A 57,224-nucleotide genomic window follows, 5' to 3' on the forward strand; every position below is an offset into this window, starting at 1 on the left:
CCCCCCCCCCCCCCCCCCCCCCCCCCCCCCCCCCCCCCCCCCCCCCCCCCCCCCCCCCCCCCCCCCCCCCCCCCCCCCCCCCCCCCCCCCCCCGGGGCCCTCACAGCAGGGTCATCGCCTCCTGCAGCGTCGTGCGCAGCACGGACTCCATCTCGTCGAACTCCGCCTGCCCCGCCGTCAGCGGCGGGGCCACCTGGACCACCGGCTCGCCGCGGTCGTCCGGGCGGGCGTACAGGCCGTTGCGGAACAGCGCCCCGGGCAGGAACTGCTTGACGAGCAGCTCGCGCTCGGCCGGCCCGAACGTCTCCTTGGTGGCCCTGTCCTTGACCAGCTCGACGGCCCAGAAGTACCCGTCGCCGCGCACGTCGCCGACGATGTCCAGGTCCAGCAGCCGGCGCAGGGTCGCGCCGAGGGCGGCCTCGTTGTCCAGGACGCGCTGGTTCAGGCCCTCGCGCTCGAACAGGTCCAGGTTCGCCAGGGACACGGCCGCCGAGACGGGGTGGCCGGCGAAGGTGTACCCGTGCGGGAACCACGTGCTCCCCTCCAGGAACGGCTCCATCACGCGGTCCGTGGTGATCATCGCCCCGATGGGCCCGTAGCCGGAGCTCATGCCCTTCGCGCACGTGATGACGTCCGGCTGGTAGCCGAACTTCTCGCAGGCGAACATCGTGCCGTGGCGGCCGAAGCCGCAGATCACCTCGTCGGAGACGAGCAGCACGTCGTGGCGGTCGCAGATCTCGCGCACCCGCTGGAAGTACCCCGGCGGCGGGGTGAGGCAGCCGCCGGAGTTCTGCACCGGCTCCAGGAACACCGCCGCCACCGTCTCGGGCCCCTCGAAGAGGATGGCCTCCTCGATCCGGTCCGCGGCCCAGCGGCCGAACTCCACCGGGTCGGTGGGCGCACCCATCCGCTCCGCGCGGTAGACGTTCGTGTTCGGTACCCGGAAGCCCCCGGGCACCAGCGGTTCGAACGCCTGCTTCATCGGTGGCAGCCCCGTGATGGCCAGCGCCCCCTGCGGGGTGCCGTGGTAGGCGGTCATCCGGCTGATGACCTTGTGCTTCATCGGCTTGCCGGTCAGCTTGAAGTACTGCTTGGCGACCTTCCACGCGCTCTCGACGGCCTCACCACCACCGGTGGTGAAGAACACCCGGTTCAGGTCCCCCGGCGCGTACCCGGCCAGGCGGGCGGCCAGCTCCACGGCCGGCTCGGTGGCGTAGCCCCACACGGGGAAGAACGCCAGCTTGCGCGCCTGCTCGGCCACCACCTCGGCCAGCTCCTCGCGCCCGTGCCCGGCCTGCACCACGAACAGGCCCGACAGGCCGTCCAGGACCTCGTGCCCGTCGGTGTCCCACAGCCGGCACCCCTGGCCGCGCTCGATGACGGGCACCGCCTTGTCGCGGTAGGCGCCCATCCGCGTGAAGTGCATCCACAGGTGGTCGCGGGCGGTCTGCGACAACCGCTGCGACCTGCCGCTGGCGGGGGCGCTCGCCGCGCCGGGCTGCTCGGTGACGGTCACGTCTCCTCCTGGTGGCTCGCCGGACGGCTCGGAGCTCCTCCTCCCACCCTCCTCCCCCACCCGCCCCGCGCCCAGCGACGGAGTGTCATGCCGATCGGCTCAGAGCCGACGGTCCGTCAGGGCGCCCGGCTAGGGTCGCGCCGTGCCGCTCACGGTCGCCGACGTCCTCGCGCTGCCCGTCGTGGCCGCCGGGGACCCGCGCCTCCTCGTCGGCGGGCCCGGGCTGGGCGCCGCGGTGCGCTGGGTCCACGTCACCGAGCAGACCGACCTGACGGGGCTGCTGGGCGGCGGGGAGCTGCTGCTGTCCACCGGCATCGGGCTGGGCGGGCCCGGCTTCGACGCCGCCGGGTACGTCGCCTCGCTGCGCGAGGCCGGCGCGGTCGCGCTCGTCGTGGAGCTCGGCCGCCACCTGGCGCGGCTGCCGGCGCCGCTCGTCGGCGCCGCGCGCGAGGCCCGCTTCCCGCTGGTCGAGCTGACCCGCGCGGTGCGCTTCGTGGCCGTCACCGAGCAGGTGCACGCCACCGTGCTGCACGAGCAGTACGAGCGGCTGCGCTTCTCCGAGCGCGTGCACGAGGCGTTCGCCTCGCTGGCCACCGGCGGCGGCACCGTCGAGGAGGTGCTCGACCGGGCGGCCGCGCTCACCGGGCGCGTCGTCGTCCTGGAGGACCCCGGCCACCACGCCGTCGCCCACGCCGGTGCGCCCGCCGCGGACGCGCTGCGGGACTGGCCGGCGCGCTCGCGCCGCGCCGACGCGCTGGAGGGCTGGCCCACCGCCCCCGTCGGGCCCGTCGGCGCCCGCTGGGGACGGCTCGTGGTGCCCGAGCGGGTCGCCGAGCCGGTCGCGGCACCCGTGGTCCCTCCCGCGCCGGGGGTCCTCGCTCCGGCGGGGCCCGGGCAGGTCCGGCTCGTCCTGGCGCGCGCCGCCGAGGCGCTCACCGTCACCCGCCTGCTCGACCCGGGCGCCGGTGACCCCGCCCAGCACGCCGCCGCCCGGCTGCTGCGGGACCTGCTGCGCGGCAGGGCGTCCGAGGAGGAGGACCTGCGAGCCCGCGCCCGCGCGCTGGGCCTGCCCGCCCGCGCGCGGCACGTGCCGCTGGCCGTGCACGCGCCCCCGCCCGCCGAGCCGGGCGCCGTCGCCGACGCCGTGGCCGCCGTCCTGGCCCGGGGGCGCACCGGCGGGCTGTCCGGCGTCGTCGGCCCGCGCCTGGTCGGGGTCCTGCTCGCCGTGCCCGCCGAGGCTCCCGGTGACGGCGGCGGCGCCGGTGACGACCCCGCCCGCGCGGCCGCGGACCGCTTCGCCGCGCAGCTGCTGCGCGAGGTGCGGCGGCGCGCGCCCGCCGCCCCGCCCGGCGGGGCTCCCGTGGTGGCTGCGGCGGGCACCGGCGCCGCGGGCGCCCTGGCCGCCGCCGGGGAGGGCTTGGCCGAGGCCGTGCACGTGGCGCGCGCCGCCGCCGGCCTGCCGCACCGCGTCCCCGGCACCGTCCACCGCGCCGCCGACCTCGGCGCGCGCGGGCTGCTGTGGTGGCTGCGCGGCGACCCGCGCCTGGCCGCCTACGTCGAGGAGCAGCTGTCCCCGCTGCTGACGGGCGGCCCCGGCGCCCCGGACGGCCACGACGCCGGGGAGCAGCTGGAGCTGCTGCGCGCGTGGCTGGAGGAGGGCGGGTCGGCCACCCGCCTGGCGCGCCGGCTGCACCTGAGCCGCCCGGCCGTCTACGCCCGCGTCGAGCGGCTGCGCGCGCGCCTCGGCCGGCCCCTGGACGACCCCGAGACGCGGCTGTCGCTGCACCTGGCCCTGCTGGCCCGCGACGCGGCGGGCGGCGGCTGAGCGCGGCCGGACGACCCCGGCGCGCCTGGCGCGACGGCCCCGCGCGCGGGATGATCGGCCCGGCGCCCCGCAGCGAGCGCGGGCTGCGCGGGCGAGGCGGTGGGCAGGACCCGGGGAGGTGGTCGCCGTGCTGGTGCGGGAGGCGATGAGGACGCCCGTGGTGACGGTGCAGGAGGACGACCACGTGGCCCACGCGGCCCGCGTCCTGCTGCACCACGGCATCTCCTCGGTGCCGGTGCTCGACGGCGACGGGCACCTCGTCGGGATCGTCAGCGAGTCCGACCTGCTGCGCGACCGCGTCGGCCGCGACCCGCGCGCGCACCTGTCCAGCCGGGAGGACGTCGCCGAGGAGGGCGCGCCGCCGCCGCGGCTGGTCGCCGAGGTCATGACGACCCGCCCGCTGACCGTCGACGCGGCGGGCGACCTGGCCGACGCCACCGAGCTGATGCTGGACCGGTCCGTGAAGGCCGTGCCCGTGCTGGACGGCCGCCGCCTCGTCGGGGTCCTCGCCCGGCGCGACGTGCTGCGCACCGTCGCCCACGCCGACGACGACGTGCGCGCGGCCGTGCTGGCGCGGCTGGCCGACGACCTGCCCGGCACCGCGTGGACGGTCGAGGTGGAGGACGGCGTGGTGACGCTCGACGGCCCCGCGGAGGCCTCGCAGCACCGCATCGCCGCCGTGCTGGCCCGCACCGTCCCCGGGGTCGTGCGGGTCAGCGCCACCGACGAGCACGTCTCCTACGACCAGCCGGTCCCGCGCGCCCGCCCCTGAGGACGCGCCGGGCGCGACGGACGGGCGGCGTCAGGAGGCGCTGGCCAGCTCCGGCGGGCCGATCCGCCGGCCCGTCACGTGCGCCAGGTCGAGGGCGAACAGGACCTCGCGCACGCCCGGCGCCCACGTGTCCAGGGCCGTGCGCACGGCCTCCGGCTCGGGGCCGGTGACGCGGCGGCAGCGCCCCGAGACCGTCACGCTCCACCCGCTGCGGCGCGCGGCGTCCACCGAGTCGGCGTTGAAGGCGATGACGGCGTCGTCGACCGCCCGCTCCAGGGCCGTGCCCTGCGCCGTGCGGAACCACAGGCGCTCGCCGACGACGGCGTAGTTCATCGTCGCCACCGCGGGCAGCGCGTGCTCGGTGTAGACGGCCCGCCCGATGCCGCGCTCCCCGAGCAGCCGGCGGCACTGCGCGGGGGTGAGGGCTGCGAGGTCGGTCACCACACCACCGTCCCCGCGCGGGTCCCCGCGCGGGAGGGCCGAAGGTCCCCCCGCCCGGATCGGGCGAACCCCTGGCGCGCGCGCCCCGCGCGAGGCACGATCCCTGCACCCGGACGACGCCGTCCGGGCCGGTGGCCGCCGCCCGCGGGGCCGCCGGGGTCCGACGACGAGGTCAGACGAGGCCAGACGAGGAGGTCACCGTGGCCCACGTCCCCCTCCCGCCGCAGGCGGGCCCCCCGCGCGACCCCGTCCCGGCGCACCCGCCGCGGCCGTGGAGCCCGCGGCGCTGGGCCAGCGTGTCCATCGCGCTGGGGGCCCGGCGCCGCAACCCGCTGGTGACGCGCGCGCACCTGGCCGAGGCGGTCCTGCTCTGCGCGGTCGTCACCGGCTCCCTGGGCGCAGCCGCCGCCGCCGGGATCACCGCCCCGGCCGCGGGGGACGCCGCGGCCGCGCTCGCGGCCTCGCAGCGCGCGCACGCCACCCCCGTCTCGGCGCAGGTCGAGGTGCACCGCAGCGAGGGCTGGTGGGGCGGGCTGGAGGCGCCCCGCGCGACCGTCGCCTGGACCTGGCACGGGGAGCCGGTGGTGCGCGAGCTGACCGTCGCGGAGCTGTCCGCGGCCCGCGAGACCAGCTACGCGGAGCAGCAGGCCGGCACGCCCGTGGTGTGGGTGGACCGCTCCGGGCAGCTCGTCGAGCGCCCGCCGACCCCGGCCGCGGCCCGCACCGACGCCGTCCTGCTGCACCTGCTGCCCGGCGCGGGCGCCCTCGCGGCGGGCGCGGTCCTCGGCGCCGGGGTGCGCGCCGTGGGGGTGGGGGGGGCGGGGGGGGGGGGGGGGGGGGGGGGGGGGGGGGGGGGGGCGGGGGGGGGGGCGGGGGCGCGGCGCCGGCCCAGCGCGGCGTGGGAGCGCGACTGGCGGCGCTGGGACCAGGGCCGCCGGGTCGGCTGACGCGCGGTCCGCGACCTCAGGCGGGCGGCAGGGGCACCGACCAGCGCACCCGCGTCCCGCCGCCCGGGCGCGGGCCCACCTCGCACGTGCCGCCCAGGGCCTGCGCCCGCGACACCATCGTGTCCAGGCCGCCGCGGTGGCCGTGTGCCACCGCGGGCAGGCCGCGGCCGTCGTCGTCCACCTGCAGCAGCAGGTGCGCCGCACCGGCGCCCCCGTCGTCGCCGCCGGCCGCGCCGACCTCCAGCAGGACGTCCACCCGCCGGGGTGCGGCGTGCTTGGCGGCGTTGCTGAGGGCCTCGCGCAGCACCGCGAGCGCCTGCTCCTGCACCCCCGCCGGGACGGCGGCCAGGTCCCCGCGCACCAGCACGACCGGCGTGCGGCCCAGGGCCTCGGCGCCCGTGCGCACGACCTCGTCGACCGCGGCGCGCGGGTCGCGGCGCACCACCCGGTCGCGCAGCTGGAAGATCGCCCGCCGCAGGTCGCGGATCGTCTCGTCGATGTCGTCGATCGAGCCCTCCAGCTTGGCGGCGACCGCCGGGTCCGCGACCGACCCGCCCGCGGACTGCAGGGTGAGCCCGACGGCGAACAGCCGCTGGATGACGTGGTCGTGCAGGTCGCGGGCGATCCGGTCGCGGTCGTCGAGGACCGCCATCCGCTCGCGCAGCGCATGGCCGGCGGCCACCTCGCGGGTCAGGACGAGCTGCTCGGCGAACTGCCGGGAGCTGACCGGCTCGGGCACGCCCGCCGACGGCCCGTCCTCCAGCCAGCCGACCGCCAGCGCGGCGCGCAGCCGCCCCGCCAGGCGCACGGGGACGAGCGCGGCCGTGCGCGCCGCCCAGCCCAGGTGCGCCGGGTCGACGGGGGCCGCCTCCTCCACCCCGGCCAGCAGCTCCTCCAGCGCGGCCGCGGCGGGCGCGAGGGTGCGCGTCACCCCGCCCGGCCCGGCCGCCCGCGCCGACGTGGAGGTGGCCAGCAGCGCGGTGCCGCCCTCCCCACCGGCGTCCTGGGCGACCTCCAGGAGGGCGACCACGTCGGCGTCCTCGACCTCGCGGGCGGCGCCGAGCGCCTCGGTCAGCGCCTCCTGCGGGTCGGCGCCCGGGCGCAGCACGGCCTGCGTGGCGGCGCCCGCGGCGTGCAGCCAGCCGTTGCGGCGCTGGCTGCGCTCGAACAGCCGCGCGTTCGCGATGGCGATCGAGGCCGCCGAGGCGAGCGCGACCACGACGGCCTCGTCCTCGGCGCCGAACTCGCGCCCGTCCCGCTTGTCGGTCAGGTACAGGTTCCCGAACACCCTGTCGCGCAAGCGGATCGGGACACCGAGGAACGTGCGCATGGGCGGGTGGTTCGGGGGGAACCCGTACGAGCGCGCGTGCGCCGACAGGTCCGCCAGGCGCAGCGGTTCCGGTTCGTCGATGAGCACCCGCAGGACCCCGTGCCCGCGCGGCAGGTCGCCGATGGCGCGGATGTCGTCCTCGCCGAGGCCGGTGGTGAGGAACTGCTCCAGGTCCCCGTCGGGCCCCAGCACGCCGAGGGCGCCGTAGCGGGCGTCGACGAGCTCGGTGGCCGTGGTGACGATCCGCTCCAGGACCGCGGACAGCTCCAGGTCGGCGGACACGGCCACGACCGCGTCCAGGAGGCCGTTGAGGCGCTGCTGGTGGCGCTGCACGGCGGCGGCGCGCTCGCGCAGCTCGCTGAGCAGGTCGTCCAGGCCCACCCCCGCCAGCGCGGGCACCCCGCTGACCGGACGGCCGGCGGACGTCCCGGCGCTCACGACGGGCGGTGGGCCGTGGTGAACAGCGCCGCCTGCGTGCGGCTGGCCAGGCCCAGCTTGGCCAGCACGCTGGACACGTAGTTCTTCACCGTCTTCTCCGCCAGGTGCAGCTCGCGGCCGATCTCCCGGTTGGTCAGGCCCTCGCTCAGCGCCGCCAGGACGCGCCGCTCCTGCCCGGTCAGCTCGGCCAGGCGGGGGTCGGCGGCCAGCGGGTCCTGCAGGCGGCGGCGCACCTCCTCCACGGCCCGCGGGTCCAGCAGGCTCTCCCCGGCGGCGACCGCGCGCACCGAGGCGACGAGGTCGGTGGTGCGGATCTCCTTGAGCAGGTAGCCCGACGCGCCGGCCAGCACCGACGCCAGCAGCGCCTCGTCGTCGTCGTAGGAGGTCAGCACCAGCGTGCGGGTGGCGGGCGAGACGACCCGCACCTGCCGGCACACGTCCACGCCGGAGCCGTCGGGCAGGCGGCCGTCCAGGACGGCGACGTCCGGGCGGGTCATCGTGATCCCCGCGACGGCCTCGGCGACCGAGCCGGCCTCCCCGACGACCTGCAGGCCGCCGGACTCCAGGACGGCGCGCAGCCCCGCGCGCACGACGGCGTGGTCGTCGGTGAGGAAGACCCGCACCGTCCCCGCGCCCGGCTCGTCCGGCTCCTCGGTGCCCACCCGGCTGCCCTCCCGGTCGCTGCGCCGGGCCCGGCACCCGGCTGCGCCCGAGGTTAGTCCCCGACCGCGACCGGCGTCCCCTCCCGGTGGCGGCCGGCGACCTCGTGCGCGCGGGCCGCGTCGGGCACGACGACGACCGGGCCGGTCGAGCGGTGCAGCAGGTCGTGGCTCGTCGAGCCCAGCAGCGCCGTGAGGAACGCCCCGTGCCCGCGCGCGCCCACGACGAGCAGCTGGGCGTGCTCGGCCGCCGTCAGCAGCGCGTCGGAGGGGTGGGCGTCCTCGACGAGCTCGCCGGTCACCTCCACGCCCGGGTGGGCGGCGCGCGCACGGGCGCACACCTCCTCCAGCGACCGCCGCTGCTCCTCCTCGAGGAGCTCCCGCGCCCGGGCCCGGTCCTCCTCGGGCGGCAGCCACGAGCCCGCCGGGTGGTAGGCCCACACCCGCAGCACCCGCACCGCTGTCCCGGCCGCGCGGGCGAGGGCGGCGGCCGCGTCCACGGCGGCGTCCGCCGCGCGCGAGCCGTCGTGCCCGACGACGACGCCGCGGGCGCCGACCGGGGCGTCCTCGCGCACGACGGCCACCGGGCAGCGCGCGTGCGAGGCGGCGTACAGGCTCGTCGAGCCGAGCTGGAAGCCGCCGAACGCTCCCGAGCGCAGCCGGCTGCGCCGCCGGGCGCCCGTCACGAGCAGCGCGGCGCCCTCCGCGGCCCGCCGCAGCGCGTGCCGGGGGTGGTCGCGCGGGACGCTGCGGTGCACCACCAGACCGGGGTGCTCGGCGCGCACCTGCTCGGACAGCTCGTCGAGCGCCGCGCGGGCCGCCCGCTCGGCCTCCTCCGTGATGCGCAGGGCGTGGTGGACGCTGGCCGCGTCGCCCGTGACGGGCAGCGGCACGGCGCTCACCAGCTGCAGCTCCGCCCCGCGCCACGCCGCCTGGCGCGCCGCCCACGCCACCGCCGCCCGGGACCCGGCCACCTCGCCGACCCCGACGACGACGGCGCCGCGGGCCACTCGGCGCTCCGGTCGCTGAACGCTCACCGCTCCACCTCCCCGGCGCGGGTCCCCGTGCGGGGCACCGGCGGTGCCCCCGGCCCCGCGTCCTGACCCGACCCTGCTCCCGCGCGGCCCGCCGGACCAGGGACCTAGGTCACGCGGTGCGCGCCCCCACCGGCCGGGGCCGCACCGGTCAGCACCGGCGACCACGTGCGCGGCACCACCACCACCGGCAGCTCCGTGCGGCGCAGCACCGCGTGGCTCGTCGAGCCCAGCACCGCCGCCAGGAGCCCGCCGCGCCCGCGCGAGCCCACCACCAGCAGGCGGGCGCCCGTCACCGCCTCCGCGAGCACGTCGGAGGCGAAGCGGTCCTCCACCAGGCGCACCTCCACGCCCACCGGGTGCTCGCGCTGGACGTCGCGGGCCAGCGCCTCGGCCTGCGCCCGCAGCTGCGCCACCTGGGCGGCGCGGGTCTGCTGCGGCAGCCGGCCGGCCCCGGCCCGGCCCCGGTCCACGGGTGAGCCGTCCGGCGGCGCCTGCCACACGCGCAGCAGGTGGACGGTCTCGGCGCCGCCCGTCGCCGCGGCGCGCAGGTCGGCCTCGGCCGCCGCGAAGCGGACCGCCGCGACCGAGGCCGGGGAACCGTCGAAGCCGACGACGATCCCGCGGGCGGCGGACGGCGAGCGGCGCACGACCGCGACGGGGCAGGCGGCGCGCCCGGCCAGGTCGACGCTCGTCGCGCCCGGCCGGGACGCCACCGCCCGCGCGCCGGGCCGCTCCGGGCCCCCCGTGACCAGCAGCGCGGCGTCGTCGGCCAGCCGCAGCAGGACCCGCCGCGCGTCCCCGTGCAGCACCGAGCAGCGCACGCGCGGACCGGCTCCCGGCACCCGGTCCAGGTGCGCGCGGACGAGGTCCTCGGCGCGCCGCAGCGCGTCCCAGCCCGCGCCGTCGCGGGCCGTCAGCAGGTCCGCCGACGTCCACCCGAAGGCCGCGCCGAGGGCGTCCTCCGCGGTGGCGGGCTCGTCCACGACGTGCACCAGGTGCAGCGTCGCCCCCCGCAGCACGGCCTCGTCCGCCGCCCACAGCAGCGCCGCCCCGCAGGCGCGCACGTGCTCGACCGCCACGACGACCGCGCGCGACCCGTCCCCCACCGGTTCCACCCCGCGAGGGTGGCCCGGCCCCGGGCCCGGCACCAGGGACCTCCGGCCCTGTCCGGCGCTGCCGCCACCCGGTCGGATCGCTGTCGTGATCACCCCCGCGACCGCCGTCCACCGCGCCACCGGCAGCCGGGTGGAGCAGGCTGGGGACCCCGCACCGAGGAGGACCATGTCCGCCGCCCCGGCCACCGCTCCCGCCGAGACCCCCACCACCGCTCCCGCGCCCGTGCCCGGCCCGCCGCGCCCCCTGGACGACGCCCTGCGCGCGCGCCTGGCGTCGCCGGACGCCGACGAGCTCGCCGTCCTCGACGCCTGGTGGCGCGCGGCGAACTACCTGACCGTCGGGCAGATCTACCTGCAGGACGACCCGCTGCTGCGCCGCCCGCTGACCGCCGACGACGTCAAGGCGCGGCTGCTCGGGCACTGGGGCACCAGCCCCGGGCTGTCGTTCGTGTACGCCCACCTGTCCCGGCTGGTGCGCCTGACGGACCAGGCCGCCCTCTACCTGACCGGCCCCGGGCACGGCGGTCCCGCGCTCGTGGCCGCCGCCCACCTGGAGGGCACCTACACCGAGCGGTTCCCGCACGTCGGGCAGGACGCCGAGGGCCTGCGCCGGCTGTTCCGGCAGTTCTCCTCCCCCGGCGGCATCCCCAGCCACGTCTCGGTCACCACCCCGGGGTCGATCCACGAGGGCGGGGAGCTGGGGTACGTCCTCGTCCACGCCTTCGGCGCCGTCATGGACAACCCCGACCTGCTCGCGCTGGCCGTCGTCGGCGACGGGGAGGCCGAGACGGGGCCGCTGGAGGGGTCCTGGAAGGGGATCTCGTTCCTCGACGCGCGCCGCGACGGCGCCGTCCTGCCCGTCCTGCACCTCAACGGCGCGAAGATCTCCGGCCCGACCGTCCTCGGGCGCAAGGACCCCGCGGAGGTGCGGTCCCTGCTCACCGGGCACGGCTACGACGTGCTGGAGGTCGGCGGCGACGACCTGCCCGGGATGCACGTGCGGTTCGCCGAGGTCCTCGCCCGCGCGTACACCTCGATCCGCCGGATCCAGGAGGAGGCGCGCACCGGGGCCGCACCGGCCGGGCGGCCGCGCTGGCCCGTGGTCGTGCTGCGCACCCCCAAGGGCTGGACCGGCCCGCAGAGCGTCGACGGCACCCCGGTGGCCGGCACGTTCCGCGCCCACCAGGTCCCGCTGTCCGGGGTGAAGGACGACCCCGCGCACCTGCGGCTGCTGGAGGAGTGGCTGCGCTCCTACCGGCCCGAGGAGCTGTTCGACGCCGACGGCGCGCCCACGGACCTCGTGCGGGCGGCGAACCCCGCCGGGACGCTGCGGCTGTCCGCGACCCCGCACGCCAACGGCGGGCTGCTCACCCGCGACCTCGACCTGCCCGACGTGCGCGGCTACGCCGTCGACGTCGACCGGCCCGCCGCCGCGCGCGCGGAGTCCACCCGCCGCCTCGGGGAGCTGCTGCGCGACGTGTACCGGCGCAACCCCGACACGTTCCGGCTGTTCTGCCCCGACGAGACGGAGTCCAACCGCCTCGGCGCCGTGTTCGAGGTCAGCGACCGGGCGTGGGCCGAGCGCGTGGAGGACGGCGACGTGTCCCTGTCCGCGGGCGGGCGGGTGATGGAGGTCCTCAGCGAGCACAACTGCCACGGCTGGCTGGAGGGCTACACCCTCACCGGCCGGCACGGCCTGTTCGCCACCTACGAGGCGTTCGCGATGGTCAGCGCCTCCCAGACCGTCCAGCACGCCAAGTGGCTGGAGGAGGCCGGGAAGCTGCCGTGGCGCGCGAGCGTGCCCAGCCTGAACGTGCTGCTGACCTCCACCGCCTGGCGCAACGACCACAACGGGTTCTCCCACCAGGGCCCGGGCCTGCTGCAGGTCGCCATCACCCAGCGCCCGGAGGTCTCCCGCGTGTGGCTGCCGCCGGACGCGAACTGCCTGCTGCGGGTGGCCGACCACTGCCTGCGCAGCCGCGACCGCGTCAACCTCGTCGTCATCGACAAGCAGCCGCAGCTGCAGTACCTGACGATCGACGAGGCCGCCGAGCACTGCGCGCGCGGCGCCTCCGCGTGGGCGTGGGCCGGCACCGACGACGGCTCGACCGACCCCGACGTCGTCCTCGGCTGCGCCGGCGACGTGGTCACGATGGAGACGGTGGCCGCGGCCGCGCTGCTGCGCGAGCGGCTGCCGCAGCTGCGGGTCCGCGTCGTCAACGTCGTCGACCTCATGTCGCTGCCGCGCCCGAAGGACCACCCGCACGGCATGTCGGAACTGCGGTTCCGGGAGCTGTTCACCGACACCGTCGACGTGGTGTTCGCCTTCCACGGGTTCCCCGGCGCCGTGCACCAGCTCGTCCACGGCCGCCCCGACGCCGACCGGTTCCACGTCCGGGGTTTCGTCGAGGAGGGCACCACCACCACGCCGTTCGACATGACGGTGCGCAACCGCGCCTCCCGCTACCACCTCGTGCTCGACGCGCTGCACAACGCCCGCCGGCTGCCGCCCGGCGCGGACGACCTGGCGGCGTTCTGCCGCTCCCAGCTCGAGCGGCACGAGCGGTACGTCGTCGAGCACCTGGTCGACATGCCCGAGGTGGCGGACTGGACGCTGCCCGGCTGACCCCGCTCCCCGGCCGGCGCCCGGGCACCCGGGTCCGGGCACCTGCGTACGGTGTCCCGGGCGCCGGCGGGCGGCGGCCGGGGAGGAGCGCGGTGCGGTCGGTCGGGACGGTCCTGCTGACCGGTGCGCGGCCCTGGCTGAGCACCCTCGCGCTGCTCGTCCTCTGGCAGGCCCTGGCCACCGCGGGCGCGCTGGACCCGCGGACCCTGCCCGGCCCCGACGTCCTCGCCCGGACCGCCGCGGAGCTGCTGCGCAGCGGCGAGCTGGCCGGGGCCGTCGGCGTCAGCCTGGCGCGCGTGGCCGCCGGCACCGTCCTCGGCGTCGGCCTCGGCCTGGCCGCCGGCCTGCTCGCCGGCCTGTCCCGCCTGGCGCACGACGTCGTCGACCGGCCCGTGCAGATGGTGCGCACCGTGCCGTTCACGGCGCTCGTGCCGCTGTTCCTGCTGTGGTTCGGGCTGGGCGAGACGCCGAAGGTGGCGCTCGTCGTCGTCGCCACGGCCGTCCCGCTGTACCTGAACACCGTCGCCGGGGTGCGCGGCGTCGACCACCGGCTCGTCGAGGTCGCCCGCGTCAACGGCCTGTCCCGGTGGCGGACCGTGCGCCGCGTCCTGCTGCCGGGGGCGCTGCCGTCGGTGCTGGTGGGCCTGCGCTTCGCGCTCGGGGTGGCGTGGGTGGCCGTCATCGTCGCCGAGACCGTCAACGCCGACCGCGGCGTGGGGCACCTGCTGACCACCGGCCGCACCTACGCCCGCACCGACGTGGTCGTCGTGTGCATCGCCCTGTACGCCGCGCTGGGGGCGCTGACCGACGCGGCCGTGCGGGCCCTGGAGGCGCGGCTGCTGCGCTGGCGCACCCCCGCCACCGGGTGAGGTGCGGGTGGTCGCGGACACTGGTCCCCCGCCCCGCGACCGGAGGTCCCGTGCTGTTCGTCCCCGCCCGCCCGCCCCGGCGCGCCGTCCTCACCGGCGCGCTCGCCGCCACCCTCAGCGCCGGGCTCGCCGGCTGCGCCCGCGACGGGGGCGCCGGCGGGACCGGCGCGGCCGCCGCGGCGCTGCGGGTCGGCCCCCTGACGACGCAGAACACCCTCAGCCTCGCCCTGGCCTCCGGCCTCCTGGAGCGCCACCTGGCCGACGCCGGCCGCGAGCTGAGCGCCGCCACGCCCTTCGCGGCGTTCGCCCCGGCCGCCGAGGCGCTCGCCGCCCGGCGCATCGACGCCGGCAGCGGCAGCTCCACCGCCCTCGTCGCCGCGCTGCGGGGCGGGCCCGGCCCGGTCGTCTTCGCCGTCGAGGTCGACGAGGGCGCCAGCCAGGGCATCGTCGCCACCGGCGGCAGCGGCGTGCGCACCCTCGCCGACCTGGCGGGGCGCTCGGTGGCCGTCAACGAGGGCGGCACCGGCGACTACCTGCTGCGCCTGGCGCTGGAGCGCGAGGGCATGACGGTGGACGACGTGCGGCCCGTCCACCTGGGGCCGCCGGACGCGGCCACCGCCTTCGCCAGCGGGCAGGTGGACGCCTGGGCGACCTGGGACCAGTACCTGGCCACCGCCCAGGCGCAGCCGGGCACCGCCACGCTGGCCCTGGCCCGCGACATCGGCGCCGCCAACCGCACCGTCCACGTCGTGCACCGCGAGTTCCTCGACGCCGACCCCGTCGCCGTGCGCGCCGCGCACGAGGCGCTCGTCGAGCAGGCCGCCGCGGTGGCCGCCGACCGGCGGGTCCTCGTCGACGCCTACACGGCCGCCGGCGCCTCCGCGGAGATCGCCGAGGCCGTGGCCGCCCAGGGCGGCGCCTCGCGCGTCGTGCCCGCCGACGAGGCGTTCCGCGAGGAGCTGCAGGGCGTCGCCGACTTCTACGCCGCGCAGGGGCTGACGCCCACCGCCACCGACGTGGGCGGCGCCGTCGTCGACGTGACGACCCTGGCGTGAGCCGCGCGCCGGCCGCAGCGGTCGACGGGGGGCCGGACGGGGGGCGCGACGTGGTGCGGCTGCGCGGCCTCGTGCGCGAGCTGGGCGGGCGCCGGGTGCTCGACGGCCTGGACCTGACGATCGCCGCCGGGGAGTTCACGGCCCTGCTGGGGCGCAGCGGGTCGGGCAAGAGCACGCTGCTGCGCACCCTCGCCGGCCTCGACCCGGCCCCGGCGGAGGGCACCGTGCTGCCGGCCCTCGTGGGCACCGCCTTCCAGGAACCTCGCCTGCTGCCGTGGGAACCGGTGTGGCGCAACGTGGTCCTGGGCGCCGGGCCGCGCGCCTCCCGCGAGCTGGCCCGCTCGGCGCTGGCGGAGGTGGGGCTGGAGCACCTGGCGGACGCCTGGCCGCTGTCGCTGTCCGGCGGGGAGGCGCAGCGGGTGTCGCTGGCCCGCGCGCTCGTGCGCGGGCCCGACCTGCTGCTGCTCGACGAGCCGTTCAGCGCGCTCGACGCGCTGACCCGGCGCTCGGTGCACGCGCTCGTGCGCGACCTGCACGCCCGCCACCGCCCCGCCGTGCTGCTGGTGACCCACGACGTCGCCGAGGCCGTGGCGCTGGCCGACCGGGTGCTGGTCCTGGACGGCGGGCGCACCACCGCCGAGCGGCGGGTGACGCCCGCCGTGCGCGGCGACGACGCGGCCGCGGCCGCCCTGGTGCGCGACCTGCTCGGGGCGCTGGGGGTGCCCGCCGGGCCGGTGTGAGCGGCCCGGGCGCGCCGGCTCAGCCGACCTGGCGCACCCGCCAGGCCCGGCCTGCGACCTCGACGACGTCGCCGTCGGCGAGCTGGCGGCCGCGGCGCTCCTCGACCTCGCCGCTGACCGTGACGTCCCCGCCGGCCAGCAGCTCGCGGGCCTCGCCGCCGGTGCCGACCACTCCGGCCAGCTTGAGGAACTGACCGAGGCGGACGGTGCCGGTCACGTCGACGTCGCGCGGGGTGCTCACCGCTCCAGCCTGCCGTCCCGGCCCGGCGACCGCCGCCCCGGGGTGGTCAGGCGTCGTCGTCGACGGCGAGCGCCGCGAGCACCGCGGCGATGCGGTCGGCGTCGGCGCGGGTGAGGCGCTCGGGGACGACGACCTCGGCGTGGCCGCCGCGCAGCAGCGGGACGGTGTGCCGCAGCACCCCGGCCGCCGGGGCCACCCCGACGACCTCCGCGTCCACGGTGCCGGCGTCCGCGGCCGACCGCCGGGGACGCACCGGCTCGTCGACGGAGTCCTCCACGGGCTCGGCGGCCTCCGGGCGCGCTCCGGCCCCGCCGAGGAACGCCTTGAGCCGCTCGACGCCCTGCGCGGCCACCCGCTCCGCGGCCGGGTCCAGCCGGCCCTGCCGCAGCAGCTGCTGCAGCACCTGCTCGAGGGGCTTGTCCCCCGGTCGCTCGTTCATCGTCCCCGCTGCCCTCCACGTCGTCCGCCGGGCGCCGGCGCGCCCCGCTCGAGCCTCCACCCAACCGCGGCGGCGCGCGCGGCGGCGTCCCCCGATGGTCGCCGGACGCGGGGCCGTTCGGGGCCGGGCGCGACCGGGCGGCTCAGCCGCCCAGGTGCCCCCAGTCGCCCTCCATCTGCGACCACGGCCCGACGGCGGCGACCCGGCCGCCGTCCAGGACGACGACGCGGTCGGCGCGGCGCAGCGCGGCCCGCTTGGAGGAGGACCCGAGCACGGTGACGCCGCGCCGGCGCAGCGACTCCCACAGCTCCACCTCGGTGCGGGCGTCCAGGGCGCTGGACACGTCGTCGGCCAGCAGCAGGTCCGCGCCGGTGGCCAGGGCGCGGGCCAGCGCCAGGCGCTGCACCTGCCCGCCGGACAGCCGCACCCCGCGGTGGCCGACGAGGGTGGCGCGCCCGCCGGCGGCCACGACGTCGGCGTCCAGGCGCGAGTCGTCGAAGGCCGCGTGGACGCGGTCGGCGGCGTGGTCGTGGTCCAGGTCGACGTTGTCGAGGAAGGAGCCGCTGAGCACGCGCGGCACCTGGGCGACGTAGCAGACCTGCCCGGGGCGCAGGAAGGTCTGCGGGTCGTCGACCTCGCGGCCGTTCCAGCGCACCTCCCCCTCGTGGTCGACGAGGCCGGCCAGCGCGCACAGCAGGCTGGACTTGCCGGCGCCGACGCGGCCGGTGAGCAGGACCAGCTCGCCGGCGCGCACCCGCAGGTCCACGCCCTGGACGCCGACGGTGCCGTCGTCGTGGACGGCGGCCACGGCCGCCAGCTCCAGCTCGCGCAGCGGCTGCTTGACGGGCGCGGCCGGCGCGGGCGCCGCCCCGCGCACGAGGTCGACGCCCGCGGGCAGCGCGAGGACGTCGCGGGTGCCCGCCAGGGCGGCCACCTCCCGCAGCCAGGTGCGCGCGACGGGCGCCTCGGTGACCACGGCGCCGGCGACGGTGCCGTAGTAGGAGGAACCGGCCAGGGCGGTGGACACGAGCAGGGCGGTGGCCAGGTCCCAGCGGCCGGACAGGTGGAACCACCAGGTCAGGACGATGCCGGCCTGCACGAGCACGCCCGGCACCCCGTCGAGCAGGGCCCGCACGCGGTGCTCGCGCACCGAGGCCCGCACGCGCCGGTCGTCGAGGGCGGCCAGGTGGCCCAGGACGCCGGGCGCGGCGGCGGCCAGCTTGACGGTGCGCAGGGCGTCCAGGGCCGAGCCGAGGGTGCGGCCGAAGACGGCGCGCGCGTCCCCGGCGGTGCGGGCGCTGGAGCCGGCGACGGGGGCGCCGGCGGTGGACACGGCCGCGGAGACGACCATGACGGCGGCCACGACGGCGCCGCCGAGGACGCTGCCGGACAGCAGGGCCGTCACGGCGACGACGACGGCGCCGATGACGACGTCGACCCACCGGTCGACGTAGAGGACGAAGCGCTCGGAGTCCAGGCAGCGGGCGGCGACCTCCCCGGGCGGGGTCCGCGGCAGGCGCCGCTGGCGGGTCTGCCCGCGCAGGACGGCCAGGCGCACCTGCAGGGTGACGGCCGACCACCACTGCGGGTACAGGCGCAGGGCGTGGGCGAGCGCCGGCGGCACCAGCAGCAGGGTGGCGACGACCCCGGCGGCGAGCAGGACGACCTCCGTGCCCGCCTCGCCGGTGCCCTGCACGTCGCGCAGGGTGGCGACCAGGTGGCCCCACACCCACCCGGTGACGGCCCCGTAGGCGCCGACGACGGACACGACGCAGAACAGCAGGGCCCCGACGACGCCCCAGCGCGGCTGCACGGCCACGGCGCGCAGGACGCTGCGCGCCAGGCTCGGGCGCGGCGGCACGGGCGGGCGGGTGTCGCGGCGCACCCGCGCGGCGGTGGCGGCCGGCGCGGGCGGGGGCGCGGTGTCCTCCCCGGCGGCGCGCAGCAGCTCGCGGAAGGGGCCGGGCTCGGCGGCCAGCCGCTCGCGGGGGCCGTGCTGGACGAGGCGGCCGGCCTCGAGGACGGCGACGGTGTCGGCGCGCCGGGTGGTGGACAGGCGGTGGGCGATGAGCAGGCCGGTGCGCCCGCGCAGCAGCCGCTCGGCGGCGGCCGTGACGCGCCGCTCGGTGACGGGGTCCATGCGGGCGGTGGCCTCGTCGAGGACGACGACGCGCACGTCGCGCACCAGCAGGCGGGCGAAGGCGACGAGCTGCTCCTCCCCCGCGGACAGGGCCAGCCCGCCCGCGCCCAGCCGCGTGTCCAGCCCCTCGGGCAGGGCGTCGACCCACTCCTCCAGGCCGAGGGCGGCGACGGCGCGGCGCACGGCCCCGCGGGGGACGTCGGCGAGCAGGGTGATGTTCTCGGCGAGGGTGGCGGCCAGGACCTCGGTGCGCTGGGTGACGACGCCGACGCCGCGGCGCAGGTCCTGCACGTCGGTGGCGGTGACGTCCTGCCCGCCGACGAGGACCTGCCCGGGCGGGGGTTCGAGGGCGCGGGAGAACAGCGCGGCCAGGGTGGACTTGCCGGCACCGCTGCGCCCGACGACGGCGCAGGTGGTGCCGGCGGGCACCACCAGCGACACGTCGTCGAGGGCGAAGCCGCCCGGGTGGGCGAAGCGCAGGTGCTCGGTGCGCAGCTCCAGCGGTCCGGGCGGCAGGAGCCGGCCGCCGCGCGGTTCCGCGTCGGCGCCGAGCATGCCGCGGATGCGGGTGAGCGCCCCGAGGCCGCCCTGCAGCTCCGGCAGCCGGTTGCTGACCTCGGTGAGGTCGCCGACGAACCCGCCCAGCAGCAGCCACAGGGTGACGAGGGCGGCCACGTCCAGCGTGCCGGCGACGACGAGGCCGCTGCCGGCGGTGACGAGGGCGACGAGCAGGCCCGTGAGGACGAACGCGGTGCGCAGGCCCACGCTGGCCGAGGCCGTGCAGGTGGCGGCCACGGCCCGCAGCACGCGCGCGGCGCGGACGGCGTAGCGGCGCACCACGTGCGGCTGGCCGAGGCTGGAACGCACGTCGTCGCGGCCGGCGACGGTCTCCTCCAGCTGGGCGGCGTGGTCGGTCCAGGCGACCTCCTCGGCCAGCTTGCGCTGCGCGACGACGCGGGTGAGCGGGCGGGCCACCAGCAGCGCGAGGGCGGCGACGAGGGGGAAGGCGATCCACGCCGGCCACCACGTCAGGCCGGCCACGACCCAGGCCAGCGCCGAGCGCAGCAGGGCGCGGGACAGCTCCCACGCGGTGCGCCGCAGCAGCTCGCCGAGCTGGCGCGGGTCGTCGTCGACGCGGTCGAGGACCTCCCCGACGGCCTGCTCGGCCAGGGCGGGCAGCGGCTGGTCGACGGCCGCGGCCAGCAGGTCGGCGCGCAGCCGGCCCTCGGCGCGCCCGACCACCCCGGAGAAGACGGTGCGCCCGACGGTGTCCAGCAGGCTGGCCCCCACGAGCAGGACCGCCAGCAGCGCCAGGGCCGGGGCGGTGGGTCCGGCGGCCAGCCGCCCGGTCACCACCGTGGCGACGGTCTCCCCCACCGCGGCCAGCACGGCCAGCGCGGCCGCGACCGCGCTCGCCGGACCGGCCAGCCGGCGCGCCGTCAGCGTGCGCACCCCTGCCCCCGTCCCCGTCGGCTCCCCCGGCGAGCACCGGGCACCCCGACGCTAGGGGGCGGCCCCGCCGGTGCTCCACCGGGTTTCGGGCCGGTGGGGCCCGGCGGGGCCGGCGAGCGCTCAGGCGGCGGTGGCCAGGTACTCGTCCCAGCGCGGGTCGGGCTGCTCGGCGCCGCGCACCGCCCAGGAGGCCCCGCGCGGGGCGGCGGGCCGGAACGGCAGCGACCAGCCCATCTCCTCCGGGGTGCGGTCGCCCTTGGCGTTGTTGCAGCGCACGCAGCAGGCCACGAGGTTCTCCCACGTGTCCGGGCCGCGGCGGCTGCGCGGCAGGACGTGGTCGACGGTCGTGGCGTGACCGCGGCAGTAGGCGCACCGCTGGTGGTCGCGGCGCAGCACCCCGCGCCGGCTGACGGGCACGACGCTGCCGCGCGGCACCCGCACGTAGCGGCTCAGGAGGATGACGGAGGGGCGTTCCAGGCTGACGGTGGCGCCGACGACGGGGTCGGCGTCCGCCAGGACGACCGACGCCTTGCCGGCGAGGACCAGGACCAGCGCGCGGCGGAAGGACACCACCGCGAGCGGTTCGTAGCCGGCGTTCAGCACGAGAGTGCGCATCGACACCTCCACACAGGGGCCCGGACGACGAGAGGCGCCGTCCCCCGGGGGGACGGCGCCTCTGAGATCGGCGACGTGGGCACGCGCGTGCACCACCGGATGGCGGTGGACCACCGGATGGTGGTGCGGCGGTGTGACACCCATGGCGGGCCTCCCGGACGCGCGTGCGGTCGTCGTGGTCGCACTGTACGTCCGGCCGGCGCCGGAGTCAGGCGGGTTGAGCCACGTCACACCGTGTCGCGCCCCGTCGCGCCCGCCGGCCACCCCCGGGACGCGCGGAGGCCCGGTCCCCCGCGGGGGACCGGGCCTCGTGGACGCGGTGGCCGGTGGCCGTCCGTCAGACCGGGGCGACCCGGCCGAAGGTGACGGCGGAGGACCAGATGGTGCGCAGCTGCACGGGCTTCCCGGCGCGCGGGGCGTCCCACATCATGTTGTCGCCGGCGTAGATGCCGACGTGGTAGGCGCGACCGCCGCGGTTGGAGAAGAACACGAGGTCGCCGGGGACGGCGTGCTCGCGGGCCAGGGGCGCCGCGGCGCCCTTCTGGGCGTTGGCGGTGCGGGGGATCTCCACGCCGATCTCGCGCATGACCCAGCTGGTGAAGCCCGAGCAGTCGAAGCCGGCCGGGGTGCTGCCGCCGTACACGTACGGCACGCCCGCGTAGCGGCTGGCGACGTCCAGGATCTGCTGACCGAGCGGGACGGCGGGCGCGTGCTCGACGACCGGGGCGGCCGGGGCGGCCGCGACGGCGGGCGCCGCGGCGACGGCGGGGACGACCGCGGCCGGGGCGACGCCGCTGGCGGCGCGCTCGGCGCGCACGACGGCGGGGGCCGGCGGCGGGGGCGGCGGCGGGGCGGGGGTGGGCACCGTGGTGAAGGCGGCGGTGGTCGCCACCTGCGCGGCGGCGGTGGCCGGGGCCGCGACGACGCCGACGGGGCTGGTGCCGAAGGCGGCGCTGACCGCGGTGCGGACCGAGGCGTCCACGGCGGCGGGGGCGGGGGCGGCACCGGCGGGGGCGGCGACCGAGAGGGCGAGCCCCCCGGCGGCGGCCAGGACGGCGACACCGCGGCCGGCGGCGCCGGCGCTGCGGCCGACCGTCTCCGCGAGACCGGTGAGGGGGGTGAGGGGGCGGACGGGCGCGCGGTGGCGCGCCGGGACGCGAGTCGTCACAGGTGTGGGCCTCTCCGACGCCTGCGAGGTTAGCTGTCGGGTTCGGGCGGGAGTCTCGCCCGGCCGGCTCTCGCCGGCTTCACCCCGAGGACCGCTCCGCCCGGAGGCGGGGCTGCCCGGAAGTTGGTTTCCCCGTCCCTGCCATGGGTCTGTCGGGGGACCTCTCCGCGCTGGCAGGGCTCGGCGTCCGCGGGAGGGCTCCCCGGTCAGTGGCCGGGGAACGGCGGGAACAGTAGCCGACGGCTCACACCGATGTCACGCACCGGTCACGAGGACGTGCCGAACAGGTGGCGTCACGTGACCTTCGATGAACATCGGGTGACAACGGGCTGGTGGGAACGGCCGGGCTCACGCGGTCTCGGCGACGAAGACGTGGTTGGCCTCGGCCGTCGTGAGCTTCACCACTCCACCGTCCTCGCCGTCCCCGCCACCGCGGACGGCGACCTCCAGACCGCCCGGCACGCTCGTGGCCACGACCGTGGCCCCCGAGCGCACCCCGGCGCGCGCGAAGCGGGCCAGCAGGTCCACGTCGGTCTGCAGCGGCTCGCCCAGGCGCCGCACGACGAGGTCGCGCCCGGCCAGGTCCCGGCTGGTCAGCGGGCGCACGCCCTCGGCGCGGAACGGCTCGGCCGGCCCGACCTCGCCCAGCTCCTCCAGGCCCGGGATCGGGTTGCCGTAGGGGTCGGACTGCGGGTGGTGGAGGATGTCGACGAGGCGCTTCTCGACCTCCTCGGAGATGACGTGCTCCCAGCGGCACGCCTCCTCGTGCACGAGCGGCCAGTCCAGCCCGATGACGTCGGTGAGCAGCCGCTCGGTGAGCCGGTGCTTGCGCATGACGCGCATCGCCTTGGTGCGCCCGGCGTCGGTCAGCTCCAGGCGGCGGTCGGCGCCCACGTGCAGGAGCCCGTCGCGCTCCATGCGGGCGACCGTCTGCGACACCGTGGGCCCGGAGTGGTGCAGGCGCTCGGCGATGCGGGCGCGCATCGGCACGACACCCTCCTCCTCGAGCTCGAAGACCGTCTTCAGGTACATCTCGGTGGTGTCGATGAGGTCGCTCACGACGACCATTCTCCGGTACGGGGCCCCCGGGCAGCACCCCTGGCCGACGGCGGTCCGGGCCGGCCGGCCCCGCGCCCCGCGCCGCACCCACGCCTCGCGGGCGCGCGCGGCGGCGGTTAGCGTCGCCGGGCGTGAGCGCGCGCCCCTCCGGCCAGGCCGGCCGCAGCGTCCTGTGGTTCCGCCGCGACCTGCGGCTGCGCGACCACCCCGCCCTGCTGGAGGCCGCCGCCGACGGCGAGGTCGTCCCCCTCTTCGTCCTGGACCCGGCCCTGTGGGGACCCTCGGGCGACGTGCGGCGCACCTACCTGCTGCGCTCGCTGCGCGCCCTGGACGCCGACCTCGGCGGGCGGCTGGTCGTCGAGCGCGGGGACCCGCAGCGCCTCGTGCCGCAGGTGGCCGCCCGCGCGGGGGCGGCACGGGTGCACGTCAGCGCCGACGCCGGGCCGCACGGGCGCCGCCGCGACGAGGCCGTGGCCGGGGCGCTGGCCGCCGACGGGCGCGAGCTGGTGCGCACCGGCACCCCCTACGCGGTGGGGCCGGGCACCCTGCTCAACGGCTCCGGGGAGCCGTTCAAGGTCTTCTCCGCCTTCGCCCGCGCGCACCGCGCGCACGGCTGGCCCGCGCCGGCCGACACCCCCGGCCGGGTGCGCTGGGCGGCGGACGCCGGGGAGGGCGTGGACGGCGCGCACTGGCCGGAGGAGCCGGGCACGGGCGGCGTCGAGCTGCCCCCGGCGGGTGAGGCGGCGGCCCACGACCGCTGGGAGCGCTTCCTCGCGTCGGCCCTGGGCGAGTACGCCGACCACCGCGACCGCCCGGACCTGGACGGCACCTCGCAGCTGTCGCACGCGCTGAAGTGGGGCGAGCTGCACCCGCGCACGCTGCTGGCGGCGCTGGCGCACCGGCGCTCGGAGGCGGCGGCGGAGTCGGCGCGGACCTTCCGCGACGAGCTGACCTGGCGCGACTTCTACGCCGACGTGCTGTGGCACCGCCCGGAGACGGCGCGCGAGTACTACCGGCCGCAGCTGGAGGCGCTGCAGTACACCGAGCCGGGCGAGGACTTCCGCGCCTGGGAGGAGGGCCGCACGGGCTACCCGGTCGTGGACGCCGGGATGCGCCAGCTGCGGACGGTGGGCTGGGTCCACAACCGGGTGCGGATGATCGTCGCCAGCTTCCTCGTCAAGGACCTGCACGTGGACTGGCGCTTCGGCGCCCGCACCTTCATGCGGGGCCTGCGCGACGCGGACCTGGCCAGCAACAGCCACGGTTGGCAGTGGGTGGCGGGCTCGGGGACCGACGCCGCGCCGTACTTCCGGATCTTCAACCCGGTCACGCAGGGCAAGCGCTTCGACCCCGACGGGGACTACGTGCGCCGCTACGTGCCGGAGCTGCGCCACCTGCCGGGGAAGGCCGCCCACGAGCCGTGGGAGCACGTCGAGGGCTACGCGCACGGCTACCCGGAGCGGATCGTCGACCACGCCGAGGAGCGCCGCCGGTCCCTGGCGGACTACGCCCGCGTCAGGGGCTGAGCCCCGCCGCGCTCCTGGTCCGGGGCCGGACGGGTGGCGCGCCCCGGCGCGCGGAACACCTCCCGGCCGTGGGATGTTGTCGCTTCAAGCACCGTCCCACCCGACCGGAGGCACTCACCGTGACCGTCACCACCGACACCCGCCGCCTCGACGAGGCCGCCGCCGACCTGCTCTTCCGCGAGGCCCGCACCGCCGGCACCTTCACCGGCGAGGAGGTCACCGACGAGCAGGTCCGGGCGATCTACGACCTCGTCAAGTACGCGCCCACGAGCATGAACACCCAGCCCGTGCGCCTGCTGCTGGTGCGCACGCCCGAGGCCCGCGAGCGCCTGGCGACCATGATGGCCGGCAGCAACGGCGACAAGGTGCGCCGCGCGCCCCTGTCGGTCGTCGTCGCCGCGGACCGCAACTTCCACGACCGCCTGCCGGAGGTCTTCCCGCACTTCCCCGGCGCGCGGGACCTGTTCGCCGACGACGAGCCGCGCCACCGCACGGCCGTCTTCAACGGGGCCATGCAGCTGGCCTACCTGGTGATCGGCGTCAGGGCGCTGGGCCTGGACGCGGGCCCGATGACCGGCATCGACGCGCCGGCGATCGAGGAGGCGTTCTTCGCGGGGCTGGACCAGGAGGTCCTCGCCGTGGTCAACGTCGGCGTCGCCGAGCAGGACGCCGCGCACCCGCGCCTGCCGCGCCTGCCCTACGAGGACGTCGTCCGCACCGTCTGAGCAGCACCGCACGAGCACGACCGGGCCCGGGGACGAGGAAGTCCCCGGGCTCTTCCCGTCCCGATCGCTCGGGACGGGGCCGGCTGGACGAAGCCGGCGCCCGGGGACCCGGTGACTGCCGTGGATTCGCCGCGCTGCGCGGGGCGACCAGAGCGGTCCGCGTCCATCACGCAGCTGCTAGCGGGCAGCCACCTCACGCGTCCGATGAGAACTCATGTACCGGACCACCTCCCTTCCCGTGTCCTCCGACCGTACGTCGGCCCGGCGCCGGTGTCACCCCCGTTTCGCCGCCCGCGAACCGGGTGCCGGGAGCCGGCCGCGCGGTCGCCGGAACCGCTCGACACCGCGGCGAGCGCTGTCGTACCCTGCTCCGGCAGTTGTTGTCAGAACCACCCTTACTCCCCGCCGCGGCCGGTCCGCCCGGGGCCGGTGGGCGCGAGGGAGTGGCAGGGGTCTGTGGAGCAGTCGCAGCGGGCGATCCTCGTCGCCGTCTCCACGGTGATCTTCGCGCTCCTGCCCGACCGCGCGGGCGACCGCCGCGTGCACCTGCCGCTGGTGCGCCGCACGCGCGACCCGTACGGCGGGCGGTGGGCGCTGCCCGGCGGGTGGGTGCGCACGGACGAGAGCCTCAGCGACGCCGGCCGGCGCACCCTGGCCGAGACGACCGGCCTGCGCCCCAGCTACCTGGAGCAGCTCTACACCTTCGGCCGCCCCGACCGCTCCCCCGGCCAGCGCGTCGTGTCCGTCGTCTACTCCGCCCTCGTGCGCAACCACCTCGCCGAGCACGCCGTCGAGGAGGAGAACGTGCGCTGGACGGCGGCGGACGACTGCACCGGCCTGGCCTTCGACCACGACGAGGTCGTCCAGTACGCGCTGTGGCGGCTGCGGACGAAGGTCCAGCACGCCCACGTGGCCCTGCACCTGCTGCCCGAGCGGTTCTCGCTGGCCGAGCTGCGCGAGGTCCACGAGGCGATCCTGCAGCGGCCGCTGGACCCGGCGAACTTCCGCCGCCAGGTGGAGCGCTCCGGCTCCGTCGTGGCCACCGGTGAACGGCAGTCCGGCGGGCGGCACCGGCCGCCGGAGCTGTACCGGGCCGTCGTGCCCGAGGGGTCGGCGGGCCCGTTCGCGCCCGCCGGCCCGCTCGCCTGAACCCTCCGCACGAACTCCCGCAGTCCCCCCGAGAGCCCGCGGCACCGCCGGGCCCGACGAGAAGAGGTACGCCGTGGCGTCCGTCCCCACGCAGATCGCGCTGCTCGCCCGCACCCCGGGGCGGGTGGAGGAGCAGACGTGCGACCCCGACCTGCCCACCGGCCCCTGGCAGTTCGACGCGGCCCCGGGCCGCCCGCTGCCGCTGCCCACCTACGGCGCCGGCGCCTCCCGGCAGGACGTCGCCCCGGCCACCACGCCGGTGCAGCAGCAGATCCCGGCCGAGTACCGCCTGCTGCCGGGCGAGGAGCTGGACCGGCGCATCCGCGCCGCGAAGGAGGCGCTGGGCGAGCGCCTGACGGTCCTCGGGCACTTCTACCAGCGCGACGAGGTCGTCCGGTACGCCGACTTCGTCGGCGACTCCTTCCAGCTGGCCCGGCAGTCCCAGCAGCGCGACGCCGCGGACTTCGTCGTGTTCTGCGGCGTGCACTTCATGGCCGAGACCGCCGACCTGCTCACCCGCCCCGACCAGGCCGTCGTGCTGCCGAACCTCGCGGCCGGCTGCTCGATGGCCGACATGGCCGACATCGACGCCGTCACCGCCTGCTGGCAGCAGCTGGAGGCCCTGTACGGCAGCGAGCCCGACGCCGACGGGAGGGTCCCCGTCGTCCCCGTCACCTACATGAACTCCTCCGCCGCGCTGAAGGCGTTCTGCGGCGAGCACGGCGGCATCGTCTGCACGTCCTCCAACGCCCGGCAGGTGCTCCAGTGGGCGTTCGAGCGCGGGCAGCGGGTGCTGTTCTTCCCCGACCAGCACCTGGGCCGCAACACCGCCAAGGCGATGGGCGTGCCCGTCTCCGCGATGCCGGTGTGGGACCCGCGCAAGCCGCGCGGCGGGAACTCCGCCGACGACCTGCTCGACGCGCGCGTCCTGCTCTGGCGCGGCTGGTGCTCGGTGCACCAGCGGTTCACCGTGCAGCAGATCGAGGCCGCCCGCGCCGCCGACCCGGCCGTGCGCGTCGTCGTGCACCCCGAGTGCCCGGCCGAGGTGGTCGACGCCGCCGACGAGAACGGTTCCACCCAGTACATCCAGGCCGTCGTGGACGCCGCGCCCGCGGGGACGTCGTTCGCGATCGGCACCGAGATCAACATGGTGCGGCGGCTGGCCGACGCCCGCCCCGACCTGACGATCACGTGCCTGGACCCCGTCGTGTGCCCGTGCTCGACGATGTACCGCATCCACCCCGCCTACCTGGCGTGGGTGCTGGAGGCGCTCGTGCGCGGCGAGGTCGTCAACCGGGTGCGCGTGGACGACGACGTGGCCCGGAACGCCCGCACGGCGCTGGAGCGGATGCTGGCGGTCGTGCCGTGACCGCGGACGCCGGGCGGGACGTCGTTCCGGGCGCCCTGCCGGGCGCCGACTGCGACGTGCTCGTGGTCGGCGGCGGGCTGGCGGGCGCGGCCGTCGCGCTGGAGCTGGCCGCCCGTCCCGGCGTCCACGTCCTGCTGGCCACCAAGACCGCCCTCGGCGACGGCAGCACGGCCCGCGCCCAGGGCGGGATGGCCGCGGCGACCGGCCCGGACGACGTCGCCGCGCACGCCGCGGACACCGTGGCCGCCGGCGCCGGGCTGACCGACGCCGCGGCCGCGCACGTCCTGGCGGCCGCCGGGCCGGACGCCGTGCGCCGGCTGGTGGAGTGGGGCGTGGTGTTCGACCGCGCCGCCGACGGCTCCTGGGCGCTGGGCCTGGAGGCCGCCCACGCGCGGGCGCGCGTCCTGCACGCCGGTGGCGACCGCACCGGCGCCGTCATCGCCGCCGCGCTCGCGGACGCGGTGCGCCGCAGCGCGACCGGCGTCCTCGAGGGCGCCTGCCTGGCCGGGCTCCTCGTCGAGGACGGCGCGGTGCGCGGCGCCGACCTGCTGGTGCGCGGGGCCGACGGGCGCGAGCACCCGCACCGGGTGCGCGCCGGCGCGGTCGTGCTGGCCACCGGCGGCGCCGGGCAGCTGTTCTCCCGCACCACGAACCCGCCCGTGGCCACCGGCGACGGCGTGGCCGCCGCCTGGCGCGCCGGCGCCGCGGTCGCCGACCTGGAGATGTACCAGTTCCACCCCACGGCGGCCGCGCTGCCCGAGCCGTTCCTCGTCTCCGAGGCCGTGCGCGGTGAGGGAGCGGTCCTGCTCGACGCCGCCGGGCACCGGTTCATGCCGGCCGTGGACGAGCGGGCCGAGCTGGCGCCGCGCGACGTCGTCGCCCGCGCGCTGGCCGCGGCGATGGCCGCCCGCGGCGGGCGACCGGCCCTGCTGGACGCCACGGGTGTCGCCGCCCGCACCGGCGTGCCGTTCGACGTGCGCTTCCCCGGCATCGCCGCGATGTGCCGGGCGCAGGGCGTCGACCCGGCCACCGAGCCCGTGCCGGTCACGCCCGCGGCCCACTACTGGATGGGCGGGGTGCGCACGGACACCGACGGGCGCACCACCGTGCCGGGCCTGTGGGCGGCCGGGGAGGTCGCCTGCACCGGCGTGCACGGCGCCAACCGGCTCGCCTCGAACTCCCTGCTGGAGGCCGTGGTCGTCGCGCGCCGCGTCGCCGCCTCCGTCCTCGCCGGGCGCGGGCCGTTCGTCCTGCCCGCCGGCGAGGACGTCCTGCACCTGCCCGGACCCGCTGCGGCGCAGGCCTCCCACGTCGCCCGCCGCGACCTGCGGGCGGCGATGTGGGAGCACGCCGGCCTGGCCCGCGAGGCCGCGGGCCTGCAGGTGGCGCGCAAGCTGCTCACCCCGGAGGAGGAACCGGCCGACCTCGACCCGTGGGACGCGAGCGGGGGTTCCGGCCCCGACCGCCGCGCCCTGGAGGACGCCGCCCTGCTGCTGACCGGGCGCCTGCTCGTGGCCGCCGCCGAGGCGCGCGAGGAGAGCGTCGGCGCCCACCACCGCCGCGACCACCCCTTCCCGCCGGCCTCCCCCCGGCGCCGCACCCTCGTGAGGACCCCGTGACCAGCACCGCTCCCAGCACCCCCGCCGCCCCCCTCGGTGCCGTGGCGGCCGTCGTGGCGGCCGCGCTCGCCGAGGACGCCCCGTGGGGCGACGTCACCAGCGAGTCGCTGCTGCCGGCCGACGCGCGGGCGCGCGCCGAGCTGCGCGCGCGCGAACCCGGTGTCCTGGCCGGCGGCGCGGCCGCGCGCGAGGCGTTCGCGCAGGCCGCCGCGCTGACCGGCGGCACCGCCGCCGTGCACGACCTGCTGCCCGACGGCACCCGGTTCGCCGCCGGCGACGTGCTGGCCCGCGTGGAGGGCACCGCCCTGGCGGTGCTGCGCGCCGAGCGGGTCGCGCTGAACCTGCTGCAGCACCTGTCGGGCGTGGCGACCCTGACGGCCCGGTTCGTCGAGGAGGTCACCGGCACGGGCACCCGGATCGCCGACACCCGCAAGACGACGCCCGGACTGCGGGCGCTGGAGCGCGCCGCGGTGCGCGCCGGCGGCGGGCGCAACCACCGCTGGTCGCTGTCGGACGCCGTGCTCGTCAAGGACAACCACCTGGCCGTCCTGCTCGCCGAGGGCCTGGACGTGACGGCCGCCCTGCGCGCGGCGCGCGAGCGCGTCCCGCACACCACGGTCGTGGAGGTGGAGGTCGACCGCCTCGACCAGCTCGACGCCGTCCTGGCCGCCGGCGTCGACGTCGTGCTGCTGGACAACTTCGCCCTGGCCGACCTGGCCGAGGGCGTGCGCCGCGCCCGGGCGGCCGGGGCGCTCGTGGAGGCCAGCGGCGGGGTGCGGCTGGACACCGTGCGGGCGATCGCCGCCACCGGCGTCGACGTGGTCTCGGTGGGCGCGCTGACGCAGAACGCCCGCACCCTCGACCTCGGCCTGGACGTGGAGGTGCTGGTGGGGGCCCGCACGGGGACGGGCTCGTGAGCGCGCCCGCGGACCCGCAGCCGCTGTACCTGGACCACGCGGCGACCTCCCCGCCGCGCCGGGAGGTCCTGGAGGCCGTCTGGCCGTACCTGACGCGGGTGACGGCGAACCCGTCCAGCGCGCACGCGGCCGGGCGCGAGGCCCGCGAGGCGCTGGAGCAGGCCCGCGAGGTCGTGGCCGGCGTCCTGGGCGCGCGCCCGGGCGAGGTGGTGTTCACCGGCGGCGGCACCGAGGCCGACAACCTCGCCGTGACGGGGATCGCGCGGGCCGCGCCGCGCGGGCGGCACGTCGTCGTCTCCGCGGTCGAGCACCCGGCCGTCCTGGAGACGGCGCTGGCGCTGCGCGCGGAGGGTTTCCGCGTCGACGTCGTCGGCGTCGACGACGACGGCCTGCTGGACCTGGAGGCGTTGCGGCGCACCGTGACCGGCGGCACGACGCTGGTGTCGGTGATGTACGCGAACAACGAGGTCGGCACCGTGCAGCCGCTCGCGGACGTGGCGGAGGTCTGCCGCGCGCGCGGCGTCCCCCTGCACACCGACGCCGTGCAGGCGGCCGGGTCGCTGCCGCTGGACGTCGACGCGCTGGGGGTGGACGCCCTGTCGGCCTCCGCGCACAAGTTCGGCGGGCTGCGCGGGGCGGGTTTCCTGCACGTGCGCGGCGCCCTCGCGCTGGAACCCGTGCTGCACGGCGGCGGGCAGGAGCGCGGACGCCGCTCGGGCACCGTGGACGTGGCCTCCGCCGTGGGCACCGCCGTGGCCCTGCACCTGGCCGAGGCCGCCCGCGAGGAGGAGTCCCGGCGCCTGGCCGGGCTGCGCGACCGGCTGGTCGCCGCGGTGCTGGCCGCGGTGCCCGGCGCGCGGCTGACGGGCCACCCGGTGCGGCGCCTGCCGCACCACGCCTCGTTCTGCTTCCCCGGCGTGGGCGGGGAGACCGTCCTGGCCGAGCTGGAGGCGCTGGGCGTGACGTGCTCCAGCGGGTCCGCGTGCGCGGCCGGTTCCGAGGACGCCTCGCACGTGCTGCTGGCGTGCGGCCTGGACGCCGACACCGCCCGCACCGCCGTGCGCCTGACGCTGGGGCGCACGACGACGGAGCAGGACGTCGAGCGGGTCGTGGACCTGGTGCCCCGGGCGGTGGGGCTGGCGCGCGCCTGAGCGTCACCGCCCGGGGGGCCGGGTCTCAGGAGAAGTCGGTGCTGGCGCTGACCTCGCGCCAGGCCTCCAGCTCGGCGCGGCGGGCGTCGAGGATGCTCTCGGCCGCGGCGAGCGCGTCGGTGCCCAGCAGCAGCAGGCCCGGCGCGTCCGGGGAGTCCACCGCGCGCACGATGGCGCTCGCGGCGCGCGCCGGGTCGCCGGGCTGGGTGCCGTGGACGGTGTCGTGCTCCTTGCGCCGCTTGCCGGCCGTGTCGGCGTAGTCGGCGATCGGCTCGGCGGACTGCGTCAGCGAGCGGCCCGCGAAGTCGGTGCGGAACCCGCCGGGCTCCACCGAGAACGCGGTGATCCCCAGCGGCGCGAGCTCCTGGCGCAGCGAACCCGTCAGCCCCTCCAGGGCTGCCTTCGTGGCGGCGTAGTACCCCGAGCCGGGCGGGCAGATCTGCGCGCCGATCGAGGAGACGTTGACGATCGTGCCGCGCCGGCGCGAGCGCATGCCCGGCAGGACGGCCTTGGTGAGGGCGACGGGGCCGAAGACGTTCGTGGCGAACAGGCGCTGCACGTCCTGCTCGTCGCCCTCCTCCACCGCCGCGCGGTAGCCGTAGCCGGCGTTGTTGACGAGGACGTCGACACCGCCGAAGCGCTCTTCGGCCTCGCGCACCACCTCGCCCACGCGGGCGGTGTCGGTGACGTCGAGGGCCAGGGCCAGCGCCCGGTCCGGGTGGGCGTCGGCGAGGTCCTGCACGGAGGAGGCGTCGCGGGCGGTGACGACCGCGCGGTCGCCGCGGCCGAGGACCTCCTGCGCCAGAGCGCGGCCGAGGCCGGTGGAGCAGCCGGTGATGAGCCAGGTGGACGTGGTGGACACGCGGTACCTCTCGTCGTCGTCGCGGGGGCGGCGTCCGCGCCGCCCGCGCCCACTCTGCCCCCTGCCGGGCGGGCCCGCTCAGCGCCCCCCGGGCAGGTCGCCCAGGGGCGCGGTCAGCCTGCGCAGCCGCAGCAGCAGGAAGCCGGGCTCGCGCTCCAGCTTCGCGCTGTCCTCCGGGTAGCGCCGCGCCATGCTCGCCGCGGGCCGCGGCTCGTCGAGCAGGTCGACGACGAAGCCGGCGCCCGTGGCCGCCGCGCACAGCGCCGACAGCGGCTCGCGCCAGAACCGCACGTCGCGCCGTCCCGTCCACTCCCCCCACGTCTCCGTCTCCAGGACGCGCTCGAAGTACGAGCCGCCCAGCCGCAGCCAGTCGGCCGTCGGGTGGGTCGTCGACACGACGAGCGCGCCACCGGGGCGCAGCACCCGGTGCAGCTCGGCGAAGGCCGCCGGTCGGTCGTCGACGTAGTGGACGGCCAGGGCGCACACGACGGCGTCGAAGCTCGCACCGGCGTACGGCAGCGGCTCCCCCAGCACGGCCCGGTCCACGCGGGCGCGGTCGCCGACGCGCTCGCGCGCCAGGTCCACCATCGGCTCGCTGGCGTCGAAGGCGGTGACCCGCGCCCCGGCGTCCAGCAGCGCCTGCGCGTACAGGCCGGGCCCGCAGCCGGCGTCCAGGACGTCGCGATCCGTCACGTCGCCGAGGGCGGCCAGGACGGCGGGGCGGTCGTAGTGGGCGTTGTACGGGCTGTCCTCGGCGTGCCGGGCGAAGGCCTCGGCCATCCCGTCGTAGGGGGTCCACAGCGGTGTGTCCACCGCGCGAGCCTAGGGCGGCCCCGGGACCGGGACGGGCCGCTGGTGAGCGGCGGGAAAACGGGCCGCGTCCCCGCGCCCGCGTCCCTAGCCTGGGCGGCGTGTCCGACGACCGCTCCACGTCCCACGCTCGCCGGCTCGCGCGCACCTGGGTCCAGGCGCAGGCGTCGCACCACCTCGGCGACTACGAGCTGGTGGTCGAGGCCTGCCGGGAGATGGACCGCCTGGACCTCGGCGAGCACCAGCGCGTGGCCTTCTACGAGGTCGCGTGGGACGTCGTCGCCGCGCGCCGGGCCGCCCGCGTCCGCGGCGGTGCGCTCCTGCCCCGGCAGCACCACCCGCTCTCCCGGCCCGTGACCGCTCCGCGTCCCTGACGTCCCCCTCCCCGGCCGGACCTGCTGAACCCCGGAGGGTCCCGCCACCGGTCGGCGGTCCCGGGGCGGGCCCGGCACCGCGCACGGCGGGGTGTCGGGGGCCGGTGGGAGCGTGTCGGCGTGGTGGAGCTGGCGGCGCGCGAGGTGGGGCTGTGGCGGCTGGCCGCGCAGGGGGTCGTCCCGCGCGGGACCGGTGCGACGCAGGTCGTCGAGCGGCTCGGCGCCGTCCAGGCGCAGGACCTGCGCGCGGCGGCCACGGCGGTCGCGCTGCGCACCGGCGCCGGCACGGCGCACGACCTCACCCGCGCCCTGGACGCCGGGGAGGTCGTCCGCTCGTGGCCGGTGCGCGGGACGCTCCACCTGATCGCCGCCCGCGACCTGCGGCCGGTCCTGGCGCTGTGCGCCACCCGCGCGGTGGCCGCGAGCGCGCGCCGCCGCGCCGAGCTGGGCATCGGCGAGGACGACGTCGCCGCGGCCGGTGACGTCGCCCGGGACCTGCTCGCCGGCGGACGGCGGGCCACGCGCGCGCAGCTGCTCGCGGCGTTCGAGCGGGCCGGGCAGGGCACCGCCGCCGGGCGCGGCTACCACCTGCTGTCCCACCTGTCGATGACCGGCGTGCTGTGCCAGGGGCCGCTGTCGGGGACCGAGCCGGCCTTCGCGCTGCTCGAGGAGCAGCACCCTGCGCAGCCCGCACCCGACGACCCCGCGGCGTGGTGGGCGGCGCGCTACCTGCGCGGGCACGGGCCGGCGAGCGCCGCGGACTTCGCGTGGTGGGCGGGTCTGCCGCTCGGGACGGCGCGGCGGGCCTTCGCCGCGGTCCGCGACGGGTTCGAGGTGGTCGAGGTGGACGGCGTCGAGCACCTCGTCGACCCGGCCGTCCCCGACCTGGTCGCCGCGCACCGCCGCGCGCTGCGCGGCCTGCACCTGCTGCCCGGTTTCGACGAGTTCCTGCTGGGCTACAGGGACCGCCAGCACGTGCTGGCCGACGAGCACGCCCCGCGCGTTGCTCCCGGCGGCAACGGCGTGTTCCGCGGCGTCGTCGTCGCCGCGGGCGCTGTCGTCGGGACGTGGACGAGGGACGGCGACGGGATCGCCGCCGCGGCCTTCGGGGAGTTCTCCGCGGCGCAGCGGACGGCGCTGCAGCGGCGGGCGGCGGCTCTGCCGTCCGGCCGGTTCACGTGAGGCGCGGGACGCGCCGACCACGCCGCCGCACCGGCCGGCGTCTCACCGCCGGGAGGTGATGCACAGGTAGTACCCGTCGGGGTCCAGGACGCGGAAGTCGCGCAGTCCCCACGGCCGCTCCTGCAGCGGTTCGTCCACCGGCCAGCCGCTGTCCCGCACCCGCGCCAGCTGGGCCTCCACGTCGTCGACCTCCAGGGTCAGCTCGACGCCGGTGGGTGGTCTGCGAGCGTCCGGGGCGGCGACCGGCGGGCGCTGGGCGGCTCCCACGTGGACGTCGCCGCACCGCAGCGCCACGTAGGGCGAGGAGGTGCCGCGCTCGTCGCGCAGGAGGTCGAAACCCAGCACGCGGGTGTAGAAGTCGACCGCGCGGTCCAGGTCGGCGGGGAACACCTCGAAGCGCAACGTCATCGTCACAGCGACTCCCGGGAGTTGTCGGGCCGGCTCCTGCGGCCCCGGCGGGAGCAGTGGACCAGACGCCCGTCCACGGTCGTCGACGATTTTCGCCACCGGACGGTCCAGCCCGCCGGGGTGACCCGTGCCGTCCGGAAAACCCTGCGCGGGTCGCCGCTGCGCTGGCACCCTCCACCGCGTGAAGGAGCTCTCCCGCGGCGTCCTGGCCGCTGTCGTCACGACCCTCGTCCTCACCGGCTGCAGCGCCACCGACCCGTGCACGCAGCTGCCCGCTCCCACCCGGGAGCAGGTCGCGACCGCCGCGCAGCAGGTGCGGGGCCTGACCGTCGAGGTCGAGGTGGAGGTGTCCGGTGTCGACTGCTTCGTCGACCCCGCGACGCGCCGCTGGACGCAGGAGCTGGAGGAGGACTCCTGAGCGGGAGGTGACGGGGTCCCGCCGGCGCAGCCCGGCGGAACCCCGGGGTCAGGTGGTGCGCCGCACGGCGTGGCGCAGGAGCACCGCGCCGCCGGCGAACCGGCGCTCCTCGCGCAGCTCCAGGTCGAGCCGGACGCCCGCCGGCAGGGCGGGCTTCCCGCCGCCCACGGCCACGGGGTGCACCACGAGCAGGCACTCGTCCACCAGGCCGTGCCGGAAGGCCTCCGCGCCCAGGGTCGCGCCGCCCACGCTGAGGTCCTTCGCGGAGGTCTCCTTCAGCGCCCGCACCGCCGCGGGGTCGAAGCGCCGCTCGACCCTGGTGCGGGACGTGGTGACCTCCTGCAGCGTCGTGGAGAAGACGACCTTGTCGGCGTCGCGCCAGACCGCGGCGTACTCGCGCACGACGTCCGGCTCACCGGCGAGCCAGTCGTCGTCCTCCCACACGCGCATGGCCTCGTACATCCGCCGGCCGTACAGGGAGGTGCCGATCCCGCGCTCGCGCTCGTTCCAGAACGCGTGGACCTCCTCGTCAGGCACGGACCAGTCGAGGGAACCCGCGGCGTCCTCCACGAAGCCGTCGAGGGACGTGTTCGCCGCGTACACCAGCTGACCCACGGGAGCCTCCTGCCGGACGGGGACACCCAGGCTCCTCCCCCGCGGTGCGGGCGGCAAGGTCCTGCGCCGGCGATCGTTGAATCGTTCCGATCCAGGCGTTGACACCGCGACGCCTCCGGGGCGAGGGTGGCGGAACACGCTTCTCCGAAGGGGGACCTCGTCGCCGCACCGGAGCGGACGACCCCGAGGACCGGTACCCGCCGATCCCCCGCAGGACCACGCCCGCAGGACGTCGACGGAGGTGGACGGGCCACGCGCCCGCCGCCCGCGGAACGACCGAGGAGCACGACCGTGCGCAAGCCCCTGAGCAGACTCCTTCCCCCCGTGACGGCGCTGGCCCTCGCGCTGACCGCGTCACCGCCGGCGGCGGCCGCACCGGCCGACCCCGCGCCCGGCGGGCCGAGCGGGCAGCGGCAGGTCGAGGACCTGACCCGCGGCCTGGTCGCCGCCCAGGTGGAGGGCGGCACCTTCCTCAGCTGGAGGTTCCTGGGCGACGAGCCCGACAGCCTGTCGTGGAACGTGTACCGCGCCGACGGCAGCGCGGGCTTCACCCGCGTCGCCACGGTCGAGCCCCGCGACGTGCAGCCGGAGAGCGACCACCCCGCGAACCCCGGTGTCGTCAAGGAGGACGTCACGCCGTCCAACTGGACGGACCCGGACGGCACCCTGACCTCCCGGTACGAGGTCGCACCGGTCATCGACGGCGTCGAGGGCGCCCGGCAGGGCATGAGCGTGCCGATGCTGTCGGCGCTGCCCGGCCGACCGGGGCAGGAGGGCCGCGGCGCCGTCCGCTACGTCCCGCTCAAGCCGGCCCCCGACCCCGTCCCGCTCGCGCACTTCACCTACCGCGGCACCGACAACCGGTTCGGACCCGGCACCGACCTCGACCCGGCGGACATGGTCGTCCCCGGCACGGACGGCCAGCACTGGTACACGGTCGACGTGGACCTGCTGCGCGAGTTCCGCGTCGCGCACGACGAGCAGGCCGAGGTGACGCAGGCGCAGCTCGACGACTGGGTCGCCCGGCTGGGCGCGCTCACCACGACCCCCAACGCGCTGGGCGTCGCGGCCCGCACCACGCCGTGGCAGCCGGAGGACGGGCTCGTCGACGGGAAGGTCACCGACGCGCTGTACGCGGAGCTGGAGGCGGAGTTCGTCCGCTACGTCGAGAACCTGGACTCCGGCACCTCGCTGCCCTACGCGAGGACCGCGGACGGCGCCGTCCACACCTCGATGAGCGCGCCCTACTCCACCCACGACATGACGGTGGCCGACTTCGACGGCGACGGCGAGTACGAGATCGTCGTCAAGTGGCGCAGCACCCAGGTCGACCCGATGTACTCCGAGCCGATCTACAGCGGCAGCAGCACCACGACGGCCCCCGAGTACGTCGACGTGTACGAGCTGGACGGCACCCTGCTGTTCCGCGTGGACATGGGCTACAACGTCCGGGCGGCCAACGACCACGAGACCGTCCTGTTCGCCGAGGACTTCGACGGCGACGGCCGCGGCGAGCTGATGCTCAAGACCGCGCTCGGCACGCGGATCGGCAACTGGGACGAGGCGACGCAGTCCGTCGTCTACCCGGACGCGCCCGGCACCGTCGTGGGCGGCGAGGAGGGCCTGAACGCCACCACGGACGCGTTCGCGGAGCACTTCGCCACCGGCGACGTGCAGGCGCTGGACACCTGGTGGTCGCTGCTGAACAGCTTCACGATCTCCTACCGCAGCCCCACGGCCGGCGGCGGCAACGACGGGCCCAACGACCCGGCGCTCAAGCGGTGGATCAAGACGTACCACGTCGGGCCGATCGGCCGGGCGAAGGACGATCAGGAGTTCTTCTCCGCGTTCGAGTGGGACGCCGCGACCCGCTCCGGCGTCCTCGTGGACAGCGCCCGCTACCCCTTCCCGTACGAGGGCGGCGCCGAGGGCCAGGACTGGGCCATGACGCCCGCCACCCAGCGCGGCAACTACTCCTACCTGGCGTTCCCCGGCCCCGGCGTCGGCAGCTCCGCCGAGGACTACAAGGCGCAGGTCATGGCCGAGCGCGAGGCGTACTGGTTGGAGAACCCCTGGAAGCCCGCCTCCTACGGCGACGCGCAGGGCAACCGCGCCAACCGCTACGTCGGCGTCGTGGCCAGCCTGGACGGCGAGCGGAAGTCCGCCGTCTCGCAGCGCGGCTACTACCACCGCACGACACTGGCGGCGTTCACCCTCGCCGACGGCCGCGTCAGCCTGCAGGCGAGCTTCGACTCGGCCGACCCGCGGTACTGGTCGCTCGGCGGCAGCGCGTACGACTACCAGAACCGCGGCAACCACGACACGAAGTCCGCCGACCTCGACGGCGACGGCACCGACGAGGTCGTCCTCAAGGCCATGGTCCTGGGCCTGAGCGAGGACGGCACGCAGATCCTGCCCGAGGTCCTCAACGGGGACACGATGCCGACGATCGAGGGGCGGGACGGCGTGCCCCCGGTCGCCGGGGAGTTCCAGTTCGCCACCGACGAGGTCCGCTCGAACCCGGACAACGTGTGGGCGCCGTTCCGGCACGGTGACCGGGGCGCCCTCCTGCCGGTCGACCGGGACGACACCCTGCGGGCCTGGTCGGGCATGGAGGAGCACCTCCTGGACGACGTCCGCACCGGCCGGCACCACGGCTGGCTGCCCGGCCCGGCCGGCTACGACCCGCTGGAGGGCCGGAAGCTGGACGAGCGGGGCGAGGTCGTCGAGACGGACTCGCTGCTGTACGGGGTGTACGCCGGCAGCGACGACGAGGGCAGCGTGGCGGGGAACTTCTCGAACCGCTGGCCGGGCGCGCAGGCCGGGTCCGCCGGCGCGACGACCGAGGTCCGCAGCATGGTCACCGGGGAGGTCCTGACGACCACCGGCGTCCCGCGCGGCATCGCGGCCGGGCAGAACGCGATCTGGTTCGGCGGCGGCCTGACGCACATGGCCGTGAACGGCGCGACGGTCAACGCGGTCGACGACCTCACCTTCGCCGCGACCCCGTACCTGGAGACCGGGCTGGTCTCCACCGGCAACAAGGGCACCCCCACGCTGAAGGCCGACCTGCTCGGCGACTGGCGCGAGGAGCTGGTGCTGCGCGCGAGCGGGAACCGCCTCGCCGTCGTCACGACGCTGGCGCCGACCGAGTACGGGATCCGCACGCTCATGCACGACCCGATGTACCGCAACGGGGTGGCGAACAAGAACAACGGCTACGACCAGGTCGGCTTCGCGAGCTTCTACCTGGGCGACGAGGCGGACCTGCCCGCCCAGCGCACGGACATCGCCGTCGGGGGGCCGGCCGACGCGGCCGCGGTGCTGGCCGTCCTGGAGGGGTGGACCGGCAGCGGCGACGTCGCGGGGCCGGTCGCCGAGCACCTGCGCGCCGCGCTGCAGCAGGCCGACCGGCACCTGCGGGCCGGGCGGAGCGGCCCGGCGGTCTCGGCGCTGGAGCGCGGCCTGTCCCGGCTGGAGGGACCTCGGCGGGCCGACCGGCTCACCGAACGGGCGCGCACCGACCTGACCGAGCGGTTCCGCCGCCTCCTCGGCGACGTGGGCTGACGACCGGGCGCGGGCCGAGGCTCCTCCGGGCCCCGGCCCGCGCCCCTCGCCGGGTCCCGCGGCGGCGGATCGGCACCGGCGACATCGCCGACGCCGGGCGGACCTCACGTCCCGGTGTCCTACCCGGCGGTGGTGCCGGGCTCGGCGTCGGTCTCGGCGTCGGGCTCGGCGTCGGGCTCGGCCTCGGGCTCGGGCTCGGGCTCCGGCTCGGGCTCGGCCTCCGGCTCGGGCTCGGGCTCGGTCGTCAGGCCGGCGGTGCCCGAGGCCGCGTCGGCGGCGGTGAGCGGTTCACCGCCCGGCGGGCTGACCCGCTCCACGGCTGCGGCGGCGGGGGCCTGCGAGAAGTCGGGGACGGAGCTCATGGACCCACCCTCGCAGCGCCACGGGCCGCCAGCGCGCCGGGACCTCCCGAGGAGGAGCCGCCCGCGGCCACCGACCGGTGAGTCCCGCCGCCCGCGCGGGTCAACTCCTCGACGACCCGCCCGAGCGAGGAGGAGACCCGCGATGACCACGACGACGCTGCCCTGCCTGTGGTTCGACACCGACGGCCTGGAGGCCGCCGAGCGGTACGTGTCCCTGGTGCCGGACTCGCAGATCACCGAGGTGGTGCGCAACCCCGACGGCTCGGCGCTGACCGTCTCGTTCACGCTGGCCGGCCGCGAGTACCTGATCCTGAACGGCGGCCCCGCGTACGCGCTGTCCCCGGCCTTCTCGATCCAGCTGCTGTGCGAGGACCAGGCCGAGGTCGACCGGTACTGGGACGCGCTGCTGGAGGGCGGCGAGGAGAGCCGCTGCGGCTGGCTGCAGGACCGCTGGGGCGTCTCCTGGCAGGTCGTGCCGCGGCGGCTGCTGGAGCTGCGGGCCGACCCGGACCCCGCCCGCGCCGAGCGGGCCGTGCGGGCGATGCTCGGGATGCGCAAGCTCGTCGTCGCCGAGCTGGAGGCGGCCGCCGACGCGGTGCCGGCCTGAGGGCGGGCGGCCGCCGCGCCGGCGTCGTGGCACCCGCGCGGCGGCGGGTCGTTCAGAGCGGCAGAGCGTGCCGCAGGACCCCGTGACCGACGGCGCGCCCGGACAGGGTCCGGCAGAACTCCACCGCGTCCAGCTCCACCGGCTCGCCGCCGCCGCGGGCGGTGTACCGACCGCCGGCCGGTCCGCCGAGGTGCAGGGTGAACGGCTCGTCGTGCAGGCGCGCCCACTCGGCGACGATGCCGGCCACGATGCGCCCGTCGTGCCCCGCGGTGGTCACGAACGGGCGGCCGACGGCGCGGGACAGGTCGACGCGGTGCATCCAGGTGTCGCGCGTGAAACCCGTGTCGAACAGGTAGTCCAGCCGCTGCCGGCCGATGCGGGTGCCCATCGCCTCGCCCAGGTCGACGACGCGCAGCGCGCGGACGGGGGCGGGCAGGCGGCGCCGGGCGCGGCGCGCGGCGGCCGACGTCCGCCGCCAGCGCTCGGCGGCGTCGGCGACCCCGAGCCCGGCGGTGCGGCGGACCTGCGCCTCGTTCAGCTCGTCGACCCAGTGCGCGGCCTCCACCTGACCGCGCAGCCGCCGGGCGAGCAGCACCTGCCGCACCATCTCGACGGGCGAGGCCTGCGCGGCCGCGGAGCCGACGAGGTGCTGGACGAGCTCCCGGACCGTCCAGCGCGTGCAGTCGGTGGGGCGGGTCCAGTCCTCGGGCGTCAGGGTCCGCAGGAGGTCGAGCAGCCGCTCGTCCTCGACGCGGGCGAGCTCCATCGCCTCCTCGTGGCCGACGGGCGGTACGTCCAGCGCCGGCACGGCGCCGGTCGGTGCGGTCACGGTGTCCTCCTCGTGTCGCGGTCCAGCAGGAACGCCCCCAGGAGCCGCTCGAGGTGGCGGGTCCAGCGGTCGCCGCCGGGGTCGTTGGCGATCTGCTGCACCCCCAGCCCGGCGACGAGGGCGGTGTAGACGTCGACGTCGGCGGGGTCCTCGACCCCCGCGTCGTGCAGCAGCACCACCACCTGCGCGAGGAAGCGCTCGGCCAGGGCGTAGGAGCCGGCCGACGGCGCGAAGCCGGGGACGGTGCGCTGGAACAGGAGCTGCTGGCGGGCGGGGTCGGCGACGGCGAAGTCGAGCACCGCCCGGGACGCGGCGAGCAGCACCCGCCGCGGGTCGCCGTCGCGCGGGACGGCGGCGACGTGGTCGATCAGCTCGCGGTAGGCCTGCGCGAACATCGCGTCGTACAGGCCCGCCTTGGAGTCCACGTAGGAGTACAGGGAGGGCTGCCGGATCCCGACCCGCCGCGCGACCTCGTGCAGCGTGACGGCCGCCAGCCCCTGCTCCCGGGCGATGGCCCACGCGGCGGCGAGCACCTGGTCCAGCCGCTCCCGCCGCCGCGCGTCCCGCGCCCCCCGCGTCCCGGTCACGGTCCTCCCCTCGACACCCGGATCCTATCGCTGATAGGTTTTCAGCGTCCAGCGACGGAGCCGTCCTGGGCGGCAGCGCAGCTCTCCACCGTCAGGAGCGGACATGGCAGCGTTCGCGGGGATCGACCACGTCACCTTCACCGTCACCGACCTGGACCGCAGCCAGGCCTTCTACACCGCGGTCCTCGGCTTCACCCCGGTCCTGGACTTCGGGCACGGCCGGGTCTGCCTGCACAAGGGGACCGGGTTCACCATCGGCCTCCTGCGCCCCCCGGGCGCCAGCGGACAGCCCTTCAGCGAGCTCACCACCGGGCTGGACCACCTGGGGCTCGCGGCGTCCTCGCGGGAGGAGCTCCTCGTGTGGGAGCGGCGGCTGCGCGAGCACGGGGTCCCGCACAGCCCCGTCCAGGACATGCCCCTCGGTCACCACCTCAACTTCCGCGACCCGGACGGCATCGCCCTCGAGCTCTACGCCCCGGCCGAGCACTACGCGGCGGCCCTGCGCGAGCTGCGCTCGCGCGAGGTGTCCGACGAGGAGCTGCTCGCCCTGGCCGCGCAGCTCGTCGGCGGGGAGTCGGTGGTGGCACCACCCGCGCGCCGCTGAGGCGGGCTCCGCGGTGCCCGCCCGAGCACCGGCCCCGGGTGCCGCCCCGCGGGCCGGTGACGGCCGTGCGAGCATCGGGGCACCCGCCGCCGGTACCGACGCCGGTGGCGCCGACCGCCCGCGGGAGTCCCCCTGAACCGCCTGAGGTGCCTGCGCCGTGACCGCTGAGGCCGGGACCGGGCCGACCCTCGCACCGCGGCGCGCAGCGCTCGGCGCCGTCCTGGCGGACGACCTGTCGGGCGCGGCCGAGGTCGCCGGGCTGCTCCTGCAGCGCGGGCACCCGTGCACCGTCCTGCTCGGCGCGCCCGCGGCGGGCACCGCACCGCGCGCCGGGACGCCCGTCGTGGACCTCGACCACCGCACCGCGACGGCCGACGCCGTGCGCGCCGCCCTCACCGGCGCGCTCACCGCGCTCGCGCCGGACGGCCCGCTGGCCGTCAAGCTCGACTCGCTGTGGCGCGGCAACGTCGGCGCCACCGTGGAGGCGTTGCACCGCAGCGGGTTCGTCGTCGTCGTGGCGGGCGCGCTGCCCGCCCTGCGGCGCACCGTCGTCGACGGCGTCCCCCTCGTCGACGGCGTCCCGCTGGCCGCCACGGGCCTGTGGCACCTGGAACCCCGCCCCGCGCCGGTGCGCGTGGTCGACCTGCTGACGGGCACACCCGTGCTGCCCGCCGGCCTGGCGGACGTCCGCGCCCCGGACGGGCTCCCCCGGCTCCTCGCGCGCGCCGCCGCCACCGGCCGGGTCGTCGTCGCCGACGCCGAGACGGACGCCGACCTCGCGGCCGTCGCGGGGGCGGCGGCCGCGCTGGCCGCCGGCGGGACGCGGACGGCCCTGGCCGGCAGCGCCGCCCTCGTCGGCGCCCTCGTGGGCGCCCTGGTCGACGGGGCCGCCGCGACGGGCGGCGGGACCGGAGCGGAGCCCCCGCCCCCGCGACCCGCCCCGGGCGCGCGCGGCACCGTCGTCGTCGCCGGCAGCGCCTCGGCGACCACGGCCGCGCAGACCGCCCACCTGCTCGGGCTCCCGGGCGCCGCCGTCCTCGACGTGGACCCGGCGAGCGCCCCCGGCGGCGCCGCGCCCCCGGAGGGCGCCGACCCCCTCGTGCTGCGCCTGACCGGCACCCACCCCGACCCCCGCGCGGCCGCGGCCCGGCTGGCCGGGCGGGCCGTCGCCCTCGCCGGCGCGCGCGACCTCGTCCTCACCGGCGGGGAGACCGCCCGCGCGGTGCTGGTCCGGCTGGGCGTGGACCGCCTGCACCCGGTGGCGCAGCTGTCCCACGGCGCCGTCGCCGGCCTCACCGGCGACGGGCGCCTGGTCGCCACGAAACCCGGCAGCTTCGGCGGCCCCGGCGAGCTGCACGACCTCGTGCGGCTGCTGCGGCGGCTGCGCGCGCCCCGCACCGCGACGACCCCGAGCACCCCGAGCACCCCGCACCTGGAGGAACCGTGAGCAGCACCCCCGACCCCCGCCCCGTCGTCGCCGTCACGATGGGCGACGGCGCCGGCGTCGGCCCGGAGGTCACCGTCGGCGCCCTCGTGCACGAGGCGGCGTTCACCGCCGGCCGGCCCCTCGTCGTCGGCGACGCGCACCGGCTGCGGCTGGCCGCGGACGCGCTCGGCGTCGAGGTCGACGTCGTCGAGGTCGGCTCCCCCGCCGACGCCGCGTTCACCCCGGGGCGGATCGACGTCGTGGACCCGCACCTGCTGCCCGCCGACCTGCCGTGGGGCGAGGTGTCGCCCGCCGCCGGCCACGCCGCCCACGAGTACGTGCGGATCGCCTGCGAGCTCGCGGGGCGCGGCGAGGTGCAGGCGATCTGCACGGCCCCGCTGAACAAGGCCGCGCTGCACGCCGGCGGTCACCGCTTCCCCGGCCACACCGAGCTGCTGGCCCACTTCTTCGGCGTGCAGGAGGTGTCGATGATGCTCACCACGCCGCGCATCAAGGTCATCCACGTCACCACCCACGTCGGGCTGCTCGACGCCGTCGCCCGGATCGAGCCGGGCCTGGTGGAGCGCACGATCCGCCGCGGCCACGAGGCCCTGCGCCGCGCCGGGAACCCCGCCCCGCGCATCGGCGTGTGCGCGATCAACCCGCACGCCGGCGAGGGCGGGCTGTTCGGGTACGGCGAGGAGGCCGAGAAGATCGCCCCCGGCGTCGAGGCCGCCCGCGCGGACGGGATCGACGCCGTCGGGCCGCTGCCGGCCGACACGGCGTTCTTCCTCGGCGGCCGCGGCGACTACGACCTCGTCGTCGCGATGTACCACGACCAGGGGCACGGGCCCGTGAAGGTCCTCGGCATCGAGGCGGGCGTGAACATCACCGTCGGGCTGCCCGTGATCCGCACGTCCGTCGACCACGGCACGGCCTTCGACATCGCCGGCACCGGGCGGGTGGAGGTCGGCAGCATGGTCGAGGCGCTGCGCCAGGCCGTGGAGCTGGCCGCCACCCCGCTGTGAACCGGGCGGGCGCGTCGGGCCCGGGTCAGGCCGGGGCGTCGAACTCCTCGCGGTGCAGGTGCTCCCACGGCCCGCCGAGGTAGCGGTGCACGTCCACCCCGACCGCCCGCACCGCGAACGGCGCGAAGGAGGCCGACAGGTCCGCGACGGTGGTGCGCGCCACCGCCGGGTCGACGAAGTTCTGCACCGTCACGTGCGGGCGGAACCCCTGCGCGTCCTGGCGGGTCAGCCACGGCTGCCAGCGGCGGGCCAGCTCGCCGCGCAGCCGCGCCAGCTCCCCCGGCTCCAGGACGAGGGCCGCGCCGCGGCCCAGGGACCGCACACCCGTCACGGGCACGTCGAAGCCCGGCCGCCGGCACGCCGAGCGCAGGTCGTCCAGGACCTCGCCCAGCCGCTCGCCGGGCAGGGCGTGGAACAGGGTGACGTGCGCGGCGAGCTCGTTGCGGTGCGCGGGGAAGTGCTCGCGCCGCAGCGCGTCCAGCCGCTCGGCGTCCTCGGCGTCGAGCGCCGCGGTCAGCACCAGCGGCGCGTCCCCCGTCCCCGCCTCAGCCACGGGGCAGGACCGCCGCCGCGCCGATCAGCGACGCCACCAGCGCCAGGCCGCACAGCACCAGCCCCGCCGTCCACCAGGCGCGGTCCGGCGGGCGGACGGTCAGCGCCCGCCACGACACGGCGACCCCGAGGACGCCCAGGACGATGCCGGCGGGGAAGAACACCGCCGACAGGGCCAGGCCGACCACGCCCGCCACGACGGACCCGACCGCGCCGAACGACGTCTGGGGCTGCTCCTCACCGGGTCCGACCACGGGGCCACTCTGCCACCCGCCCCGCGGCGGCACCTCAGCCGACCGCGACGACGGTGCGCTGGCGCGCGCCCTCCCAGCCGATCCAGCCCAGGTAGCGCCGGCGCTCGTCGAGGGCGCCCCAGCGGGCGGTGACGGTGGTGGCGGTCCCGGCGCGCACGGGCACCGGGTCGGGCTCGACGACGAGGTCGCCGGTCCCGCCCACGACGAAGGAGGTGTGCTCGTAGGCGGCGGTGCGCTCGCCCGGCGCGGTGGCGTACCCGTCGACCTCGACGACGTAGGTGCCCGGCTCCGGGTCGACGAGGTCCACGCGCTCGTCGCCGGCGGGCGAGGCCGACGCCCCCGCGTCCTCGCGCTGGTTCCCGCGGACGACCCGGGACACGTACAGGTCCAGGTCGGCGCCGGGCGAGCGCGAGAGCAGGTCGAAGCGGACGAGGCTGGTGCCCTCGGGCACCCGCACGCGGTGCTCGCGCGTCTGCCCGGCGCGGACCTGGCCGGTGTCCGCGCGGCCCGCGACGAGCCCGGCCGTGGTGACGTCCAGGTCGCCGGTGCGGCCGGGGACCACCTCGACGGCGGCGGTGCCGTCGCCGTGCGCGGCGCGCACCTCGCGCGGGGCGATGACCGCCACGGGCCGCACGGCGAGCGGCGAGCGCACCGCCGTGCCGGCCCCGCGCCACTCCAGCGAGCCGGTCGCCCACTCCTCCAGCGGCGCGTCCTCGCGGGTGAACGTCACGCGGAAGCGGACGGTCTGGCCCTCGCTGACGTACAGGACGCTCGGGGAGACCTCCACGTCGAAGCCCGGCACGTCGGCGGTGGCCAGGTACAGGCCGCCGGTGACGGCCGTCACCGACCTGGTGACGGTCCGGCGGCCGGCCAGGGCCCCGACCGCGATGGAGGGCGTGTTCAGCTCGCTGGGCGCGACGGCGGGCACGCCGGTGCCGGTGCGCACGCCGGTGCCCTCGAGGAAGGCGACCCAGTCGCGCGGGGTGGAGTCGTAGACCAGGCCCGGGTCGAGGGCCGCGGTCGGGTCGACGAGGCCGGCGCCGCCGGCGAACGGGTCGCCGGCGGGCTCGCCGTCGGCGTCCACGAGGTCGCGGGCGGTGGTCATCAGGGCGGACTTGACCGCCATCGGCGACCAGTCGGGGTGGACGCCGAGGAGCAGGGCGGCCAGGCCGGCGACGTGCGGGGCGGACATCGAGGTGCCGGACTGGGCGGCGAACAGGTCGTCCCGCGAGGCGTCCGGGGACGTGCCGGCGACGATCCCGACACCGGGGGCGGCCAGGTCGGGCTTGAGGACGTCGCCCCCGGCGGCCAGGGTCGGCCCGCGGGAGGAGAAGCCGGCGGCCTGCGGCGTCGCGGTCGGGGTGCCGGTGGTGTTGCCGGGCTCGAAGCGCACGGTGGCCGCGGGACGGGCCGCCACGTAGGCCTTCACGGCGTCCCCGGCCGGGGTGTCCAGGTGGACGGTCGGCAGGACGTGCGCGTCGGGGTCGGTGCTGTTCGGCGTCGGGTTGACCAGGACGACCCCGACCCCGCCGGCGCGGGCGACCTCGGCGGACTTGTCGACGCGGGCGTCGACGCCGCGGTCGCAGACCACCACGCGCCCGGCGGCGCGGGCGGGGTCGAGGCTGCCGGGGCGGCACAGCTGCGCGTCGGCGGCGGTGCGCCCGGCGGCGGCGACGGCGGAGCCGAGGACGGCGCGGGTGCGCGGCAGCGGCTCCTGCACGAGGCGGGCGCCCACGAAGGAGCTGCCGTCGCCCAGGACGACGGTGCCCTCGCGCGGGACGGCCGTGGACGCGGCGACCGTGGTGATCCACGGGCTGGCGTGGTCGAGGGTGGAGGTGCCGGGGCCGCTGTTGCCCGCCGAGGCGGCCACGAAGATCCCGGCGGAGGCCGCGGACAGGAACGCCAGCTCCACCGGGTCGTTCACGGTCGTGGCCGGCGTGCCGGAGCCGATGGAGAAGTTGATGACGTCGACGTTGTCGGCGACCGCGGCGTCGATGGCGGCGACCAGGTCGGAGGTCTGGCAGCCGCTGTCGCCGTCCCCGCTGGTCCAGCACACCTTGTACGCGGCGACGGCGGCGGCGGGCGCCGCCCCGGACGCCTCGCCGTACTCGCGGCCGTCGATCGTGGCGCTGACGCCGGCGAGGCCGGCGGCCGTGGTGGTGGTGTGGGTGCCGTGCCCGTCGCTGTCGCGGGCGGAGAAGTACTCCCCCTCGGCCAGGCCCGCGTCGCCGGCGGCGGCCAGGAACCCCTGCGCGAAGGCGCGCGCCCCGACGATCTTGGTGGTGCAGTCGTCGGCGGTCCAGCCCTCGCCCGTCTCGCAGCGGCCGGTGAAGACGCCCCCGTCGGACTTCTCCACCCGGATCTCGCCGCCGGCGGTGCGGTGGGCGGTCCCGGGCGCGTCGGGGTCGGGCGCGTCGGCCAGCGGCTGTCCGGCCAGGGAGGGGTGCTCGGGCCACACGCCGGTGTCCAGGTCGGCGACCACGACCCCGGCTCCGGCCTCCTCGACGCCGCCGACGGCCTCCCACGCGCCGTCCTCGCCCGTGAGGCCGAGGAAGTCGGGGGTGCCGGTGGTGTGCAGCTGGCGGCGGGTGTCGGGCACGACGGACACGACGCCGTCGGTGGCGGCCAGCTCGGCGGCCTGCTCGGCGGTCAGGTCGGCGGCGAAGCCGTTGAGGGCGACGGTGTAGCTCTGCGTGGGCACGACGCCGGCGACCTCGGCCACGGAGGTCTGCTCCTCCAGCAGCCGGGCGCGGTGCTGGCGGGCGGCCTCGCCGCTGACGTCGACACCGGCGGGCGCCGAGCGCAGGAGCGGGCGCCCGGGCGTGGCGGTGTCCAGCTCGGCCAGCGGGTCCCCGGCCAGCGTGACGACGTAGCCACCGGCCTCCCACCCGCCAGGACGCGCCTCGGGGGCGGCGGGCGGGTCCACGGGGGCGGCCCCGGCGGTGCCGGCGCCCGTCAGGGACAGCACCGCGGCGGTCCCCGCGGCGAGCACGAGCCGCAGCGGGGTGCGGCGCGGGGCGGGACGGTGGGCGCGGACCACGGGATCCTCCACGGAGGGGCGACGGGGACGGGCGTCGCTCGATCCGAATGACGACCGATTGCACTCAAACCGGTACAGCGCGTGGCGTCAAGGCGCCGTGACCGGACCGAGACGTTGCCCGGCGCCACCACTGCGCGGGTCCTCCCGGCGAGCCGACCGACTCCGACACGGCGTCGTAGGCGGGTGCCGGTGACGTCCGGACCCCCGCCTACAGTGGCCGGGTGCCGTGCCGTCCGAGCTCCCGCCCGCCCCTCCGCCGTCCCCGCGCGTCGCGGTCCGCCGCGCTCACCGCAGCCCTGGCGCTCGGGCTCGCCGCACCGGTCGCGCTCGCCGCCCCCGCGCTCGCGCACGACCGGCTCGTCAGCTCCTCCCCCGCCGACGGGGACGTCGTGGGCACCGCCCCCGACACCGTCGACCTGCGGATGTCGGAGACGCCGCTCGCGCTGGGCACGCAGGTCGAGGTCACCGGTCCCGGGGGGCTCGTCTCCAGCGGCGAGCCGCGCATCGTGGACAGCACCGTGAGCCAGTCGCTGGGCGCCGAGCGGCCCGCCGGCACCTACGAGGTGCAGTGGCGCGTCACGTCCTCCGACGGGCACCCGGTCTCCGGCTCGTTCACCTTCGAGGCGACCGGGGCGCTGGCGGAGAGCACCGCGACCGAGCCGGCCGCCGACAGCCCCGCGGCCGAGGCCCCCGCCGAGAGCCCCGCCGAGACGCCCGCCGACGAGCCCGTGAGCGCCGACCCGGCCGCCGGGCTGGGCGGGAGCGGCACGGGCGTGCTCGTCGGCGTCCTCGCCGCCGTCGTCGTCGTGCTCGCCGGGGTCGGTGCGGTCCTCAGGACGCGGCGCGGGCGGCGCTGAGACCCGTCCCGCCCGCCCGCGCGCGCCGCTCCAGGCGCACGTCGAGCAGCCACAGCACGAGCGCCACGACGCCCAGCGCGGCCCCCGTCGCGCTCACCGCCGGCCAGCCTCCGGCCGCCCAGGCCAGCGACCCGGCGACCGAGCCGAGCGCCCCGCCGGCGAAGTAGGCCGTCATGTAGGCGGAGTTCACGCGCGCCCGCGCCTGCGGCCGCAGGGCGAAGACGATGTTCTGGTTCGAGATGTGCACGGTCTGCAGGGCCAGGTCCGACAGCGCGAAGCCGACCACGAACAGCACCAGCGACGTGCCCAGCGCCGTCCACGCGCCGCCCGCGGCGCCCAGCAGCAGCCACGTCAGCACGAGCAGCGCCGCCCCCAGGGCCGTGGCCAGCTGGCTGCGGCCCGCGTCGGCCATCCGGCCGGCGACCGTGGCGGCCAGCGCCCCCAGCACCCCGGCCAGGCCGACGAGCCCGATCTGCGCGTCGCTCAGACCGAACGCCGGGCCGGCCAGCAGGAACGTCATGGTGGCGAACAGCACCGACACCGCCGCGAACCCCACCGAGCCCAGCAGGGCGCGGCTGCGCAGCCGCGGCTCCTCGCGCACGATGCGCGCGGTCGAGCGCAGCGTGGCCGCGTAGCCGCCCACCCGCTCCGGCACGCTGACCGGCAGCCGCGCGCGCAGCGCCACCGCCAGCAGCACCAGCCCGGCGGCGACCACCGCGTACGGCAGGTGCCAGCCGCCCAGGTCCGCCAGCGCCCCGGACACGCTGCGCGCCAGCAGCGCGCCGATCAGCAGCCCGCTCATCACCGTGCCCACCGCGCGGCCCGCCTGCCCCGGCGCGGCCAGCTCCGCGACGAACGGGACGAGCACCTGCGCGGCCACCGAGAACACCCCGGCGATCGCGGTGCCGGCGAGGAACCAGCCGAACCCGGGCGCCACCGCGCACAGCACGTGCCCGGCCGCGGCGAGCAGGGTCAGCGTCGTCAGCAGCCGCCGGCGCTCCAGCAGGTCGCCCAGCGGCACGACGAGCAGCAGCCCGACCCCGTAGCTGACCTGCGCGACGGTGACGGAGACCGCGGCGGCGCCCTGGCTGACGCCGAGCTCGGCGGCGAGGGTGTCCAGCAGCGGCTGGTTGACGTAGTTGCCGCCCACGGTCAGGCCGGTGGCCACGGCCATCAGCAGCAGCAGCGGGCGGGTCAGCGCGGGGCGGGCGACGGGGCCCTGCGGCGGGCGGGGGGCGTCGGGCACGACGGACTCGGGCACGGCGGACACTGTGGACCCGGTGCGCGGCCGCCCACCGGGCGGGGGCAGGCTCGTCGTCGTGGCGGACCGCGGCGGGAACCCCGGGGACGAGCCGGACGACGACCTGGACGCCGTCCTGGCGGCGGTCGGCGGGCGGCTGCGGGAGGTGCGCCAGCGGCGCGGGCGCACCCTGCGCGAGGTCTCGGCCGCGACGGGCATCTCGGTGAGCACGCTGTCGCGCCTGGAGTCCGGGGGGCGGCGCCCGACGCTGGAGCTGGTGCTGCGGCTGGCCCGCGCCCACGACGTGAGCGTCGACGACCTCGTCGGCGCCCCGCCCACGGGGGACCCGCGCGTCAACCTGCGCCCGGTGACCCGGCCCGGCTGGGGGCAGACCGTCATCCCGCTGACCCGGCGCGCGGGCGGGATGCAGGCGTACAAGCACGTGCTGCCCGGCCGGCGCGCGGGCACGTCGCCGCAGGCGCCGGAGGGGAAGACCCACGAGGGCTACGAGTGGCTGTACGTGCTGGACGGTCGGCTGCGGGTCGTCCTGGGCGAGCACGACGTCGTGCTCGGCCCGGGCGAGGCCGCGGAGTTCGACTGCCGCACGCCGCACTGGTTCGGCGCCGCCGACGAGCGCGGCGTGGAGTTCCTCAGCCTCTTCGGCCGCCAGGGCGAGCGCGCCCACCTGCGGCTGCGGCCGCGCCGCGCGGGCAGCGGCTCGGGCAGCGGCGGGGACGACGGGAACGGCGACGGGCGGCCCGGGTGACCGGACCGCCCGTCGCGGGACAGCGTGGAGCTGGGTCGACCCGCTGGGGTCAGGGGACGATGAGCCCCGCGGTCTGCGTGCGGGCCGCCTCGAAGCGGCGCGCCACGTCGGCCCAGTTGGCCACGTTCCACCACGCCTTGACGTAGTCGGGCTTGACGTTCTTGTAGTCCAGGTAGAACGCGTGCTCCCACATGTCCAGCATCAGCAGCGGCACCAGGCCGAGCGCCAGGTTGGACTGCTGGTCGTACAGCTGGACGTTGAGCAGCTTCTGCCCCACCGAGTCCCAGGCGAGGATCGACCAGCCGGAGCCCTGGATGCCCAGCGCCGTGGCGGCGAAGTGCTTCTGGAAGCCCTCGAAGGAGCCGAAGTGCTCGTCGATGGCCGCGGCCAGCTCGCCGGTCGGCTTGTCGCCGCCGTCCGGGGACATGTTCGGCCAGAACACCGAGTGGTTGACGTGCCCGCCGAGGTTGAACGCGAGGTTCTTCTCGTGCAGGTTCACCGCGGACAGGTCGTCCTTCGAGCGCGCCTCGGCGAGCTTCTCCAGCGCGGTGTTCGCCCCCGCCACGTAGGTGGCGTGGTGCTTGTCGTGGTGCAGCTCCATGATCGCGCCGGAGATGTGCGGCTCGAGCGCGGAGTAGTCGTAGGGAAGGTCCGGCAGCGCGTAGTCGGCCATGTGTGTGCTCTTCTCCTCGTCCCTGACGTCGTCCTGGCGGACGTGCGGCGGAGCGCGCTGGGGCGCCGGACCGCACGGGTCGCCACCGGCGACCCTCGCGCAGGCCCACCGGCCCCGCAACCGCTCCGGGGGCAGCGTCCCACCAGGTGATCACGCCCGGCCCCCGGGGTGGGACGCCGAGCCGCTTAGGCTCGCCGGGTGCCCCAGGAGCCCGCCCACCCCGCCGGCCCCGTGGTCGGCTTCGACCTCGACATGACCCTCGTGGACTCCAGCGACGGCATCACCGCCACGCTGCGGGCCGCGCTGGGCGAGGCGGGGGTCGAGGTCAGCGCGGAGGACACCTGGCCCTGGCACGGGATGCCGCTGGAGCGCATCCTCGCCGGCCTGGCGCCCGGCCTCGGCGAGGACGAGCTGGCCGCCGTGCAGGAGCGCTACCGCGAGCTGTACCCGGAACTGGGGGTGGCCTCGGTGCGCGCCTTCCCGGGCGCGGCCGAGGCGCTGGCCGCCCCCGCCGCGCACGGCGGGCGCAGCCTCGTCGTCAGCGCCAAGCACGCCCCGAACGTGCACCGGGTGCTCGCGGCGACCGGCCTGGCGGCCGCCGTGGGCCCGGACGACGTGGCCGGCGACCTGTTCGCCGAGGCCAAGGGCGTGCGGCTGCGCGCCGAGGGCGCCACCGCCTACGTCGGCGACCACCCCGGCGACGTGGCCGCCGCCCGGGTGGCCGGCGCCGTCGCCGTCGTCGTCCCGACCGGCGCGCACGACGCGGAGGCCCTGCGCGCCGCGGGCGCCGACGTCGTCCTCGGCTCGCTGGCCGACTTCCCCACCTGGCTGGCGGGGCACGTGCGCGACAGGACGAGCGGGGAAGGCCGGGAGCCCGGGCGCCGTTAGCCTGGAGGGCGCGGCGCCCGCGGGCGCCCGCACCCACGACGAGCACCGACGATGACGGACGAGAAGGTTCCTGTGCCCACTGGCAAGGTCAAGTGGTTCGACGCCGAGAAGGGTTTCGGCTTCCTCGCCGCCGAGGACGGCGGCGAGGTGTTCGTGCACGCCTCCGCGCTGCCCGCCGGGACGGCGACCCTCACCAAGGGCAGTCGCGTCGAGTTCGGTGTCGTGCAGGGCGAGCGGGGCACGCAGGCGCTGTCCGTGCGGCTGCTGGACCCGCTGCCCTCGGTGGCCCGCGCCACGCGCAAGCAGCCCGAGGACATGGTCGTGATCGTCGAGGACCTCATCAAGCTCCTCGACGGGGTCTCCGGCTCGCTGCGCCGCGGCCGCTACCCCGAGCGCGGCGGCGCCCGCAAGGTCGCCACCGTCCTGCGCGCCGTCGCCGACGACCTCGAGGCCGGCGCGTGACGCTGCCCGGCGAGGACACCGCCACCACACCCAGCGGCACGACCACCGCCCGGGCCCGGCGCGCGCGCAAGCCCGCGCTGGACGCCGCGGCGGCCGGTGCGGTCGACCTGGCCCGCGCCGCCGCGGAGGAGGTCGCCGACCCCGGCACCGTCGGCGAGCACCTCGGCGCGGTGGCCGAGGGCGACCGGATCGTCACCCACACCTTCGCGTGCGCCCTGCCCGGCTACCGCGGCTGGCAGTGGAGCGTCACCGTCACCCGCGCCTCCCGTGCGCGGAACGTCACGGTCAGCGAGGTGTGCCTGCTGCCGGGCGAGGACGCGCTGCGCCCGCCGACGTGGCTGCCGTGGGCCGAGCGGATCGCCCCGGGCGACGTCGGCCCGCACGACACGCTGCCGCGCAAGGCGGACGACCCCCTGCTGGACCCCGGCTACGAGGTCGTCGGCGAGCAGGTCGCCGCCTCCGAGGCGGACGAGCTGGCGCTGTGGGAGCTGGGCCTGGGCCGCGAGCGCGTCCTGAACCGCGCCGGGCGCGACGAGGCCGCCACCCGCTGGTACGAGGGCGACCGCGGCCCGCGCAGCGAGACCGCCGAGCACGCCAAGGCGCAGTGCTCCACCTGCGGGTACTTCCTGGCGCTGGCCGGCTCGATGCGGCAGGTCTTCGGCGTGTGCGCCAACGAGTGGTCCCCCGACGACGCGCGCGTCGTCAGCGCCGACCACGGCTGCGGCGCGCACAGCGAGACCGACGTCGAGGTGGAGGCCGTCGCGCCGGCCCCGCCGGTCGTGGACGACCTGGACGGCGACCTGGAGCTCGTCCGCCCCGACGAGCCCGCCGAGGCGCCCGAGGTCGCGGGCACCGCGGACGTGCCGGAGGTCACCGCGGACACGGCGCCGGGCGCCGTCACGGACGACGCTCCGGACGACGCGGACGGCGGCGACGGTCGCTGAGGGCGCCGGCCCGGCCGCCCGGGCCGGCGACCCGTTCGGCACCGCTGCCCACCGCGAGCGCGTCCTCACCGCCTGGTCGGCCTCGCCGGCCCGCTTCCGCGAGGACGCCAACGCCGAGGAGGACGCCGCCCTCGGCGCCTACCGCGACCGGCTGGTCGTGGAGCTGGCGCAGAACGCCGCCGACGCGGCCCTGGCCGCGGGCGCGCCCGGGCGGCTGCTGCTGCGCCTGCTCGACGACCCCGCCGGCGGTCCCGGCACTCTGCTGGCCGCGAACACCGGCGCGCCGCTGGACGCCGCGGGTGTCGAGGGGCTGGCCACGCTGCGCGCCTCCGCCAAGGGCGGCGGGGGCGACGGCGCGGACGGGACGGTCGGCCGCTTCGGCGTCGGCTTCTCCGCCGTCCTGGCCGTCAGCGACGAGCCGTCGGTGCGCTCGCGCGCCGGCGGGGTCCGCTTCTCCCGGGACCTGACCCGGGAGGCCGCGCTGGCGGCGGGCGGCGCGCTGGCCGGCGAGGTCGCCCGGCGGGGCGGGCACGTGCCCGCGCTGCGCCTGCCCTTCCCCGCCGACCCCGGGGCGGACCTCCCTCCGGAGGGGTTCGACACCGTCGTGGTCCTGCCGCTGCGGGATCCCGCGGCCCGGCGCGCGGCCGAGGAGCTGCTCGACGCCTGCGACGACGTGCTGCTCGTCGCGCTGCCCGCGCTGGCCGAGGTCGTCGTGGAGCGCCCCGGCGCGCCCGCGCGGCACCTGGCCGACGCCGCCGCCCGCTGGCACCTGCTGCGCCGCACGGGCCGGCACGAGGGCGCGGCGCTCGCCGGGCGCGGGGTGGAGGAGCGCACCCGGCTGCGCTTCGACGTCGCCTGGGCCCTGCCCCGCGAGGGCTCCGGCGCCCGCCCCCCGGGTGTGGTGCACGCGCCGACGCCCACCGACGACGAGCTGCCGTGGCCGGCGCTGCTGGTGGCGACGCTGCCGCTGGGCCCGGACCGGCGCCGGGTGGCGCCGGGGCCGGCCACCGACGCCGTGCTGGACGCGGCGGCCGCCGCGTACGTGGACCTGCTCGTCGAGCGGGCCGCGGAGGGCGTGGCGGGCGCCGACGCCCTGGCGCTGCTGCCCTTCGGGGCGGCCGCGGGGCGGGTGGACGCGCAGCTGCGCGAGCGGGTCCTGGAGCGGGCGCGCACGGCGCCGCTGCTGCGAGCCGTGGAGGAGGGCGCCGGTGAGCCCGGCGGGCCCGTCGCGCCGCTGCTGCTGCGCCCCGCCGGTGCCGTCGCGCTGACGGGCCCGGGGGCCGACGACCCCGTCCTGCTGGCCGCGCTGGCGCCGTCGCTGGCGGGCCTGGTGGCCGCGCCGCGCGCGCTGGACCGGCTGCTGGGCGAGCTGGGCGTGGCGCGGCTGACGCTGGCCGACGCCCTGGAGTCGCTGCCGCCGGGACGCACCCCGGCCGGCTGGCGGGCCCTGTACGCGGCGCTGCTGCCGCTGGCCGGGGACCTGGCCGCCCGCGAGGCGATGGGCGCGCTGCCGGTGCCGCTGCTGGACGGCCGCCTCGTGCACGGCCCGCGCGGGCTGCTGCTGCCCGGTCCGGCGCCGGAGGACCCCGACGAGCTGGAGGCCTTGGAGGACGCGGCGGGCGTGCTCGCCGGGTACGGGCTGCGGCTCGTGCACCCGGACGCCGCGGCCGGCGCCGGGGCGGAGCTGCTGGAGCGGCTCGGCGCGCGCGCGGGCGGGGCCCGCGTCCTGCTGACCGACCCGGCGGTGGTGGCCGCGGTGAGCGACTCCCCCGACGCCGAGGACCCGGACGCGGTGGCCGACGCGGTGCTGGCGGTCGTGGCCGCCGCCGTCGGCACCGGCCCGGGCGCGGCGGAGCGCGCGGAGGAGCTGGCCCGGGACCTGCCCGCCCTCGGCGACCTGGCGCTGCCGGACGCCGACGACGAGCTGGCCCCCGCGAGCGCCCTCGTGCTGCCCGGCACGCTGGCCGAGCGGGCGCTGGACCCGGCGGCCGTCGCCGTGGTCGACGCCGACCTGCTGGCGCGGTGGGGCCCGGACGTGCTGCGGGCGGTGGGGGTCCTGCGCGCGCCGGCCGCGGTGCACCTGCCGGTCCTCGACCCGGCGGGCGACGACCCCGACGGCGGCGCCGGCGACCCCGACGACGCGGACGACCCCGCGGCGGGCCTGGACGGCCTGGGCGCCTACGCCGACGAGGTGTGGGGCGACGTCCTGGACGCCGAGCCGGGCACGGTGCTGGAGGACGTCGCCGTGGTGCGCGACCTCGACCTCGTCGTGGACGCCTGGCCGGAGGTCGTGGCCGCGCTGGCCGCCTCGCCCGCGGGCGTCGAGGCGCTGACGCAGCCCTGGCGGGCGGGCGGGCGCGCGCGCGAGCCGCACGCGGCGTGGTGGCTGCGGCGCCGCGGCCCGGTGCCGCCGGTCAGCCGCTCGGCCGCGTCGCCCGCGTGGCTGCCGGCGGCGCCGCCGTGGACGGCGGACCTGCCCGCGCCGGTGCGCCGCGCCCTCGGGGTGCTCGACGCGCCGGCGGACGCCGGGCCGGCGGACGTGCTGCCGCTGCTCGGGGCGCTGGCCGGTGCGCGCGGCCCCGTGCCGCCGGCGGACCTGCTGGCGGTGTGGTCGCTGCTGGCCGTGCACGCGGACGAGCTGCCGCCCGCGCCGCCGCCGGAGCGGCTGCGGGTGCTGGAGGGGTCCGGGCTCTCGACGGTGACGGTCCCGGCGGAGGAGGTCGTCGTGCCCGACGACCCGCTGTGGGCGCAGCTGACCCGGCTCGGACCCCGGCTGCTGGTGCCGGCGGCCGCCGCCGCGAGGGTGGCCGACGTCCTCGACCTCGACCTGGCCTCCGACCGCGCCGACGGGGAGCCCTCGCGCACGGGCGGCGAGCCGCACGAGGTGCCGGGGGCGCTGGCGGCGCTGCTGCCGGGCGCCCCGCGCACC

Annotated in this window: 52 protein-coding genes and 1 riboswitch (1 of these 53 running past the window's edge); of the genes, 28 read left to right on the forward strand and 24 right to left on the reverse strand. The window is 77.9% G+C overall.

What is annotated here, in order from left to right; genetic code table 11:
- Positions 1-100 precede the first annotated feature (100 nt).
- A complete protein-coding gene (locus ACRYMY_RS04195; RefSeq protein WP_432546015.1) occupies positions 101-1,516 on the reverse strand; it encodes an aspartate aminotransferase family protein in 1,416 nt (471 codons plus the stop codon).
- 142 nt (positions 1,517-1,658) lie between these two features.
- On the opposite strand from ACRYMY_RS04195, the gene ACRYMY_RS04200 reads away from it, so the two are divergent.
- On the forward strand, positions 1,659-3,341 hold the full coding sequence (locus tag ACRYMY_RS04200; protein WP_432546016.1) for a PucR family transcriptional regulator: 1,683 nt from the start codon (positions 1,659-1,661) through the stop codon (positions 3,339-3,341).
- A gap of 118 nt (positions 3,342-3,459) precedes the next feature.
- Positions 3,460-4,113: a CBS domain-containing protein gene (locus tag ACRYMY_RS04205; RefSeq protein ID WP_432546017.1), complete on the forward strand. Its 654-nt coding sequence runs from the start codon at positions 3,460-3,462 to the stop codon at positions 4,111-4,113.
- Between the two features lie 30 nt (positions 4,114-4,143).
- On the opposite strand, the gene ACRYMY_RS04210 is transcribed toward ACRYMY_RS04205, so the two are convergent.
- The gene (locus tag ACRYMY_RS04210; RefSeq protein WP_432546018.1) at positions 4,144-4,554 is read right to left on the reverse strand and encodes a pyridoxamine 5'-phosphate oxidase family protein; all 411 of its coding nucleotides are present in this window, start codon (positions 4,552-4,554) and stop codon (positions 4,144-4,146) included.
- A 200-nt stretch (positions 4,555-4,754) separates the two neighbouring features.
- Here ACRYMY_RS04210 and ACRYMY_RS04215 point away from each other — a divergent pair, with 200 nt between their 5' ends.
- A complete protein-coding gene (locus ACRYMY_RS04215) occupies positions 4,755-5,501 on the forward strand; it encodes a hypothetical protein (RefSeq protein ID WP_432546019.1) in 747 nt (248 codons plus the stop codon).
- 16 nt (positions 5,502-5,517) lie between these two features.
- On the opposite strand, the gene ACRYMY_RS04220 is transcribed toward ACRYMY_RS04215, so the two are convergent.
- The 4 genes from ACRYMY_RS04220 to ACRYMY_RS04235 all read right to left on the reverse strand — a co-directional run bounded on the left by ACRYMY_RS04220 (position 5,518) and on the right by ACRYMY_RS04235 (position 10,080).
- Complete coding sequence (locus tag ACRYMY_RS04220; protein ID WP_432546020.1) at positions 5,518-7,230, reverse strand: GAF domain-containing sensor histidine kinase; 1,713 nt, start codon at positions 7,228-7,230, stop codon at positions 5,518-5,520.
- 35 nt (positions 7,231-7,265) lie between these two features.
- Positions 7,266-7,931: a response regulator gene (locus ACRYMY_RS04225; protein ID WP_432546021.1), complete on the reverse strand. Its 666-nt coding sequence runs from the start codon at positions 7,929-7,931 to the stop codon at positions 7,266-7,268.
- Positions 7,932-7,984: 53 nt separating this feature from the next.
- Positions 7,985-8,965: a universal stress protein gene (locus ACRYMY_RS04230; protein WP_432546022.1), complete on the reverse strand. Its 981-nt coding sequence runs from the start codon at positions 8,963-8,965 to the stop codon at positions 7,985-7,987.
- 104 nt (positions 8,966-9,069) lie between these two features.
- Positions 9,070-10,080 carry a universal stress protein gene (locus tag ACRYMY_RS04235; protein ID WP_432546023.1) on the reverse strand — a complete coding sequence of 337 codons (1,011 nt, stop codon included), beginning with the start codon at positions 10,078-10,080 and terminating at the stop codon, positions 9,070-9,072.
- A 166-nt stretch (positions 10,081-10,246) separates the two neighbouring features.
- On the opposite strand from ACRYMY_RS04235, the gene ACRYMY_RS04240 reads away from it, so the two are divergent.
- The 4 genes from ACRYMY_RS04240 to ACRYMY_RS04255 all read left to right on the forward strand — a co-directional run bounded on the left by ACRYMY_RS04240 (position 10,247) and on the right by ACRYMY_RS04255 (position 15,370).
- Positions 10,247-12,706 carry a phosphoketolase family protein gene (locus tag ACRYMY_RS04240; RefSeq protein ID WP_432546024.1) on the forward strand — a complete coding sequence of 820 codons (2,460 nt, stop codon included), beginning with the start codon at positions 10,247-10,249 and terminating at the stop codon, positions 12,704-12,706.
- A gap of 92 nt (positions 12,707-12,798) precedes the next feature.
- Positions 12,799-13,575 carry an ABC transporter permease gene (locus ACRYMY_RS04245; RefSeq protein WP_432546025.1) on the forward strand — a complete coding sequence of 259 codons (777 nt, stop codon included), beginning with the start codon at positions 12,799-12,801 and terminating at the stop codon, positions 13,573-13,575.
- A 50-nt stretch (positions 13,576-13,625) separates the two neighbouring features.
- Positions 13,626-14,630, forward strand: a complete 1,005-nt coding sequence (locus ACRYMY_RS04250) for an ABC transporter substrate-binding protein (protein ID WP_432546026.1) — start codon at positions 13,626-13,628, stop codon at positions 14,628-14,630.
- Complete coding sequence (locus ACRYMY_RS04255) at positions 14,627-15,370, forward strand: ABC transporter ATP-binding protein (protein ID WP_432546027.1); 744 nt, start codon at positions 14,627-14,629, stop codon at positions 15,368-15,370. Before ACRYMY_RS04250 ends, ACRYMY_RS04255 begins: the two co-directional genes overlap by 4 nt.
- Before the next feature lie 19 nt (positions 15,371-15,389).
- Here the strand turns inward: ACRYMY_RS04255 and ACRYMY_RS04260 are convergent, their stop codons facing one another.
- The 6 genes from ACRYMY_RS04260 to ACRYMY_RS04285 form a co-directional block, all read right to left on the reverse strand.
- On the reverse strand, positions 15,390-15,611 hold the full coding sequence (locus ACRYMY_RS04260) for an RNA-binding S4 domain-containing protein (RefSeq protein ID WP_369070564.1): 222 nt from the start codon (positions 15,609-15,611) through the stop codon (positions 15,390-15,392).
- 46 nt (positions 15,612-15,657) lie between these two features.
- Entirely contained in the window at positions 15,658-16,050 is a 393-nt protein-coding gene (locus ACRYMY_RS04265) for a hypothetical protein (RefSeq protein ID WP_432546028.1), read from the reverse strand.
- A gap of 142 nt (positions 16,051-16,192) precedes the next feature.
- On the reverse strand, positions 16,193-19,642 hold the full coding sequence (locus ACRYMY_RS04270; protein WP_432546029.1) for an ATP-binding cassette domain-containing protein: 3,450 nt from the start codon (positions 19,640-19,642) through the stop codon (positions 16,193-16,195).
- Positions 19,643-19,762: 120 nt separating this feature from the next.
- The gene (locus ACRYMY_RS04275; protein ID WP_432546030.1) at positions 19,763-20,257 is read right to left on the reverse strand and encodes an HNH endonuclease; all 495 of its coding nucleotides are present in this window, start codon (positions 20,255-20,257) and stop codon (positions 19,763-19,765) included.
- Between the two features lie 337 nt (positions 20,258-20,594).
- On the reverse strand, positions 20,595-21,425 hold the full coding sequence (locus ACRYMY_RS04280) for a C40 family peptidase (protein WP_432546031.1): 831 nt from the start codon (positions 21,423-21,425) through the stop codon (positions 20,595-20,597).
- A gap of 3 nt (positions 21,426-21,428) precedes the next feature.
- A riboswitch (cyclic di-AMP (ydaO/yuaA leader) is annotated at positions 21,429-21,590 on the reverse strand.
- 183 nt (positions 21,591-21,773) lie between these two features.
- Positions 21,774-22,484, reverse strand: a complete 711-nt coding sequence (locus tag ACRYMY_RS04285; RefSeq protein ID WP_432546032.1) for a metal-dependent transcriptional regulator — start codon at positions 22,482-22,484, stop codon at positions 21,774-21,776.
- A gap of 131 nt (positions 22,485-22,615) precedes the next feature.
- Between ACRYMY_RS04285 and ACRYMY_RS04290 the strand changes: the two genes are divergently transcribed.
- From ACRYMY_RS04290 to ACRYMY_RS04320, 7 genes are all read left to right on the forward strand, one after another.
- Positions 22,616-24,010 carry a cryptochrome/photolyase family protein gene (locus tag ACRYMY_RS04290; RefSeq protein WP_432546033.1) on the forward strand — a complete coding sequence of 465 codons (1,395 nt, stop codon included), beginning with the start codon at positions 22,616-22,618 and terminating at the stop codon, positions 24,008-24,010.
- Between the two features lie 119 nt (positions 24,011-24,129).
- Positions 24,130-24,735: a malonic semialdehyde reductase gene (locus tag ACRYMY_RS04295; protein WP_432546034.1), complete on the forward strand. Its 606-nt coding sequence runs from the start codon at positions 24,130-24,132 to the stop codon at positions 24,733-24,735.
- A gap of 456 nt (positions 24,736-25,191) precedes the next feature.
- Entirely contained in the window at positions 25,192-25,884 is a 693-nt protein-coding gene (locus ACRYMY_RS04300; RefSeq protein WP_432546035.1) for an NUDIX hydrolase, read from the forward strand.
- Positions 25,885-25,957: 73 nt separating this feature from the next.
- Positions 25,958-27,253 (forward strand): quinolinate synthase NadA, encoded by a 1,296-nt coding sequence (gene nadA, locus ACRYMY_RS04305; RefSeq protein ID WP_432546036.1) that lies wholly within the window; start codon positions 25,958-25,960, stop codon positions 27,251-27,253.
- Entirely contained in the window at positions 27,250-28,872 is a 1,623-nt protein-coding gene (nadB, locus tag ACRYMY_RS04310) for an L-aspartate oxidase (RefSeq protein ID WP_432546037.1), read from the forward strand. The genes nadA and nadB overlap by 4 nt, the downstream gene beginning before the upstream one ends.
- Positions 28,869-29,789, forward strand: a complete 921-nt coding sequence (gene nadC / locus ACRYMY_RS04315; protein WP_432546038.1) for a carboxylating nicotinate-nucleotide diphosphorylase — start codon at positions 28,869-28,871, stop codon at positions 29,787-29,789. Before nadB ends, nadC begins: the two co-directional genes overlap by 4 nt.
- Positions 29,786-30,940 (forward strand): cysteine desulfurase family protein, encoded by a 1,155-nt coding sequence (locus ACRYMY_RS04320; RefSeq protein ID WP_432546039.1) that lies wholly within the window; start codon positions 29,786-29,788, stop codon positions 30,938-30,940. The genes nadC and ACRYMY_RS04320 overlap by 4 nt, the downstream gene beginning before the upstream one ends.
- Before the next feature lie 25 nt (positions 30,941-30,965).
- On the opposite strand, the gene ACRYMY_RS04325 is transcribed toward ACRYMY_RS04320, so the two are convergent.
- The gene (locus ACRYMY_RS04325; protein WP_432546040.1) at positions 30,966-31,802 is read right to left on the reverse strand and encodes an oxidoreductase; all 837 of its coding nucleotides are present in this window, start codon (positions 31,800-31,802) and stop codon (positions 30,966-30,968) included.
- Between the two features lie 78 nt (positions 31,803-31,880).
- Positions 31,881-32,615 carry a class I SAM-dependent methyltransferase gene (locus ACRYMY_RS04330; RefSeq protein WP_432546041.1) on the reverse strand — a complete coding sequence of 245 codons (735 nt, stop codon included), beginning with the start codon at positions 32,613-32,615 and terminating at the stop codon, positions 31,881-31,883.
- 98 nt (positions 32,616-32,713) lie between these two features.
- Between ACRYMY_RS04330 and ACRYMY_RS04335 the strand changes: the two genes are divergently transcribed.
- Complete coding sequence (locus ACRYMY_RS04335; RefSeq protein ID WP_432546042.1) at positions 32,714-32,986, forward strand: hypothetical protein; 273 nt, start codon at positions 32,714-32,716, stop codon at positions 32,984-32,986.
- Positions 32,987-33,106: 120 nt separating this feature from the next.
- Positions 33,107-34,168 (forward strand): winged helix DNA-binding domain-containing protein, encoded by a 1,062-nt coding sequence (locus tag ACRYMY_RS04340; protein ID WP_432546043.1) that lies wholly within the window; start codon positions 33,107-33,109, stop codon positions 34,166-34,168.
- Between the two features lie 42 nt (positions 34,169-34,210).
- Here the strand turns inward: ACRYMY_RS04340 and ACRYMY_RS04345 are convergent, their stop codons facing one another.
- Positions 34,211-34,576 (reverse strand): VOC family protein, encoded by a 366-nt coding sequence (locus ACRYMY_RS04345; RefSeq protein WP_432546106.1) that lies wholly within the window; start codon positions 34,574-34,576, stop codon positions 34,211-34,213.
- 181 nt (positions 34,577-34,757) lie between these two features.
- Between ACRYMY_RS04345 and ACRYMY_RS04350 the strand changes: the two genes are divergently transcribed.
- Positions 34,758-34,994 (forward strand): hypothetical protein, encoded by a 237-nt coding sequence (locus ACRYMY_RS04350; RefSeq protein ID WP_432546044.1) that lies wholly within the window; start codon positions 34,758-34,760, stop codon positions 34,992-34,994.
- Between the two features lie 48 nt (positions 34,995-35,042).
- Here ACRYMY_RS04350 and ACRYMY_RS04355 read toward each other — a convergent pair whose 3' ends face one another.
- A complete protein-coding gene (locus ACRYMY_RS04355; protein ID WP_432546045.1) occupies positions 35,043-35,609 on the reverse strand; it encodes a dihydrofolate reductase family protein in 567 nt (188 codons plus the stop codon).
- Positions 35,610-35,933: 324 nt separating this feature from the next.
- On the opposite strand from ACRYMY_RS04355, the gene ACRYMY_RS04360 reads away from it, so the two are divergent.
- Complete coding sequence (locus ACRYMY_RS04360) at positions 35,934-39,176, forward strand: rhamnogalacturonan lyase family protein (protein ID WP_432546046.1); 3,243 nt, start codon at positions 35,934-35,936, stop codon at positions 39,174-39,176.
- 119 nt (positions 39,177-39,295) lie between these two features.
- On the opposite strand, the gene ACRYMY_RS04365 is transcribed toward ACRYMY_RS04360, so the two are convergent.
- Positions 39,296-39,538 (reverse strand): hypothetical protein, encoded by a 243-nt coding sequence (locus tag ACRYMY_RS04365; RefSeq protein ID WP_432546047.1) that lies wholly within the window; start codon positions 39,536-39,538, stop codon positions 39,296-39,298.
- A gap of 142 nt (positions 39,539-39,680) precedes the next feature.
- Between ACRYMY_RS04365 and ACRYMY_RS04370 the strand changes: the two genes are divergently transcribed.
- Entirely contained in the window at positions 39,681-40,145 is a 465-nt protein-coding gene (locus ACRYMY_RS04370; protein ID WP_432546048.1) for a VOC family protein, read from the forward strand.
- 52 nt (positions 40,146-40,197) lie between these two features.
- Here the strand turns inward: ACRYMY_RS04370 and ACRYMY_RS04375 are convergent, their stop codons facing one another.
- Together ACRYMY_RS04375 and ACRYMY_RS04380 are read right to left on the reverse strand one after the other, a co-directional pair.
- Complete coding sequence (locus tag ACRYMY_RS04375) at positions 40,198-40,974, reverse strand: maleylpyruvate isomerase family mycothiol-dependent enzyme (RefSeq protein WP_432546049.1); 777 nt, start codon at positions 40,972-40,974, stop codon at positions 40,198-40,200.
- Positions 40,971-41,561, reverse strand: a complete 591-nt coding sequence (locus ACRYMY_RS04380) for a TetR/AcrR family transcriptional regulator (protein WP_432546050.1) — start codon at positions 41,559-41,561, stop codon at positions 40,971-40,973. Before ACRYMY_RS04380 ends, ACRYMY_RS04375 begins: the two co-directional genes overlap by 4 nt.
- Positions 41,562-41,664: 103 nt before the next feature.
- Here ACRYMY_RS04380 and ACRYMY_RS04385 point away from each other — a divergent pair, with 103 nt between their 5' ends.
- The 3 genes from ACRYMY_RS04385 (at position 41,665) to pdxA (ending at position 44,619) form a co-directional block, all read left to right on the forward strand.
- Complete coding sequence (locus ACRYMY_RS04385) at positions 41,665-42,165, forward strand: VOC family protein (protein WP_432546051.1); 501 nt, start codon at positions 41,665-41,667, stop codon at positions 42,163-42,165.
- A gap of 157 nt (positions 42,166-42,322) precedes the next feature.
- Positions 42,323-43,612, forward strand: coding sequence for a four-carbon acid sugar kinase family protein (locus ACRYMY_RS04390; protein WP_432546052.1), 1,290 nt, complete (start codon positions 42,323-42,325; stop codon positions 43,610-43,612).
- A complete protein-coding gene (gene pdxA, locus ACRYMY_RS04395) occupies positions 43,609-44,619 on the forward strand; it encodes a 4-hydroxythreonine-4-phosphate dehydrogenase PdxA (RefSeq protein ID WP_432546053.1) in 1,011 nt (336 codons plus the stop codon). Before ACRYMY_RS04390 ends, pdxA begins: the two co-directional genes overlap by 4 nt.
- Before the next feature lie 25 nt (positions 44,620-44,644).
- On the opposite strand, the gene ACRYMY_RS04400 is transcribed toward pdxA, so the two are convergent.
- The 3 genes from ACRYMY_RS04400 to ACRYMY_RS04410 are packed head-to-tail and all read right to left on the reverse strand — an operon-like array spanning position 44,645 to position 48,465.
- Complete coding sequence (locus ACRYMY_RS04400) at positions 44,645-45,172, reverse strand: 2'-5' RNA ligase family protein (RefSeq protein ID WP_432546054.1); 528 nt, start codon at positions 45,170-45,172, stop codon at positions 44,645-44,647.
- Entirely contained in the window at positions 45,165-45,425 is a 261-nt protein-coding gene (locus tag ACRYMY_RS04405; protein WP_432546055.1) for a hypothetical protein, read from the reverse strand. Before ACRYMY_RS04405 ends, ACRYMY_RS04400 begins: the two co-directional genes overlap by 8 nt.
- Before the next feature lie 34 nt (positions 45,426-45,459).
- Positions 45,460-48,465 (reverse strand): S8 family serine peptidase, encoded by a 3,006-nt coding sequence (locus ACRYMY_RS04410; RefSeq protein WP_432546056.1) that lies wholly within the window; start codon positions 48,463-48,465, stop codon positions 45,460-45,462.
- 221 nt (positions 48,466-48,686) lie between these two features.
- Here ACRYMY_RS04410 and ACRYMY_RS04415 point away from each other — a divergent pair, with 221 nt between their 5' ends.
- A complete protein-coding gene (locus ACRYMY_RS04415; RefSeq protein WP_432546057.1) occupies positions 48,687-49,322 on the forward strand; it encodes a copper resistance CopC family protein in 636 nt (211 codons plus the stop codon).
- On the opposite strand, the gene ACRYMY_RS04420 is transcribed toward ACRYMY_RS04415, so the two are convergent.
- Positions 49,297-50,496, reverse strand: a complete 1,200-nt coding sequence (locus ACRYMY_RS04420; RefSeq protein WP_432546107.1) for an MFS transporter — start codon at positions 50,494-50,496, stop codon at positions 49,297-49,299. The two genes, ACRYMY_RS04415 and ACRYMY_RS04420, sit on opposite strands and share 26 nt — an antisense overlap.
- Positions 50,497-50,641: 145 nt before the next feature.
- On the opposite strand from ACRYMY_RS04420, the gene ACRYMY_RS04425 reads away from it, so the two are divergent.
- Entirely contained in the window at positions 50,642-51,328 is a 687-nt protein-coding gene (locus ACRYMY_RS04425; RefSeq protein ID WP_432546058.1) for a helix-turn-helix domain-containing protein, read from the forward strand.
- A gap of 49 nt (positions 51,329-51,377) precedes the next feature.
- Here the strand turns inward: ACRYMY_RS04425 and ACRYMY_RS04430 are convergent, their stop codons facing one another.
- Entirely contained in the window at positions 51,378-52,001 is a 624-nt protein-coding gene (locus ACRYMY_RS04430) for a superoxide dismutase (protein WP_432546059.1), read from the reverse strand.
- 198 nt (positions 52,002-52,199) lie between these two features.
- Between ACRYMY_RS04430 and ACRYMY_RS04435 the strand changes: the two genes are divergently transcribed.
- From ACRYMY_RS04435 to ACRYMY_RS04450, 4 genes are all read left to right on the forward strand, one after another.
- On the forward strand, positions 52,200-52,889 hold the full coding sequence (locus ACRYMY_RS04435) for an HAD family hydrolase (RefSeq protein ID WP_432546060.1): 690 nt from the start codon (positions 52,200-52,202) through the stop codon (positions 52,887-52,889).
- A 72-nt stretch (positions 52,890-52,961) separates the two neighbouring features.
- Positions 52,962-53,351: a cold-shock protein gene (locus tag ACRYMY_RS04440; protein WP_369052396.1), complete on the forward strand. Its 390-nt coding sequence runs from the start codon at positions 52,962-52,964 to the stop codon at positions 53,349-53,351.
- Positions 53,348-54,295, forward strand: a complete 948-nt coding sequence (locus ACRYMY_RS04445) for a DUF3027 domain-containing protein (RefSeq protein ID WP_432546061.1) — start codon at positions 53,348-53,350, stop codon at positions 54,293-54,295. The genes ACRYMY_RS04440 and ACRYMY_RS04445 overlap by 4 nt, the downstream gene beginning before the upstream one ends.
- Before the next feature lie 157 nt (positions 54,296-54,452).
- Positions 54,453-57,224 carry the 5' portion of a sacsin N-terminal ATP-binding-like domain-containing protein gene (locus tag ACRYMY_RS04450; RefSeq protein WP_432546062.1) on the forward strand. Its footprint extends 228 nt past the window's final position, so 2,772 of the gene's 3,000 nt are visible here — the first part of the coding sequence; its start codon is at positions 54,453-54,455; the stop codon falls past the right edge of the window.

The organism is Kineococcus haloalkalitolerans, assembly GCF_050871905.1.
Lineage (GTDB): Bacteria > Actinomycetota > Actinomycetes > Actinomycetales > Kineococcaceae > Kineococcus.

Excerpts from the sequence above, each read along its gene's own strand:
- ACRYMY_RS04420 (WP_432546107.1), bottom strand. The coding sequence starts at position 50,496 with ATGGCCGTGGCCACCGGCCTGACCGTGGGCGGCAACTACGTCAACCAG.
- ACRYMY_RS04345 (WP_432546106.1), bottom strand. The coding sequence starts at position 34,576 with ATGACGTTGCGCTTCGAGGTGTTCCCCGCCGACCTGGACCGCGCGGTC.
- ACRYMY_RS04265 (WP_432546028.1), bottom strand. The coding sequence starts at position 16,050 with ATGAACGAGCGACCGGGGGACAAGCCCCTCGAGCAGGTGCTGCAGCAG.
- ACRYMY_RS04370 (WP_432546048.1), top strand. The coding sequence starts at position 39,681 with ATGACCACGACGACGCTGCCCTGCCTGTGGTTCGACACCGACGGCCTG.
- ACRYMY_RS04275 (WP_432546030.1), bottom strand. The coding sequence starts at position 20,257 with ATGCGCACTCTCGTGCTGAACGCCGGCTACGAACCGCTCGCGGTGGTG.
- ACRYMY_RS04430 (WP_432546059.1), bottom strand. The coding sequence starts at position 52,001 with ATGGCCGACTACGCGCTGCCGGACCTTCCCTACGACTACTCCGCGCTC.
- ACRYMY_RS04240 (WP_432546024.1), top strand. The coding sequence starts at position 10,247 with ATGTCCGCCGCCCCGGCCACCGCTCCCGCCGAGACCCCCACCACCGCT.
- ACRYMY_RS04385 (WP_432546051.1), top strand. The coding sequence starts at position 41,665 with ATGGCAGCGTTCGCGGGGATCGACCACGTCACCTTCACCGTCACCGAC.
- ACRYMY_RS04365 (WP_432546047.1), bottom strand. The coding sequence starts at position 39,538 with ATGAGCTCCGTCCCCGACTTCTCGCAGGCCCCCGCCGCCGCAGCCGTG.